The sequence below is a fragment of the Bifidobacterium moraviense genome (assembly GCF_012932365.1).
In the GTDB taxonomy this organism is placed as follows: Bacteria; Actinomycetota; Actinomycetes; order Actinomycetales; family Bifidobacteriaceae; genus Bifidobacterium; species Bifidobacterium moraviense.
Genome location: NZ_JAAIIH010000001.1, coordinates 401585 through 459255, shown reverse-complemented (window position 1 = coordinate 459255; position 57671 = coordinate 401585). Strand labels below are relative to the sequence as shown.

Genomic DNA, 57671 nt, shown 5'->3' with positions numbered 1-57671 from the left:
CGATCGGGCGCATCCAGCAGATCTATGCCGAGCCGGTCAAGCCGGAGCTCATCACGCAGCGTCTGCACGAGATCCGCGACGCCGGCGTCACCGTGGCCGGCGCGCTCTCCCCGCAGCGCACGCAGCAGTTCTACTCCACCGTCGTGGACGCGGGCGTGGACCTGTTCGTGATCCGCGGCACCGCCGTGTCCGCCGAACACGTCTCGCAGACGCACGAGCCGCTCAACCTGAAGAAGTTCATCTACGACCTCGACGTGCCGGTCATCGTGGGCGGCGCGGCCAACTACACCGCGGCCCTGCATCTCATGCGCACGGGCGCCGCGGGCGTGCTCGTGGGATTCGGCGGCGGCGCCGTGTCCGCCACGCGCACCACGATCGGCGTGCACGCTCCGATGGCCACCGCCATCGCCGACGTGGCCGAGGCGCGCCGCGACTACATGGACGAGTCCGGCGGCCGCTACGTGCAGGTCATCGCCGACGGCGGCATGGGCGATTCCGGCAACTTCGTCAAGGCGTTCGCGCTGGGCGCCGACGCCGTCATGCTGGGCGCCCCGCTCGCCCGTGCCACCGAGGCGCCGGGCAAGGGCATGCACTGGGGCGCCGAGGCACGCCACCAGACGCTGCCGCGCGGCTACCGCGCCAACGTGGGCACCGTGGCGCCGCTCAGGCAGATCCTGTTCGGACCGAGCCATCAGGCGGACGGCCGCGTGAACTTCATCGGCGCGCTGCGCCGCGCGATGGCCTCCACCGGCTACGTGGACGTGAAGAACTTCCAGCGCTGCAACATGGTGGTCGCACCCACCTCCGCGCGCTGACGGATCGCGTCGGCGGACGGCGTCGGCGAGTTATCCACATCCGTCCACTTATGCACATCGGGCGTCCGGCGATTTGACCGGGCGCCCGCATTGCATTAGAGCTCATGGTAGGGGCCGACGGCGGCTCCACGAGCAAAGGAGCCAATCATGAGCAGCCCGGACATTTTCGAAGCGAACATCGCGTTCCCCGGGACGACGAACCCGGTGCACGTCAGGATATGCCGCTACGTGCCGGAGGACATGACGCAGCAGCGGAGCATCGCCCTCGCCTCGGCGGCGATGCAGCTGGCGCGCGTGGGCATGGACGTGGTGCTGGGACGCACGTCCGCGGACCGTCTCGCCAAGGCGGCCAACGCGGTGATCGTGCGCAAGCTCGACACCATGTCGCTGCTGTACCGCAGCTACCTGCAGCGCCGACCCGGCCTGATGCGGCGCGTCCGCGCGACCGTCACCGAGGCCGTGGGCGTCGAGGCCTTCGTCCGCAGCGCCGACCACATGGAGATGTCGGTGCATCTGCGCGTGGCCGGCAACGACTACTGGTCGTCGGTGGTCTTCGACAGGGCCGGCGGACGGTGGATGTGCACGGAGCTCGACCTGGGCTGACGCCGGTTTATAGTGGTAGGCATGCTCAAGGAGTTTGTCGAACCGTTCAAGATCACCACGACCGATGACGACACCGTCTTCTCGCTGCTCGAGCGCAGGGCGGAGCGCGGTCCGGACGACCTCATCGCGCAATGGCAGGATGACGAGACCCACCGCTGGCACGACGTCACCGCCGGGCAGATGCTGGACCGCGTCCGCCTCATCGCCAAGGGCCTGATGGCGCTCGGCGCCACCAAGGGGGAGCGGGTCATCGTCTATTCGCCCACCTGCTATTCGTGGGGCGTCGTCGACTTCGCGTGCGCGGCGATCGGCGCGGTGCTCGTGCCCATCTACGAGACGGACTCCGTCCGCCAGGCGGCGGCGATCGTGGACGAGGTGGAGCCGGTCGTCGCCTTCTGCGGGGACTTCGAGCACGCGCAGGCGCTCGAACAGATCCGCGACTCGGCCGACAACACCCTGAGGTACGTGTTCAACTTCAGGGCGGACGGACTGGACGCCGTCGCCGACTTCGGACGCGCCGTGTCCGACGCCGACCTCGACGCCGCCATCGCCGACGTGAAGGCGGACGACCTGCTGACCATCGTGTACACGTCCGGCTCCACCGGCAGGCCCAAGGGCGCCATGCTCTCCAACCGCAACTACACGCACATCGTGCTCAACGGCTACGAGATCCTGCCCAACATGCTCTACAACGACAACCGCCTGCTGCTGTTCCTGCCCCTGGCGCACTGCTTCGCGCGGTACATCCAGTACGTCGCCATCGGCGGGCACGGCGTGATCGGCTACATCCCGGGCGCCAAGCGCCTGCTCGCGGACCTGAGGAGCTTCAAGCCCACGTATCTGCTGGGCGTGCCCCGCGTGTTCGAGAAGGTCTACAACGCCGCCTCCCAGAAGGCCGGCGCCGGCATCCGGGGCCGCATCTTCTCCAAGGCGTTCAGCCACTTCGTCCGCTGGAGCAAGGACGGGCAGGAGGGGCGCGGGCACTCCCTCGCCTCCCGGATCGAGCACTCGTTCTTCATGGCCACGGTGGGCTCCTCGGTGCGTGACGCGCTCGGCCCCAACCTGCGCTTCCTCGCCTGCGGCGGCGCCCCCATCAACGTGGATCTGGCGCACTTCTTCAACGGCATGGACGGCATCACGTTCATTCAGGGCTACGGCATGACGGAGACCGCCGCGCCGATGATGGTCAACTGGGAGGACGACAACGAGGTGGGCTCCGTGGGCAAGCCGGGCCCGGGCATGGGCGTGCGCGTGGCCGAGGACGGCGAGCTGGAGGTGTGCGGCCCCAACGTGTTCATGGGCTACTGGCGCAACCCGCGGATGACGGCCGAGGTCATGGACGGCCCGACCTGGCTGAGGACCGGCGATCTGGGCGAAATCGACGACCACGGGTTCGTGTTCATCACCGGGCGCAAGAAGGACATCATCATCACCGCCGGCGGCAAGAACATCAGCCCCGCGCCCATGGAGGACATCATCGACACCTGCCCGATCGTGCAGCACGCGGTGGTGGTGGGCGACGGCAGACCGTTCGTCTCCGCGCTCATCGAGCTCGAGCCCGACATGCTGCGCAGCTGGCTGGCCGGACAGGGGCTCGACGCCGACATGCCGCTCGAGGAGGCGAAGGACAACGACGCCGTGCGCGCGTTCATCCAGCAGTACGTGGACAAGGCGAACGCCGGGGTCTCCCGCGCCGAGTCGGTGCGCAAGTTCGCCGTCCTCACCGACCAGTTCAACCAGGACGACGGCACGCTCACCCCGAGCCTGAAGGTGGTGCGCGCCAAGGTGCTGCGCCGCTACGCCGACGTGATCGAGCACGAGATCTACGTCTCCAGGTCCCCCCAGCCGCCCACCCCCGCCACCGTCAAGATCATCGACCGCACCGCGGAGACGGTCCAGCAGGTCTCCGAATCCATGCGTCAGGCGTCCGAGAACGTCAGCCCGATGGTGCGCCAGGCGCTCGACCAGGCGCGCGCCAACGTGTCGGATTCGCTTGCTAGCGTGCAGGGGAGGATGAAGCCGAGGCAGGGCGACGGCGCGGACGGCGAGTCCGACGCGCGGACGGCGGACGCCGACGACGCCGGCGCGGCCGAGGCAAGGAACGACGAGAGCAAGGAGTGACATTCCGTGACGATTCGTGAGATCAGGGTGGTGCCCGATCCGGTGCTGCGCACCCCGTGCGACGAGATCCGCGAGATCACCCCGGCCGTCAGGCGCCTGGTGCAGGATCTGCTCGACACGGTGGACGATCCGGGCCGTGCGGGTCTGTCCGCCAACCAGATCGGCGTGAGTCTGCGCGCGTTCTCCTACAACATCGACGGCAAGGTGGGCTACGTGCTCAACCCGGTGCTGGAGGAGACGAGCGGCGAGCAGTACGGCGACGAGGGGTGCCTGTCGGTGCCGGGCCTGTGGTACAAGACGCGTCGCGCCGACTACGCGCGCGTGCGCGGCATCGACCTGGACGGCAACGAGGTGGTGCTCGAGGGCAGCGGCCTGATGGGCCGCATGCTGCAGCACGAGACCGACCATCTGGACGGCCACGTGTACCTCGACCGTCTCGAGAAGGAGGAGCGCCGCGAGGCGATGCGCTACATGCGCGCGCACGCCCGCTGACGCCGTACGGCGCGTCGGGGCCCGCCCTTGGTATGGGGCGGGCCCCGTGCTATATTGAGAGTTCGTGTGCCAACCCGGCGAGAGACGCGGTCGCAGGCGTCCCGGACCACCCAACATCGTCTAGCGGCACACGCCAAATTCGCGTCATGTCCGCGACGGCCCGTGTCGGTCGGCCCTTCCCTCGGGGAGGGTTGCATACGGGTGCGCATGACCAGGCAAGAACCGACAGAAAGGTAGAGTGCAATGGCACAGATCACGATGAGCGAGATGCTCAAGGCCGGTGTCCACTTCGGTCACCAGACCCGTCGTTGGAATCCGAAGATGAAGCAGTACATCCTCATGGAGCGCAACGGCATCCACATCATCAACCTGTTCAAGTCCCTTGAACTCATCGACAAGGCCTACGACTTCATCAAGGCCACCGTCGCGCACAACGGCACCGTGCTGTTCGTCGGCACCAAGAAGCAGGCCCAGGAGGCCGTGTCCAACCAGGCCACCCGCGTGAACATGCCGTACGTGTCCGAGCGCTGGCTGGGCGGCATGCTCACCAACTTCCAGACCGTCTCCAAGCGCGTCGCCCGCCTCAAGGAGCTCGAGGAGATGGACTTCTCCGACGTGCACGGCTCCGGTCTGACCAAGAAGGAGCTGCTGCTCCTCGAGCGCGAGAAGGACAAGCTGGAGAAGCAGCTCGGCGGCATCCGCAACATGAACCGCACGCCCTCCGCCATGTTCGTCGTGGACATCAACAAGGAGGCGCTGGCCGTCGAGGAGGCCCACAAGCTGGGCATCCCGGTCGTCGCCCTCGTCGACACCAACACCGATCCCGAGTCCGTCGACTACCCGATCCCGGCCAACGACGATGCGATCCGCGGCATCGAGCTGCTCACCAGCCTGATCGCCGACGCCGTCGCCGACGGTCTGATCGAGCGCTCCGGCCAGGCCGCCAAGGCCGACGAGGCCTCCGAGCAGCCGATGGCCGCCTGGGAGAAGGACCTGCTGCAGCAGGGCGCCGCCGAGGCCCCCGCCGCCGAGGCCCCCGCCGCCGAGTCCGCCGAAGGCGAAGCCAAGGCCGAGTGAGCCCCTCGGGGTTCGTCCGCCGCTAGGATGGGAGGTGCACATGGATTGCACCTCCCGTTCCAGGGGAAAGTAATCGAGTTTTAACTCAAGGAGAGAGTTTCATGGCAGCAATTACCGCCGCACTGATCAAGCAGGTCCGCGAGGACACCGGCGCCGGCATGATGGACGTCAAGAAGGCGCTCACCGAGGCCGAAGGCGACGTGGCCCGCGCCAAGGAGATCATCCGCGCCAAGGGCATCCAGGCCGCCGGCAAGCGCGAGGGCCGCAAGGCCCAGGAGGGCACCATCGCCTCCGGCGTCGTCGAGTCCGCCGAGGGCCAGACCGGCTACGCCGTCGAGATCAACTCCGAGACCGACTTCGTGGCCAAGACCCCGAAGTTCGTCGAGTTCGCCGACTCCGTGCTGGCCGACGCCGAGAAGGCCAACGCCGGCTCCGTCGACGAGCTGCTCGCCGCCCCGTCCGCCGAGGGCACCGTCAAGGAGGCCGTCGAGGAGGCCGCCGCCCTGTTCGGCGAGCACGTCAAGGTCGGCCAGTTCGCCAAGATCGCCGGCCCGCACGTCGAGATCTACGCGCACAAGAAGTCCGCCGAGATGCCGCCGAGCATCGTCGCGATGATCGCCACCGACGAGGCCGGTGCCGCCGTCGCGCACGAGGCCGCCCTGCAGATCTCCGCCATGGGCGCCAAGTGGCTCACCCGCGAGGACGTCCCGGCCGACGTGGTCGAGTCCGAGCGCCGCGTGGCCACCGAGAAGTCCCTGGCCGAGGGCAAGCCGGAGAAGATCGTCCCCAAGATCGTCGAGGGCCGTCTGAACGCCTTCTTCAAGGAGGTCGTCCTCCTCGAGCAGCCGTTCGTCAAGGATCCGTCCAAGACCGTCGGCAAGCTGTTCGACGAGGTGGGCGGCAAGGCCTTCGGCTTCGCCCGCGTCGAGGTCGGCAAGGGCGACGAGGACTGATCGTCGACCGCAGCCGGCCGGTCGCATCCGCGAACCGGTGAGGAATCGGCCCGCGCTTTCCGCAAGGAGGGGAGCGCGGGCCGATTTCGTCGGTGTCGCTGCCGGCGTGTGTCGGCGCGGACCGATACGCTGATATGCGGTATTTGTTACGCCTGACCAATGAAAGGCACCAAGGTATGACTGGCAAAGAGGCATCAGACAATCCGCGCAGGGTCCTGCTCAAACTGTCCGGCGAGGCGTTCGGCGGCGGCAAGGTCGGCATCGACACGCACGTGGTGCGTCGCATCGCCGAGGAGATCGTCCCCGCGGTGAGCCGGGGCGTCCAGGTGGCCATCGTCGTGGGCGGCGGCAACTTCTTCCGCGGCGCCGAACTGCAGCAGGCCGGCATCGATCGCTCCCGCGGCGACTACATGGGCATGCTCGGCACCGTGATGAACTGCCTGGCGCTGCAGGACTTCCTGGAGCAGGAGGGGCAGTCCACCCGCGTGCAGACCGCCATCACCATGGGCCAGGTCGCCGAGCCGTACATCCCGCTCAAGGCCATCCGCCATCTGGAGAAGGGCCGCGTCGTGATCTTCGGCGCCGGCGCCGGCATGCCGTACTTCTCCACGGACACCGTCTCCATCCAGCGCTCCCTCGAGATCCACTGCGACGAGGTGCTCATGGGCAAGAACGGCGTCGACGGCGTGTACACCGCCGACCCGCGCAAGGACGCGGACGCCAAGCGCTTCGCCACCCTGAGCTACAAGCGCGCCCTGGTCGACAACCTCGCCGTCATGGACGCCGCCGCGCTGTCCATGGCCCGCGACAACCGCAAGCGCATCCGCGTCTTCGGACTCGAGGAGCCGGGCAACGTCACCCGCGCCCTCGTCGGCGACGAGATCGGCACGCTGGTCTCCACCGCCGAATCCACCCTCGCCGAGTGACGAAGCCGTCGCCCGCCAAGAACCAACCAATCCGCACAACAACCAGCAAGGAGCACCACATGGCTACCGTCATCGATCAGGCCAAGGAACAGATGGCCAAGACCGTCGAGAACACCAAGGAGAACTTCTCCGGCATCCGCACCGGCCGCGCCAACCCGGCCCTGCTCAACGGCATCACCGTCGACTACTACGGCTCGCCCACGCCCATCAAGGCCGTCGCCTCCATCGGCGTGCCGGAGCCGCGCACCCTGGCCGTCACCCCGTTCGACAAGTCTCAGGCCGCGGCCGTGGAGAAGGCCATCCGCGACTCCGACCTCGGCGTGAGCCCCAACCGCGACGGCAACGTCATCCGCGTCACCCTGCCCGAGCTGACCGAGGAGCGCCGCAAGGAGTACGTGAAGCTCGCCAAGGGCAAGGCCGAGGACGGCAAGGTCGCGGTGCGCAACATCCGCCGCAAGGCCAAGGAGTCCATCGACAAGGCCGTCAAGGACGGCGACATGGGCGAGGACGACGGCGACCGCCTGCTCAAGGAGCTCGACAAGGTCACCAAGTCCACCACGGACGAGATCGACGCCCTGCTCGAGACCAAGCAGAAGGAGATCCTCGAGGTCTGAGCCGGCCCGCGCCGCACCTCCGAACCCCGCATCATCATGGACCAGCACGATCAGTTAGCCACGATCAACAAGCGCACCGGACGCAACATGCCCCAGGCCATCGCGACCGGGGCGCTGCTCGTCGCGATCATCCTCGCATGCCTCGCCATACGCATCGACGCGTTCGTCATGCTGATCGTGCTGTTCATGATATTGGGGCTGTGGGAGCTCAGGATCGACTTCGCCACCGTGGGGCTGCACATCCCCGTGGCGGCGCTGTGGGTCTGCTCCTCGGCCACCATGCTCGCCACCTACTACGCGCCGTGGCACTTCGCCGCGATGTCGATCGGCGTCATGGCCACCATCGTGGTCGCGCTGCCGTGCTCCACGGCGCGACTGAGCTTCGGTACGCGCGTGCCCATGGCGGTGGCGCGCAAGCTCTCGGCCGCGGACGCCGCGATCAGGCTCGAGTCCTCGTTCAACCACGACGACGAGCCGCCCCGGGCGTCGCGCCTCGCCAACGTCGGCGTCACCCTGCTGACCATCCTCTACCTCGAGGTGCTGGCCTGCTACCTCATCTTCCCGCTCACGTTCGGCGGCCACCCCATGGCGCACGCCATCATGAGCGTCTTCCTGCCGGCCCTGTCCGACACGGGCGGCCTGTTCTTCGGCGCCGCGTTCGGCCGCCACAAGCTCTCGCCGCGCATCAGCCCCAAGAAGTCGTACGAGGGCCTCGCCGGGTCCATGCTCTTCGCCATGGCCGGCGCGTTCGCGATCTTCGCCTGCACGTACGACGCCCCGATGTGGGCCTCGCGCTGGTGGATGCCCGTGGTGCTCGGCGTCACCGTGGGCGTCGTGGGCACGTACGGCGACCTGTGCGCCTCCATGATCAAGCGCGACCTCGGCATCAAGGACATGGGACACCTGCTCAAGGGGCACGGCGGCGTGCTCGACCGCGTCGACTCCATCCTCATGTGCGCGCCCCTCATCGCGCTGCTGCTCTACGTCAGCGGTCTGTGAGACCGTGGGAGACGACATGACAGACATCGAAACCGCAATCGCAACCGACAATCCCGCATCCGTTCCCGAGACCGGCATCACGCCCGGCGGCACCACCGGCGCGTTCCGCGACGTGCTCAGCCGCGACCACGCGCGCCGCGGCAAGCCGCCGCTGCACTTCGCCGACATGACCCCCGAGCAGCGCATCGCGACCGCCGCCGAGCTGGGTCTGCCGAAGTTCCGCGTCAAGCAGCTCGCCAACCACTACTACGGACGCTTCGACGCGGACGCGTCCGAGTTCACCGACTTCCCGGCCGCCAAACGAGAGGACGCGGCCCGGGCGTTCTTCCCCGAGCTCATCCACGAGGTTACCCGGCAGGTGGCCGACGACGGCGCCACCATCAAGACGCTGTGGCGCCTGTTCGACGGCTCGCTCATCGAATCGGTGCTCATGCGCTATCCGACGCGCACCACGCTGTGCATCTCGTCGCAGGTGGGCTGCGGCATGGGATGCCCGTTCTGCGCCACCGGCAAGCTGGGGCTCACGCGCAACATGTCCGCGGGGGAGATCCTCGAGCAGGTGCGCGTGGCCGCGCGGATGATGCGCGACGGCGAGGTGGCCGGAGGCCCCGGCAGGCTCAGCAACGTCGTGTTCATGGGCATGGGCGAGCCGATGGGCAACTACCGCTCCGTGCTGTCCGCCGTGCGTCAGATCTCCGCCATGCCTCCCGAGGGGTTCGGCATCTCGGCGCGCAACATCACCGTGTCCACCGTGGGCGTGGTTCCCGGCATCAGGAAGCTCGCCGAGGAGGGCATCCCCGTGCGCCTCGCCGTCTCGCTGCACGCGCCGAGCGACGCGCTGCGCGACGAGCTCGTGCCGATGAACCGCCGCTTCGACACCACCGCCGTGCTCGACGCGGCGCACGACTACTGGCTCGCCTCCAAGCGGCGCGTCAGCATCGAATACGCGCTCATGCGCGGCATCAACGACCAGGCCGAGCATGCGCGCCTGCTCGCCAAGCGCCTCAACCACTACGGCGACGACTGGGCGCACGTGAACCCGATCCCGCTCAACCCCATCGAAGGCTCCAGATGGACCGCCTCCAAGCCGGAGGACGAGCGGCGCTTCCTCGACATCCTGCACGCGGCGGGCATCACCGCCACGCTGCGCGACACCCGCGGCCAGGACATCGACGGCGCCTGCGGCCAGCTCGCCGCCAAGGGCAGGGACGGCCGCGCCTGAGCGGACGGGACGGTCCCGTCCATCATGCGGACGTTGTAACGTGCGGTAGGTAAGCTGACGGGCTGTAGGAAAACCTAGGAAGCAACGGGAGTTGAGCTATGTCGCTGGCGGTTCGTGTGATCCCCTGTCTGGACGTCGACGCGGGACGAGTGGTCAAGGGCGTGCATTTCGAGAATCTGCGCGATGCCGGCGACCCGGTGGAGCTGGCCCGCGAATACTACCGTCAGGGCGCCGACGAGCTCACCTTCCTCGACGTGACCGCCTCCAGCTCACACCGCCAGACCATGATCGACGTGGTCTCGCGCACCGCCGAGCAGATCTTCATCCCGCTGACCGTGGGCGGCGGCGTGCGCACCCCCGAGGACGTCGACTCGCTGCTGCGCTGCGGCGCCGACAAGGTGGGCGTCAACACGGCGGCAATCAACGACCCCACGCTCATCAGCCGCGTGGCGGAGCGCTTCGGCAACCAGGTGCTCGTGCTGTCCGTGGACGCCCGCCGCGAGAAGGGCGAGCAGCACACGCAGTCCGGCTTTGAGGTCACCACGATGGGCGGCCGCAAGTCCACCGGCATCGACGCGATCTGGTGGGTCAAGCGCGCCGAGGAGCTGGGAGCGGGGGAGATCCTGCTCAACTCCATGGACGCCGACGGCACGCAGGACGGCTTCGACCTCGAGATGATCCGCGCCGTGCGCCGCGAGGTCAGCATCCCGATCATCGCCTCCGGCGGCGCCGGCAAGGTGGAGGACTTCCCGCCGGCCATCGAGGCGGGCGCGAACGCCGTGCTCGCCGCATCCGTCTTCCACTACGGCAAGATGACCATCGGCGACGTCAAGGACGAGCTCAGGCGCCACGGCTACACGGTGCGCTGAGACGAGATTCGTGCCGGCTTCCCGCCGGCTTCACCAAGGCTTCAGGAGCGATACGGACAATGGCAGACAACGAATACGACAACGCGACCACGCTCGACCCGCGCATCGCGTCGAGACTCAAGCGCGACGCGAAGGGGCTCGTGGCCGCGGTGATCCAGCAGTACGACACGCGCGAGGTGCTCATGGTCGGCTACATGAACGACGAGGCGCTGCGCCGCACCCTCACCACGGGACGCGTCACGTTCTGGTCGCGCTCCCGCCGGGAGTACTGGCGCAAGGGCGACACGTCCGGGCACGTGCAGTACGTCAAAGGCGTCTCGCTGGACTGCGACGGCGACGCGCTGCTCGTGGAGGTCGATCAGGTGGGCGCCGCGTGCCACACCGGCAAGCGGTCCTGCTTCCTCGAAGGCGGGCCGCTGCCCGTCGTGGAGGGAAGCCGTACCAGGGAACAGGAGGACGAGCGATGAGCGAGACGAACGGAACCGCGGCGGACGAGACGTGGACGGCTGCCGTGTGCAGCGTGGAGCATCTGCCGTGGGGCGGCACGTGGCCGAGCCGCGAGACGTTCCACGAGCTCGCCGACCAGGGCTACCGCGTCATCCCCATCGTGCGCAGGCTGCTCGCCGACTCGCTCACCCCGGTGGGCTTCTACGAGCGTCTCGCCGGAGGCCGCAGCGGCACGTTCATCCTCGAATCCGCGGAATACGGCGGATCCTGGAGCCGCTACTCGTTCATCGGCGTCAACTCGCTCGCCCAGCTGCGCTCCGACCACGGCCGCGCCAACTGGCTCGGCAAGGTGCCGGTCGGCGTGCCCCGGGAGGGCGACGTGATGGACGTGGTCCGCGCCACGCTCGCCACGCTCAAGGCGCCGGACGTCAAGGGCCTGCCGAACCTCACCTCGGGTCTCGTGGGCACCGTGGGATGGGACGCCATCCGCCACTGGGAGCCGACGCTGCGCGCCGAGGCCCCCGACGAGACCGGACAGCCGGAGACCGTGCTCGCCCTGGCCACCGACGTGGCCGTGGTGGACCACGTGGACGGCTCGGTGTGGATCATCGCCAACGCGATCAACGTGGACGACCGTCCCACGCGCGCCGACGCCGCCTACGACGAGGCGATCGCGCGCCTCGACCGCATGCAGCGCGACGCCGCCACGCCCCAGCCGCGAGAGAACCGCGTCAGCGTCATCGACCCGTCCGTCGAACAGCCGAAGCTGCGCTTCCGCAGCGCCAAGGCCGAGTACGAGCACGCCGTCGAGGAGGCGAAGCGCCACATCGTCGACGGCGACGTGTTCCAGGTCGTCATCTCCCAGCGCCTCGACATCGACTCGCCCGCCGAGCCGTTCGACGTGTACCGCGTGCTGCGCACCCTCAACCCCAGCCCGTACATGTACTTCATGGCGCTCACCGACGCCGAGGGCCGCGACTTCAACGTGATCGGCTCCAGCCCGGAGACGCTCATCAAGGTGGACGACGGGCACGCCATGACGTTCCCGATCGCCGGCTCCCGTCCGCGCGGCAAGACCCCCGAGCAGGACGCGGCGCTGGCCAAGGAGCTGCTCGCCGACCCCAAGGAACGCAGCGAGCACATCATGCTCGTGGACCTGAGCCGCAACGACCTGAGCCGCGTGTGCGACCCCGACTCCGTCGAGGTCGTCAGCCTCATGGACATCAAGCGCTTCAGCCACATCATGCACATCTGCTCCACCGTGACCGGCCACGTGCGCGAGGACCTCACCGCGTTCGACGTGTTCACGTCCGCGTTCCCCGCGGGCACGCTGTCCGGCGCGCCCAAGCCCCGCGCCATCGAGATCATCGACGAGCTGGAGCCGGCCGACCGCGGCATCTACGGCGGCACGATCGGCTACTTCGACTTCTCTGGCAACATGGACATGGCCATCGCCATCCGCACCGCGTTCCTGCGCGACCACGAGGCGAGCGTGCAGGCCGGCGCCGGCATCGTGCTCGACTCCGTGCCCGCCACCGAATGGCAGGAGACGCGCAACAAGGCCGAGGCGAGCGTGGAGTCCGTGCAGATCGCCGCCCAGCTCAGGGAGCTGTAGGCCGCCATGTCACTGACCAGTGCGCAGCGCGAGGCGACCATTCGCGAATTCCGGGAGAACATGGCGCTGCTCGGGCTCGACGCGCGGGCGATCGGCGAGCATTTCGGCGTGGACGCGGCCGTCGTGGAGCGCGTCGTGAACCTCGAATCCGGCGTGCTTGAATACCCGTGGATCGTGCGCGGGTATCTGCTGGAGGAGGCTCGGGCGCGCGGCGTGAAGCCGGTGCCGTTCAGCGCGTTGCGCGGCGATCCGCACGACTACTGGTTCCTGGACGGGCGCGTGATCGACGCGAACCGCATCGGCTGAGGCGGACTCCGATCTGGGTGCCGCCCGTCGAGGACGATTCCCGGCAAGCGAAGGGGCACGTTTCCGATCATTCCCGCGGCGCGGCGCGGATCCCGACGAAACCCGCCCCTCGCTTGCCGTTCCGGAACAACCGGAGCAGTCGGACGGTCAGAACAGGCTGATCGGATCGCGGCGCTCCAGCGGGGCGATGAGCCGCGGCCCGTCGCCTGCGAGCGGCGCCACCTCATGGAATCCGAGTCCTCTCGACAGCGCCATGCCCGATTCGCGCATCCGGGGGAGCAGCGTCGCGCCGTCGACGGAACGGTCCAGCCACGCCGCCGCCATGTCCGGCGCCACGAGCAGCGGCATGCGGTCGTGCACGGCGGCGAACGCCTCCGCGGCGGGGCAGGTGACGATCGTTGCGGTGAGCCGCCACGGGCGCGAACCGGACGGACGCCACCACGAGTACAGTCCCGCCATCGCCAGCGGAGTCCCGTCCGGGGCGTGGAAGTAGAACGGCCGGCGTCCCTTGAACTCGTAGTATCCCGACGCGGGGATGATCGCGCGCATGGACCGCGTGGACTCGGCGAACGTCGGTCTGTACGCGATCGATTCCACGCGCGCGTTGTACGTCGGATAGCCGGGCGCGTCGGTCTGGCTCCACCGCGGCACGAGCGACCAGCTCGCCCCCGTCAGATGCCGTCTGCCGTCGCCGCCCTGCGCCACGAGCGCGATGGTCTGCCTCGGCTCGACGGCGAACGTGCGCGGCGGCAGCCGATCCGCCCTCACGTCGCCCGCGTCCACGCCGAGCCAGCCGGCGACCGCGTCCCAATCCAGGTCAAGAGCGAACCTTCTGCACATGCCCCACAGTGTACGACGTGCCGCGGCGCCCTCGCCCCCGTTGTGCTAGCTTCGATACCACGCGGAGGAACCGCGGAGGGGCCGCGGAAGGAACCACGAAGGAGACGCATTGGGTGACGCAAGGCGCGAGCTGGAACGGCTCAGACCGGTGTACGAGACCGGCGTGCTGAGACTGCTGCTGCGCCGGAACTCCATGGTCTACGTGGCGCTGCTGCGCTCCGCGTTCGACCCGCTCACCGGGGAGCTCACGCGCGAGACGCTCGAGGACCGGATCGTGCAGGGACTGGAGCCGCTCATCGCGTCCGGAGACTTCACGCCCGCGGAGGGACAGACCACGGCCGACGCCGCGCGCGGCGTGCTCGCCGAGCTGACGCGTGAGGGCGACGGCGACTACGCGTGGCTCGCCAACTCGCTCGACGTGACGTCCCACCGGTTCCTGTACCGGCTCACCGCACGCGCGCATCGCGCGATCGAGGCGCTGTCGCGTCTCGAGGACGACACGCGGACCCTGTCCGGCGCGCAGGCGAACTCGATCATCATGGAGATCGAGCACGCGCGCATGCGGCTCACCGCCGACCCGCGCGAGCGCATCGCGCTGCTCAACCGCGAGATCAAGGCCAACAAGCGCGAGATCAGACGCATCCTCGACGGCGAGGACACGGGCGACCTGACGGAACGGCAGGTGGAGGACATCATCGCCGTCGTGCACAACACGCTGCGCGGCGTGCCCATCGACCTGCGCGAACTCGCCCTGACGGAACGCGACAACGGCGACATGCTGCGCCGGCGCATGCAGTCGGGCGACATGGCCGTCGACGAGATCCTCACCGCATACCACGACGACTACCGACGCTCCTACCGCGAATCCGACGCGGGACGACGGTTCGAGGACGCGTTCCAGGTGATCGTCACCGACGAGGGACGGCGTCAGATCGACGACGCGATCCGCGACATCGCGCGCACGCCGTACCTCGACGGTGAACCGGGCGCGCTGCTCGGGCAGGTGCGTGCCGAGCTGGCCCGCATCTACGAGGGCATCGAGGACGTGCGCCGCCAGATGCGCGCCTCCGACGAGGCGATCAGCCGTCTGGTGCGTCAGCAGACCGACACGCGCTACCGCACGATGCTCTCCACGCTCAACCGGCTGTTCGTCAAGCTCAGCGCCGAGGCCAGGGAGACCCCCGACGCCGCGGACGCGCCGTACGCCACCGACGTGTCCGCCGTGCGGCTCGCCGTGCTGCCCACGCGTCCCGCCCGCCCGATGGTGCGCGACACGGCGCCGCGGCTCGCGGATGGCTCCGGCCCGGATGCGCCGTCCCCGGACCTGCGCGCGCTCATCGAGGTGGGCGGTCCGAGGCTCAGACGCATGGCCGAGCTGATCCGGCGCGATCCGGTGATGCGCGGCGACGCGGTGGACATGGCGGCGAGCTTCAACCGGCTGCCGGCGGGGGAGCGGCGCGAAAGCGAGCTGATCGGATTCCTCGGCGCGCTCAGGACGTCCGGCGGCTCGTGGACGCGGTGGCGCTGCGTGACGCTGAACGGCGACGAGCGCGTCTGGCTCACGCGGCCGCTCATGGTGGCGCCGCGCACGCTCGAGGAGATCGCGGAGGAATCATGAACGGGACGACGGACGGCGGCGACGCGGACGAAAGGACGACGATGGACGACATCATGACGGACGGCGCGGAGGCCGGCACGGCGGGCGGCGACGCGAACCCCGCGGCCCTGTTCGAGGGCGATCTGAGCGACATGCCCGCCGACGCGCGCGTGGCGGCCATCGCCCTCAAGCGGGACCGGTACGTGAGCGGCGTGCTGTACGACATGGTCGAGGACAACCGGGACGCGGTGGTCCGCTCGCTCAACAACGACATGCTGCGGCTGGTCGTCGACACGCGCTACCGCATCATGTACGCCACGCCCGTGGGCGGACCGGACGTGACGATCCGCTCGCTCAAGACGCGCGTGAGCCTGACGCGCGAGGAGGCGGCGCTGCTCGCGTTCCTGCGCATCCGCGTGCTCGACTACGAGAACGTGCACGCCGAGCAGAGCGCATGGATGGCGAGCTTCGACGAGATCCGCGAGGCGCTGACGACCGGCGCGGGATACCTCGCGTCGCGCAACGACGAGGAAGGCGTGCTGCGACGGATCCAGGCGGTCGTCTCGGCCGCGACGACCCACGGCTACCTCGAACGCGCGGACGACGGCGAGGAGATGTACCGCATCACGCCGCTCGTGCCCGTGGTGCTCGACCGGGCGCTGGCCGAATCCTGGCTGGACGCCGATCCGGACGGCGGAGACGAGCCCGCGTCCGCCGCGGATGCGGACGACGGGACGGTCCTCGGGCGGGACGATCCCGCGGACGCCGACGTCGACACGGGCGGGATCGGCGAATCGCGCCCGCAGGAGCCCACCCTGTTCGACGCGGGCTCCGACGACGCCGAAGACGAGGGGAGGTAGACGATGGCGAAGCGCGAAGACATGGCGATGATCGCCGACCGGTGGATGCTCGAAAGCCGGCAGGTCGTCAACTGGGGATCGTACGACGGCTGGCACGAGTTCCGCCCGTCCACGGATCCCACGGCCCCCGTGACGCTGCTTGCCGGCGCCAGCGAATCCGGCAAATCCACGCTCGTGGACGCGCAGATCTCGCTGCTGTACCCCACGGGCACGCCGTTCAACAAGGCGTCCAACGCCGGACGGTCCGAACGCAGCGACTACACGTACGTGCGCGGCATGCTCGGCTACGGCTCCGACGGCGGCGTCGAAATGCCGCTCTACCTGCGCGGCCGCGACGCCGACGGACGCCCGCAGCCCGTGTGGGGCGCGATCGTCGACACGTATGCGAACCGCACCACCGGGCAGACGCTCAGCTGCGCGAAGTTCCTGTATCTGGCCGTCGGCGACGGCTCCGGCGACGTGCGCCGCCAGTACGCGGTCTGGGACCGCGTCATCGACCCCAGGCTCATGGACCGCTACCGCGACACGCCGTTCACACCCACGCAGATCAGGACCGCATATCCCGGCTGCGAGACCTTCCCGAACGCGGACGCGTTCCACGCGCGCATCTGGCGCATCATGGGCCTGAGCGCCGAAGCCTGCCGGCTGCTGCACAAGATCCAGTCCGCCGACGCGCCGTCGCGCCTCGACGACATCTTCAAGCAGGGCGTGCTCGGCGTGCCCGAGGCGCTGGATCTCGCCCGGGCCGCCGTGGATGACTGGCGGCGCTACGAGGAGAACCTCCGCGCCATGGACGAGAAGGCTCGCCGCATGGCGCGCCTGAAGGACATCCGGACCGGCTACGGCGCATATGCGGACGCGCTCGCCGCCCTGCGCGACGGCTCCCGCATCGATCCGGACGGCGAGCAGGGCAGGGCCGCGGTGGCCGCGTGGACGGGCCGGCGCATGGCCGACGACATCGGCGCCCAGCTGCCCGCCGACCGCACCGCCGCCGGCCGCGGCCGCGAGGCACAGACCGTCGCCGCGCACGCCGCGGACGAGCTGCGCGAACGCTGCGCGCGGATCGACGCGCAGCTCGGCAGCAGGGACGGCGGCGCACTCGCCCGACTCGAGACGCAGCTCGCCCAGCTCAACCGGGACTTCGCCGCCGCGCGCGACCTCGGCACGCGTCTGGCCGCACGGTTCGACGCAGCCGGCGAGACGATGCCCGATGGGGCCGACGCATGGGAGCGCGAGCGCACGCGCCTCGCCGAGGCGGACGGCACGTACCGCGACGACCTCGCCGCGCTCGACCAGAGCCGCTACGAATCACAGAGCGCCCTGCACGACGCCAAGGACGCGCTCGCTGCGCTCCAGCGCGACTACGAACGACACAGCAGCCGGCGCACCCGCATCTCGCAGGCCATGGACGACGACCGCGCGCTGCTCGTCAGGGCGACCGGCCTCGACGCCGACGACCTGCCGTACGCCGCCGAGCTCATGGACGTGCGCGAAGAGGACGAGGCGTGGCGCGCTGCCATGAACGTCGTCTACGGCTCGCTCGCGCAGACCATCCTCGTCGACCGCCGCCACGAGCACGGCTTCGCGCGCAAGGTCAGCGCCATCGATCCGAGCCTCATGGGCCGGCGCACCTGGACGTTCGTCGACACGGACGCCAGTGCTGATGCCGTCGCCGATGCCGAAGCCGGCGCGGACGCCGAACCGCGCGACGGCTGGATGTCCGGCAAGCTGCGCTACCGCGACGAATCCCCGTTCGCCGCATGGCTCAAGACGCAGACCCGCGCCGAACGGCTCGACGCGCGCTGCGTCGACGCGATCGACGACGCGAACCGCACTGAGCGCCAGGTGCAGCGCGACGGGCAGATCAAGTCCGGCAGGCGCGGCTGGCACGGCACCAAGGGCATGCGGCAGGTCATCGGATTCGCCGACGAGACGTACCTGGACGGACTGCGCGGCCAGATCGATCAGGCGCGCCGGCGCGCCGACGACGCCGAGAGCCGCCGACGCGAGACCGACGCCGCGGCCGAAACGCTGCGCGCCCGCCATGCGCTCGCCGAGGAACTCGCCCACACGCCGTGGAGCCAGGTGGATGCCGACGGCATCGAGCGGCGCATCGAGGAGCTGGAATCCGACATCGACGCGATGCGCAACGACCCGGAGACCGCGCGACTGCTCGCCATGCGCGACCGTCTCGCCGCGGAGGCGTCGGACGCGCAGAAGGAGGCGTCGCGGCTCGACATCGAAGCGGGACGCCTTTCCCGCATGGTGGATGCGATGCAGGCATGGCTCGACCGGTATCATGAGCGCCACGACGGCGCCGATGCGGAGGTCTCGATCGGCGAGAACGCCGAGCGGGCGCTCGCCGAGGCCTACGACGGCGCGTTCGCGAGCATGCCGCGGCGGGAGGACCGTGCGCATGCGCTCGCCGACGCCGGCGGCAGCGTCCGCGGGAACATCGCCGCGGCGATCGTCAGGCAGGCGCGCGCCCGCGTCGCCGGATTGCGCAAGACCGTCGACGATGCACGCGCCGCGGTCGAGCTGAACATGGCGAACTACCTCGAACGGTATGCGCCCGACGACGACTCGGCCACCGCCAGCGTGAACGACTACCGGTACTATCTGGAGGAGCTGGAGGGGCTGTCGAAGCTCGCCGCCGTGAACGCCACGGACGCGGAGGTCGCCAACAGCCTCGACAAGATGCTCATGGACTTCACGCAGCTGGGACGCGCGATCGACACCGACGCAAGCGACATCGGCGACCAGCTGGAACGCATCAACCGGATGCTCACCGGCCAGCGGTTCGGTCCGCGCCACGGCACGTTGGCCCTTGGCGCGGACGTGCGCCGGCCGGACGCCGCATTCTCCGGACAGCTGCGCCGCGTGGTGCAGATGCTCAACGAGTGGAAGGCGTCGCGCGCCGCGGACCCGCAGGAGACGCGCCGCGTGTTCGCCCGCTGCAGGCCGCTGGTGGACCTCCTCGACGAGGAGCTGTCGCACGTGCGCGACGCGGGCGGCATCAGGAGCTACGGCGCGCGCAACCTCGATCCGCGCTGCCGCTCCGGCTTCTATGCGATCGTGCATCACGACGACGGGCCGGACGAGCGCATCAGCTCCACCGGCGGCAAGTCGGGCGGCGCCCTGCAGGAGCTCACGAGCTTCGTGTACGGCGCGGCGCTCATCTACCTGCTCGGCGGCGACGTGAACGGACAGCCGACCTACACCACGCTGTTCCTCGACGAGGCGCTCATCAAGGCCGACGGCCGCTACACGCGGCGCGCGCTGTCCGTGCTGCCACGCCTCGGATTCCAGGTGATCGTCTCCGCGCCGGAAAGCAAGACGGCCGAGATCCTCGAAGTGGCACGCAAGGCGTACGTCGCCTACCGCGACCCGGACACCGGCCGCTCCTACCTGCAGGAGATCGCGCCCGCAACGTTCGACGAGGCGGATGCCGAGACCGCCGATGCATCCGATGGCGCCGACGCTTCCGGTGCTGCCGCCGTGCCGGAACCGGCCGATCGTCAATCCGCGGATCCTGAGGCGCCCCGCTGATGGCCGCCCGCAGCGTGCGCGATGCGCAAGGCGTATGCGAAGCGGTCGCCAAGTGGCTCACGTCCCACCGCTTCGCCGTCGGTGGGGAACTCGCCGCCGCATGGCCGCACTCCGTGCCCATCGTCCAGCCCACGAAGGCCGAGCTGGCATCCGCCGACATCGTGGCCGTACACGAGCGCAACAATGCATTGCTCGATCTGGCCGAACGCTGCGGATGCGTGGTGAACGTCGCTGCGCGCGAAGCCGGCGGCGGCGCGCGGATCCAACTCATCCGCTCCATCACGACTCCCGACGCGGAGACCGCCTGTCGCGTCGCCGGATCCTCGTCAGGCACGCGTCAGGCATCCGTCGCCTATCGCAAGGCAAGAGCACGTGTGCACGACGCCTGCGCGTTCCCCGGCGCCGATGAGCGCCATGCCGCGCATGCCGTCAGGCTGCTTGCCGACGAATCGGACGTCGACTTCGAGCTGACGCTCAAGGCCGCCGCACAGTTCGCCGCAATGGACCTCGAATCCGTCGCCGGGCTCACGGCCCGTCAGGTGCCGCTCGCCGGGTTCAGCGCCAAATGGCTCGGCGGCGTGGGCAGCCGACGTCGCAAGGCCATCTGCGCGCTGCTCGGCATCGACGGGCTGCCGCTGGCCGAGCGTCCCCACCAGCTGTGGTTCCGCCATCTGGACCCGAGCCGATACAACGACCCGTCCATGGTCGCCGTCACGGCATGGCAGCCGGCCGCCGACCATGCGATCAGCCACGCGATCATCGTGGAGAACAAGGACACCTATCTCGCCATGCCGCCCATGGCCGGCACGCTGTGCATCTGGGGACAGGGATGGTCGTCCGTGGCGGCGCTGCCCACGCTGCTGCCATGGCTCAGCGACCTGCCGGAACGCCATGTGGCGTACTGGGGCGACATCGACGCGGACGGACTGGAGATTCTCGCCTCCGTGCGCAAGTCCTGCGGCATCGTCTGCCCGTCCGTGCTCATGGACCGGCAGACCTACGCGCGGTACGAGCGGTACGGCACCGATCTCGACGAACGCGGGCATCGGATCGCAAGCCGCAGTCCCAAGGACGATGCGATGCGCATGCTGAACGACGACGAACGCGCGCTCTACCTCATGCTGTGCGACGCGCGTCACGGCCATCCCCGCATCGAGCAGGAGCGCATACCGATCGCCGACGCCGTGCGGCTGCTCGCCGAGCGCGGCTGGCCCGAAGCGCAATTTGACGGCACGCTTCGGGACGCGTTGGGTCGTACAATCAGGCTGTGACCGCGCCGCCGACCATGCGGCGCGGCAGCCAGACGCGATCAGCCAATCAGGGAGGAATCATGGCCGAGGAAGCGAGGAACGGCGAGGCGACGAAGCGCGCGGTGGTGACCGGCGCATCCAGCGGCATCGGCGCGGCCAGCGTGCGCGCGCTCGTGAAGGACGGGTGGACGGTCGTCGCGCTGGCGCGGCGCGAGGCCAGGCTCAAGGCGCTCGCCGACGAGCTCGGCCCCGCCGTCAGCTACGTGGCGTGCGACATCACCGGCGAGGCGAGCACGCAGGCCGCCGTGGACCGCATTCTGGAGGCGGGCCCCGTCAAGGCGCTCGTCAACTGCGCCGGCGCCGCGTTCGGCAAGGATCCCGTCGCTACGGCCAGTCTGGACGACTGGCGCGGCATGTACGAGCTCAACGTGATCGGCACGCTGCGCATCACGCAGAAGCTGCTGCCCGCCCTCAAGCAGGCGCCCGGCGGCGGCACCGTGCTCGTCATCTCGTCCACCGCCGGCATCGAGCCGTATGAGGGCGGCGCCGGCTACTGCGCCTCCAAGTTCGCCGAGCGCGTCATGGCGCGCGTGCTGCGACTGGAGCAGATCGGCGAGCCCGTGCGCGTCATCGACATCGCGCCCGGCATGGTCGAAACCGACGAGTTCTCCCTCAAGCGCTTCGGCGGCGACGCGGCGCGCGCGGCGGCCGTCTACGCGGGCGTGCCGAGCCCGCTTAAGGCCGAGGACATCGCCGAATGCGTCACGTGGGCGCTCGCCCAGCCCGACACGGTCGACATCGACCAGATCGTCGTGCGTCCCCGCGCCGAAGGCTCCTACACGAAGGTGTACCGCGAGGCGTAGGCGTGTCGCCGGTTTACTTCAAGCGCTCGAAGTCCATACAGTACGAAGCATGAGCAACGAGACCGCCACCGCATGGCACACCATCCGCGAAGCGTCGATGATCTCGGGCCTGCCCGAGTCGACGCTGCGCTACTACGAGCAGATCGGCATCATCGATCCCATCGCCCGCGACCCCAGTTCGGGCCATCGCGCCTACTCGGATGCGGATCTGGAGGCGCTGAGCATCGTGTCCTGCCTCGCCGCCACGGGCATGCCGCTTGACGCGATGCGCCAGTATCTGCGCAATCGCTTCGATGGGCCGGACGGCGCGCGCCGCCAGATGGAGCTGCTGGACGCGCAGGCGCTCAGGCTTGCCGCCAAGGCGGAGAGCATTCGCATGCAGCAGGCGTACGTGTCGTTCAAGACGCTGTACTGGCGCGCCATCGCCGAAGGCCGCGAGCGGGACGCCGAGCAGCTGCTGGACGACAATCGCGACATCGTGGAGAAGATCAAGCGCATGCAGGTCGGCGGCAAGGCGCACAAGGCGCAGGCATCCAGCGCGCCGGTCGGAAGGACGGCCGGCGGAAAGGAGACCGAGGATGTTCGATGACATCAGGAGCCGCATGAACCGGTTCTGGAGCGACGACAGGACGCTGGAGCAGACCGACCCGGAGTTCGTGGCGCTGTTCTCGAACTTCGCGTACGACGAGGTGATCCATGAGCCCGGCGCGAACCACCCGGATCTGGATGACCGGACGCGGTCGATGGCCGTGCTCGCCGCGCTGCTCGGATGCCAGGGGCTGGACGAGTACGAGCTGATGCTGCCGGTGGCCATGAAGGCCGGCGTGACGCCTGTCGAGGTCAAGGAGATCGTGTATCAGGCGGTTGCGTATCTGGGATTCGGCCGCGTGCTGCCGTTCCTGAGGAAGACGAATCAGGTGCTGGAGGCGATGGACGTGGCGCTGCCGCTCGCCCCGCAGTCCACGACGACGCCGGAGACGCGCGCGGCGGCGGGGGAGCAGGTGCAGATCGACATCTTCGGCGAGCACATGCGCGGGTTCGCGCAGTCCGGCCCCGAGGAGACGCGGCACATCAACAAGTGGCTGGCGGACAACTGCTTCGGCGACTACTACACGCGCGGCGGGCTGGACCATCGCCGGCGCGAGATGATCACGCTGTGCTTCCTTGCCGCGCAGGGCGGCTGCGAGCCGCAGCTGACGGCGCATGCGGGCGCGAACCTGAAGGTCGGTAACGAGAAGGCGTTCCTGATCGCCGTGGTCTCGCAGTGCATGCCGTACATCGGCTACCCGCGCACGCTCAACGCGATCCGCTGCATCAACGACGCCGCGGCCAAGGCCGCCCAGTAGACGCAGCGTCTCTCGGTCTCGGCCGCGGCCGGGGAATAGCGCCGACGGCGCTCCCCAGTCTCGGCCGCGGCCGAGGAACAACGCGTGCGTCATCAAGGCGCACCGAAGAAAGGCGTACAACAAGGTACGCCGACCGAGGGGCAACGCCGACGACGCTCCGTTATTCCTCGGCCACCAGATCGAGGTAGTCGTCGTTCCACAGATCCTCGTCCCCGTCGGGCATGAGGAGCACGCGTTCGGGGTTGAGCGCCTGGACCGCGCCCTCGTCGTGGGTGACGAGGACGATGGCGCCCTCGTACTTGGCGATGGCCTTGAGGATTTCGTCGCGCGAGGCGGGATCGAGGTTGTTGGTGGGCTCGTCGAGGAGCAGGACGTTGGCGCGCGACGTGACGAGCGTGGCGAGCGCGAGTCGCGTCTTCTCGCCGCCGGAGAGGACACGCGCGGGCTTCATGGCGTCGTCGCCGGAGAACAGGAAGCTGCCGAGGATGGAGCGGGCCTGCGTGTCGTTGAGTTCGGGGGCGACGTGCTGGAGGTTTTCGAGCACGGTGGAGTCGAGGTCGAGGGTGTCGTGCTCCTGGGCGAAGTAGCCGATCTTGGCGCCGTGGCCGTAGACGACTTCGCCGGTGTCGGGCTCCTCCGCGCCGGCGAGGATGCGCAGCGTGGTGGTCTTGCCGGCGCCGTTGTAGCCGAGGATCACGACGCGCGAGCCCTTGTCGATGGCGAGGTTGATGCCGGCGAAGACGATGTTGGAGCCGAAGGCCTTGGAGATGTCCTTGGCCATGATGGGGGTGCGGCCGCAGGGCGCGGGCTCGGGGAAGCGGATGTCCGCCACCTTCTCCTTCTTCTGCGCCTCGGACGTGTTTTCGAGGAGCTTTTCGGCGCGGCGCATCATGTTCTGGGCGGCGACGGCCTTGGTGGCCTTGGCGTGCAGGCGGATGCCCTGCCTCATGAGGCGTTCGGCCTTCTTTTCGGCGACTTCGCGTTCGCGGCGGCGGCGCTCCTCGTCCACGGCGCGCTGATGCAGGTAGGCCTTCCAGCCGAGGGAGTACATGTCGATCTGGCCGAGCTGGGCGTCGAGGTGCCACACCTTGTTGACGACCTCGTCCAGCAGCTCGGTGGAGTGGGAGATGACGAGGAAGCCGCCTTCGAAGCGCTTGAGGTAGCCGCGCAGCCATTCGATGGAGTCGGCGTCGAGGTGGTTGGTGGGCTCGTCGAGGATGAGGGTGTCGGCGTCGGAGAAGAGGATGCGCGCCAGTTCGATGCGGCGACGCTGGCCGCCGGAGAGGGTGCCGAGCTGCTGCTGCATGACCTCCTGGGGCAGGCCGAGCGAGTTGGCCATGGCGATGGCCTCGGACTGCGCCGCGTAGCCGCCGGCCTTGTCGAAGTCCTGCAGGGCCTTGTCATAGCGGTTCATGGCCTTGGTCATGACGTCCGGGTCGGGGTCGGTCATTTCTTTCTCCGCCTTGCGGATACGGCTGATGATGGTGGCGATGTCGCGCGCGCTCATCATGCGGTCGAGGGCCGACTGGGTCGGATCGGCGGCATGCGTGTCCTGCGGCAGGTAGCCGAGCTTGCCGGAGACGCGCACCTTGCCCGCGGAGGGCAGCATGTCGCCGGTGATCACGCGCGTCAGCGTCGTCTTGCCGGCGCCGTTGCGGCCGACGAGGCCGATCTTGTCGCCCTTGGCCACATGGAAGTCGGTGGGATGCAGCAGCGTGCGCGCGCCGATCTGAATCTCCAGACCCTGTGCATCAATCGCCATGTTCGTCCCTGCTCTTCCCTTGTCGTCGTGATCCGCTGCCGGTATGCCAACGGTCCATCATACCGAACCAGCCGACCGGGTACGATGGACGCCATGCATATGACCGACGCCGAATTCGAATCCGCCGTGGAGGAGGCGCTCGCCGGCGTGCCCGAGCGGTTCCGCCGTGCGCTGGACAACGTGTGCGTCGCCGTGGCGGACGAGCCGGACGAGGACGAGCGCGCGTCCATGTGCGATCCGGACGGCGAGCTGCTGGGCCTGTACCGGGGCGTGCCGATCACCGAGCGTACCACCGCGTACGGCGGCGTGATGCCGGACGTGATCACCGTGTTCAAGGGTCCGCACGAGCGCGTCTGCCGGTCGCGCGCGGAGATGGTGGACGAGATCCGCAGGACCGTCCTGCATGAGCTCGGGCACTACTTCGGCTTCGACGACGACTACCTGCACGCGCATGGCTACTGACCCGGGCGAAGCGGTCCCGGACACGCGGGTATCTCCATAGTCGGGGGTACTTTTCCCCGTCCGTGGGCAGATATCTCCATAGTCAGGGTGCCTCTTCGACGGATATGCGGCGAAGAGGCACCGGAAAACCGCGGAATCCCAATGCCTCGGATCGTCGGAATCCCCGTCGGGGCACCCTGACTATGGAGATATCTGCCAGCAGATCGCCGGATCTACCCCTGACTATGGAGATACCGGCCATGGAGATGCCGGATCGCCCCGGCCGGCGCGTCAGCGATCATCCGCCCCGTCCGCCGGCAGCAGCCGACGCGCGTACCGGGAGAACAGCAGACCGGCCGTGAGCGCGGACGTGACGTCCGAAATCGGCTCGGCCACGAACACGCCGAACGTGCCCAGCCCCAGCCCCGGCAGCACCAGCGCGAGCGGCACTAGCAGGATGAGCTTGCGGAAGACCGCGAGGAACAGCGACGGCCTGGCCTGCCCCATGCCCACGAACGCGCACTGCACCACGTTCTGGATGCCGAACAGGCCCATGCCGCACACGAAGTACGGCAGCGTGCGCGTCACCACGCCCGCGATCGCGGGGTCGGAGGTGAACAGCGAGGCGAAGAACGCCGGGAAGATCGCGAACAGGGTGGTCATGGCGCAGTTGATGGCCACCTGCACGGCCATGGTGCCTCGGTACGCGCGGCGCACGCGGTCGTACAGCCCGGCCCCGTAGTTGTAGCCGATGATCGGCTGCACGCCCTGCGAGATGCCCTGCGAGAACACGAAGATGAGCTGCATGAGACTCGTCATGATCGTCATCGCGCCCACGTACGCGTCGCCGCCGTAGCGCTGCAGCGAGGAGTTGAACACCACCTGGATCACCGACTCGGTGATCTGCATGATGAACGGCGAGACGCCTAGGAACAGCATCGGCCCGAGCAGTCGGGAGAACCGCACGTTGCGGGCCCTGAGTCGGATCGTGCTGGCGGGCGAGGCGAGGAAGCGCAGCACCCATGCGGCGGACAGGCCCTGCGCGATCACGTTCGCGAGCGCCGCGCCGCGCACGCCCATGCCGAGCGCGAAGATGAGCAGCGGGTCCAGCGACAGCGAGCTCAGCGCGCCGATCATCACCGACCCCATGGCCACGCGGGCGCGACCCTGCGCGGTGATGAACGTGTTGAGCCCGAGCGACAGCTGCACGAACGCCGTGCCGGACAGATAGACGGTGAGGAAGTCGACCGCGTACGGCAGCGTCGCCGGACTCGCGCCGAACAGGGTAAGGATCGGCGTCTTGAGGATCTGCAGCAGCGTGGGCAGGACGATCGCGATCGCGACGATCGCAGCCACCGACGTGCCGAGATACCGTTCGGCCAGATCCCGGTCGCCGCGGCCGAGCGCGATCGACGACAGCGGGCCGCCGCCCATGCCCACGAGCATGGCGAACGAGGAGACGGCCACGGTGACGGGGAAGCACACGCCCACGCCGGTCATCGCCAGATCGCCGATGCCGGGGATGTGCGCGATGAACAGACGGTCCACGATGGTGTACAGCGCGTTGCAGGCCTGCGCCACCACCGCGGGCAGGGCGAGGGAGACGGCCAGACGGCCGATGGATCTGGTACCGAGTGCGTCGTGTTGCGTCGATTGCGTCACGAAGGGGCATTGTACGCGGCCGGTCCCGCAGCGCGCCTCGCGGCGGTCATCCCCGGGGATGAGCGGGATCCGGGGCGGGCGCGGCGATTCGTTCCGCAGGCCGATTCCCGCGCGCGGCGTCCCTCCGTAACGTTGGGGCCATCGGAGGCGCCGCGGAGCCGCGGACGCGGACGGGCGGGAAGGAGTCGACATGGAATCTCGAGGACCGGACGGAGGACCGGGAACCGCCGACGGACGTGGGGTGCGGTCGTTCGCCGTCGCCCGTGCGCGGCGCTCGCGCGCCGCGATGCTCAGGCGCGCGGCCGTCGCGGCATGCGTGGCGGCGCTGGCCCTGGCGGCGCTCGCCGGCGTGGGGGCCGTCATGCATCGGGGTCCGTTCGCGCGGTGGCGGACCGCCGCGGCGTACGATCCCTCGCGGTGGAGTCTGATCGTGGTGAACCGGTGGAACGCCATCCCGTCCGGGTACCCGCGGCCGGAGCTGACGACGCTGCGCAACGGGCAGCAGGTCGACTCGCGCATCTATCCGGATCTGCAGCGCATGTTCGACGCCATGCGGGCGGACGGCCTCGATCCGGAGGTGACGGCCGGCTTCCGCACGAACGACGTGCAGCGGCGTCTGATGGACGAGAAGATCGCCGAATACCGGGGCGAGGGCATGCCCGAGGCCGCCGCGCGGGCACGGGCGGAGCGTCTGGTGGCGATCCCCGGGACGAGCGAGCACGAGATCGGTCTGGCGGTGGACGTCAACGCGCGCGGCAGGGCCGTGGACGACAACTGGGCCGTCTACGACTGGCTCGCGGCGAACGCGTACCGCTACGGGTTCGTCCTGCGGTACCCCGACGGCAGGACCGCGGTGACCGGCAACCAGTACGAGCCGTGGCACTACCGGTACGTGGGCGTCGACGCTGCCGCCGCCATGCGGGACGGCGGCTGGACGCTCGAGGAGTATGCGGGGCGGGAAGGCGCGTGACCGTCATCCCCGGTGCCGCAGGAAGAAGTCGCACATGGCGGCGTTCGTGCGCCGGCTCTCCTCCCAATCGACCTCGGTGATGTTGAACACGTGGCCGAGCCTGCGGTCCCGCGGCCAGACAATGTCCTCCACCTCCACGCCGCGTGCCCGGAGCCAGCGCAGCAGGATGCGGCTCTGGTCGTAGAACGGGTCCGCGAGCCCGGTCATGACGAACGTGGGCGGCAGCGCCACGCCGGCGGCGAAGCGCACGTACGACCGGTACGGCCGCCATGGGGCGTCCGGGTCGCCGCCGCACATCACCCTGAGCAGCGCGCGGTCGGCCACGGCGAGCAGCGGGCTCGGAGGCTCCACGCGGTACGTGCCCTCGACGACCCCGTTGACCAGTCCGATCGCCCGGACGGCGATGCGCGGCTCGGGCTCGACGCCGAAGACGTCCTGCAGTCGCCGCGATGCGTTGACGCAGTGGACGAGCAGCGCCAGATGGGCGCCGGCCGAATCGCCGGTCAGGAAGACGTCGCCGGCGTCCAGTCGTTCGTCGCGGGCGTGGCCCGCGATCCAGTGCAGCGCCGCGAACAGGTCCCGCACCTGTCCGCGCAGGTCGGTGTCCGGCTGGTTGCGGTAGTCCACGTTCGCCACCGCGAAGCCGTGCTGCGCCAACCGGGAGCAATAGATGCGGTTGACGTCCAGATGGCCGTGGATCCAGCCGCCGCCGTGGATGTCGACGATCAGCGGCAAGGGGCCCCGATCCGACGCGCCCGCGGGGCGCAGCAGTTCGAGGCGGTGCGAGTCGTAGCCGTCGGGGAGATAGGGGAGCGGCACCCCCGCCGTCACGTCCCGCGGCACCGACAGCCGCCGCTCGCGCCGTCTGAGACCTCCGTCCACCACGCGCGCGAAGGCGCGGATCGCCGCGTCGCGTACCCAATCCGGGGCGTCGATTGCCATGATGCACCTCCACGGACCACTGTAGTCCGGACCGCGCGTCCGGCCGTCCGGCTCCGTTCCGCGGGTGCGACACGCATCGAACATGCGTTCGAAATCTGTCCGAAGATCGGGTATCCTGAACCCAGACCGTGCACGCACATACGCATACGAGGGGAGGACCCGTGGCTACCGGACGGACGGGCAGAAGCGGCGACGTGGTGGTGGAACGCGTGATGACGAGCGACTCGTTCCTCAGCCGCGAGATCAGGAAGGCGCCCATGGTACGCACCGAGACGTCGCTCGTGGCCGACATCTCGCACATCCCCAACGACCTCAAGATCACGATCCAGGGCGCCCGCGAGCACAACCTCAAGAACGTGGATCTGGCGATCCCGCGCAACCGCATGGTCGTGTTCACCGGGCTGTCCGGCTCGGGCAAGTCGTCGCTGGCGTTCGACACGCTCTTCGCCGAAGGGCAGCGCCGCTACGTGGAGTCGCTGTCCGCGTACGCGCGCCAGTTCCTGGGGCAGATGGACAAGCCGGACGTCGACTTCATCGAGGGTCTGAGCCCGGCCGTGTCGATCGACCAGAAGACCACGAACCGCAACCCGCGTTCCACCGTGGGCACGATCACCGAGATCTACGACTACCTGCGTCTGCTGTTCGCGCGCACCGGCGTGCCGCACTGCCCGGAATGCGGCGAGCCCGTCGCCTCGCAGACGCCGCAGCAGATCGTGGACGCGCTGCTCGCCATGCCGGAGCGCACGCGCTTCCAGATCCTCGCGCCCGTCGCCAAGGGCCGCAAGGGCGAATTCGTGGAGCTGCTGGACCTGCTGCGCTCGGACGGCTACTCCCGCGCGCTCATCGACGGCGAGATGCACCAGCTCGGCGACGACATCAAGCTCGCCAAGCAGAAGAAGCACACCATCGAAGTGGTGGTGGACCGCCTCGTCGTCAAGGACGGCATCCGCCAGCGCCTCACCGACTCCGTGGAGACCGCGCTCAAGCTCGCCAACGGGTCCGTCGTGGCGGACTTCGTGGACGAGCCGGCCGATTCACCCGCCCGGCGCCGCCCGTTCTCCGAGCACCGATGCTGTCCCAACGGGCACACCCTCGAACTGGACGAGATCGAGCCGCGCACCTTCTCGTTCAACGCCCCCTACGGCGCCTGCCCGGTGTGCACGGGCCTCGGCTTCAAGCTGGAGATCGACCCCGAGCTCATCATCTCCGACCCGGACAAGTCGCTCGCGGACGGCGTCATCGAGCCGTGGTCGAACAGCAAGATGACCTCGCAGTACTACGGCCACGTGCTCGAGGGCCTCGCCGACGAGATGGGCTTCTCGATGCGCACGCCGTGGAAGGACCTGCCCGAGGAGGCGCGCAGGGCCGTCATGTACGGCCGCGACTTCGAGGTGAAGGTCTCATACCGCAACCGCTGGGGGCGTCTGCGCGAATACTCCACCGGGTTCGAGGGCGTGATCCGCACGCTCATGCGCCGTCACGACGAGACCGACTCCGAAGCCATGAAGGAGTACTACGAGTCGTACATGCGCGAGGTGCCGTGCCAGACGTGCCACGGGCGCAGGCTCAAGCCCGAGGTGCTCGCGGTCACGGTGTCCGGCGAGTCCATCGCCGACGTGTGCGACATGTCCGTGTCTCGCGCCCTCGACTGGGTGAACGGGCTGAATCTCGAAGGTTCGGCCGCCAAGATCGCCGGCGAGGTGCTCAAGGAGATCCGCGCCCGTCTCGGCTTTCTCAACGACGTGGGTCTCGACTACCTGACCCTTTCGCGCGCCGCGGCCACGCTGTCCGGCGGCGAGGCGCAGCGCATCAGGCTCGCCACGCAGATCGGCTCCGGGCTGGTGGGCGTCATGTACGTGCTCGACGAGCCGTCCATCGGTCTGCACCAGCGCGACAACGAGCGCCTCATCGAGACGCTGCACCACCTGCGCGACCTCGGCAACACGCTCGTCGTCGTCGAGCACGACGAGGAGACCATCGAGAAGGCCGACTGGGTGGTGGACATCGGCCCCGGCGCCGGCGAGCATGGCGGCGAGGTCATCTACTCCGGTCCCGCCGCGAAGCTCGTCGAGGCGCCACGGTCGATCACCGGCGACTACATCGCCGGACGCCGCCGCATCGCCGTGCCGAAGAGCCGCCGCAAGGTGCACCGCACGGCGCAGCTGCGCGTCGTGGGCGCCCGCGAGAACAACCTCAGGAACATCAGCGTGAACTTCCCGCTGGGCGTGATGACCGTGGTGACGGGCGTGTCCGGCTCCGGCAAGTCCACCTTGGTCAACTCGATCCTCTACCCGGTGCTCGCGGACAAGCTCAACGGCGCGCGCATCGTGCCGGGCAAGCACACGCGCGTGGAGGGCGTGGACCAGGTGCGCAAGGTCATCCACGTGGACCAGAATCCCATCGGCCGCACGCCGCGCTCGAACCCCGCCACCTATACGGGCGTGTGGGACAAGATCCGCACCCTGTTCGCCAAGACGCCCGAGGCGCAGGTGCGCGGCTACGGGCCCGGCCGCTTCTCGTTCAACGTCAAGGGCGGCCGCTGCGAGGCGTGCCACGGCGACGGCACCATCAAGATCGAGATGAACTTCCTGCCGGACGTGTACGTGGACTGCGAGACCTGCCACGGCAAGCGGTACAACCGCGAGACGCTCGAGGTGAAGTACAACGGCAGGACGGTCTCCGACATCCTCGACATGCCCATCGAGGAGGCCGCCGACTTCTTCAAGGCGTATCCGTCCATTTCGCGCTACCTGAAGACCCTGGTGGACGTGGGCCTCGGCTACATCCGCCTCGGCCAGCCGGCGCCCACGCTGTCCGGCGGCGAATCGCAGCGCGTCAAGCTCGCTACCGAGCTGCAGAAGCGCTCCGACGGCAGGACCGTGTACATCCTCGACGAGCCGACCACCGGCCTGCACTTCGAGGACATCAGCAAGCTGCTCAAGGTGCTCGAGGGGCTCGTGGACAAGGGCAACACGGTGATCGTGATCGAGCACAACCTCGACGTGATCAAGACCGCCGACTGGATCATCGACCTCGGTCCCGAAGGCGGCGACGGCGGCGGCACGATCGTCACCGAGGGCACGCCGGAGCAGGTGGCCGCATGCGCCGAATCCTGGACCGGCAGGTTCCTCGGGCCCATGCTCGCGTGACGCGCGGACGGCGGCGGGCTTCGCCGGCGCAGACAGATCCCGGCAGGCAGTGAATCAGCGAATCAGCGAAATCAGGCAGTGAACCAGAAGGGAGGCGGCCCATGGCATCGGGCATGCTCGAACGCCACGCGCCCGAGACGTGGCGCAGGACCGCGTCCGCGCTGCGTGACGCGAACGGCGGCGATACCGGCGATGCCGGCGATAGCATCGCGGACGGCGGCGGCAGGGGAGTGAACCGCAACGGCGCGCCCCTGCTCGGCGACACGCGCGACCTGTTCCGTCCCCGCACCGGCGACATTCCCGCGCAGCCAGGCGTCTACAAGTGGCGCGACGGCGAGGGGCGCGTCATCTACGTCGGCAAGGCGAAGAGCCTGCGCAACCGGCTGACCAACTACTTCCAGCCGCTGTACCTGCTGCATCCGCGCACGCAGACCATGGTGCTCACCGCGCGCAGCCTCGAATGGACCGTCGTCGGCACCGAGCTCGAAGCGCTCACGCTCGAATACACGTGGATCAAGGAGTTCGATCCGCGCTTCAACGTGCAGTTCCGCGACGACAAGACCTACCCGTATCTGGCCGTATCGGCGGGGGAGACGTATCCGCGCGTCTGGGTGACGCGCAGCCGCAAGCGCCGCAACACGCGGTACTTCGGACCGTACGCCAAGGTATGGGAGCTGCGCCAGTCGCTCGACCGGCTGCTGCGCACGTTCCCCGTGCGCACCTGCACCGAGGCCGCGTTCCGCAAGGCGCAGCTGACCGGACGTCCGTGCCTGTTCGCGTCGATCGGCAAGTGCTCGGCGCCGTGCGTCGGCAGGATCGGCGTCGAGGAGCACCGGCGCATGTGCGAGCGTCTCGTGGGCGTGATGACCGGACGGCTGGGACGCTCCTACGTCGCCCAGCTCACGCGCGACATGAAGTCCGCCAGCGCCGAGCTCGAATTCGAGAAGGCCGCGCGGCTGCGCGACGAGATCCAGATGCTCCAGACCGTCATGCAGCAGAACGCCGTCGTGTTCGACCAGGACGTGGACGCCGACGTGTTCGGCCTCGCCTCCGACGAGCTGGAGGCTTCCGTGCACGCGTTCACCGTGCGCGACGGGTCGATCCGCGGCGAACGCAACTGGAGCGTCGAGCGTGTGGAGGACGTCAGCGACGCCGAGCTCATCGCCGACCTCATCGTGCAGGTGTATGCGGAGGTCGCGTCCGTCGGTCCCGACGACATGGCCGATGCCGCGCCGCACGGCGGGCCGCGCGACGCGCAGGCGGACGACGCGGCGCTCTCGCCGCGCAGCCATGCGGGCGCCGGCGCGATCGTCGAACGGCGCGAGGCGATCGGCAGCACGCAGAGCCTCACCGCCGTGGATGCGGCGGCCCGCGCGCAGGCGACGCGCGAGCGCCATGAGCGTCAGGAGCAGACCGGTCGCGCCGATCTGCTCGCCCCCGTGGCGCCCGTGCCGCGCGAGGTGATCGTGCCCGTCGAGCCCGCTCGGCGCGAGGAGCTGGAAGGCTGGCTGTCCGGTCTGCGCGGCGCCGCCGTGACCATTCGCGTGGCCAGCAGAGGCGAGAAGAAGGCGCTCATGGACCGGGCGTCCGAGAACGCGAGCCAGGCGCTGGCGCGGGCGAAGATGAGCCGCATCAGCGACATGGGCACGCGCACGGATGCGATGAACGACGTCGCCAAGGCGCTGGGGCTGAGCCAGGCGCCGCTGCGCATCGAATGCTACGACATCTCCAACACCGTGGGCGGCGCGTTCCAGGTGGCCTCCATGGTGGTGTTCGAGGATGCGGTCGCCAAGAAGAGCGAATATCGCCGCTTCGCCATCCGCGGCAGGGACGGACAGGGCGCCGTGGACGATCTGAGCGCGCTGTACGAGACGCTCACCCGCCGATTCCGCCACGGCAACATCGCCGGTGACACCGGCGAAAGCATGGACAACGAGGCACGTGCCGCCAGACGGCCTGCCGTGCCCGTCGACGGCGCTGCGCCGGACGCGGCGGGCGACGTCGTCCAGCAGAACACGGATCGCCGCCGCTTCGCCTATAAGCCCAATCTCATCGTGGTCGACGGCGGCAAGCCGCAGGTCATGGCCGCCGCCAAGGCGCTGAAGGACTGCGGCGTGGACGACGTGGCGCTGTGCGGCCTCGCCAAGCGCCTCGAAGAGGTGTGGGTGCCGGACGACGACTATCCGATCATCCTCAAGCGCCAGTCCGAAGGCATGTACCTGCTGCAGCGCGTGCGCGACGAATCCCACCGGTTCGCCATCACCTACCATCGCCAGACCCGGCGCAAGGGCGCCCTGCGATCCGCGCTCGACGGTATTCCCGGCATCGGCGAGGCCTACCAGAAGCGACTGCTCAGGCAGTTCGGATCGGTGCGCGCCATGCGCGAGGCCAGCGTGGAGGAGCTCGAATCCGTCAAGGGCATCGGGCATGCCAAGGCGCAGGCCATCCACGACGCGCTGCACGCCGCGCCGACAGCGCAATCCACCGTGGAAACCGCTGTGCAATCCACCGCGCAGTAGGCCCCGGCCCCGCCCTAGAGGCCCATCCGGCAAGGCGCCCATGCCGGCGCAGCAGAGGAGACCGTCATGTTCACGTTCCTTCCCGACCCGCAGTGGCTGCTCGTTCCGGCCGTCGCGCTGCTGGCGTGCTTCGCCTTGTCGATGGACCGCGAGCCGCGCCGGCTGCGCAATGCGATCGCCCTGTTCCTTGGCCTGTGGCTGCTGGCGCTGGGCGTCATGATCCGTCTGCTGACCATGGACGTGGCATGGAACGCGATGGTGACGCTCGTAACGGTTCTGGCGCTGGCGCCGCCGTTCGCGTTCGGCGTGCGCTGCCTGACGCATGCGGCCATGGCGCCGCTGCGCAGGCCGGAGTATCCGCTCTTCCCGGTGGCCGGCGTGCTGACGGGCCTGGCCGCGGGCATCGCATCGCTGGCATGGTGCGCGCTCATGGGCATGGCGACGTTCGTGCCTGCGGCCTTCTACGCCATTGCGGATTCGCAGGAGCTGTCGCGCGCGATGGCCGTGCTCGGCGCACTCGTGCTGGATCTGAGCCTGCCGTTCGCGGCGTGGCGGCTGTGGTCGGCGGCATGCGCCGTGCGTCCGGTCGACGCCGCGCGCTGCGACGTCATCCTCGTGCAGGGGCGCACCGTGGACGGCGACCGGCTGGACGAGCGGCGCATCGACGCGCGTTCGCCGAAACCCGATCCGTCCAGGCCATTGTCCAGACCATTGCCCGGTCCATTGCTTGCTGCGCGCCTCGACAGGGCCGTGCAGCTGTGGAACGCCTCGGCGGGCGCGGCCACGATCGCCGTAGGCGGCGTGCGCGACGACGACGGCACCGACGACACCGTGCGCATGCGAAGCATGCTGGAGGCGCGCGGCGTCCCGTCGTCGCGGATCGTGCGCCTGACCGACGGCACGCTGCAGGGGAACCTGCAGGCGCTCGCCGCGCGCAAGGGCAGGCGAGGCAGGGACGCCGACACGCGAGAGGACGCCGACGTGCGAGGCAGGGACGCTGGCGTGCTGCTCGTCACCGATCCCTACGATCTGCCGCGCGCTGCGGCGCTGTGCGCGCAGCTCGGCATCCCGAGCGCTTCCGCGGCGGCCGCTGTGCCGGTCGGATGGCGGACCGTCCGCATGATGCGCGAATACGCGGCGCTGGTGCGCGAGCACTGGGCCGCGTTCGGCGCGCCCGTCCTGCTGCTGTCGATCGTCGCGTTCATGGTCATGCCGTGACATGATGCCGTTACGCGATGCCGTGACCGCTGACTATTGCTGCGCCGGCATCCGCCCGCCTACACTGATGGCGTCATCTGATGGCGGCATCGGCGCGGGACGGGTGCGATCTCGCGCGACATCGAAGGGAAAGGGGCAGCGCATGAGCGCGAAGGCACTGATCGTCGTGGATGTTCAGCCGACGTTCTGCGAAGGAGGCGAGCTTGGCGTCGACGGCGGCAACGCCGTGGCCGAGCGCATCGCCGCGTACGTGACAGCGCATCGTGGCGAATACGCCTACATCGCCACCACGCAGGACTGGCACATCGAGCCGGGCGCGCACTGGTCCGATCACCCCGATTTCGTGGACACATGGCCGGTGCACGGCAAGGCCGGCACGCCGAACGCGCAGCTCCATCCGGCGATCCAGTCGCTCGGCATCGAGCATCATTTCAAGAAGGGGCAGTATGCGGCCGCCTACTCCGGCTTCGAAGGCATCGAGGACGACGGCGACGGCATCCAGTCGCGCGATCAGGTCGCTGCCGCGCTCGCCGCAGGACGCACGCTCGCCGGCGCGCTCAAGACGGCCGGCATCGAGCAGGTCGACGTCGTGGGCATCGCCGAATCGCACTGCGTCAAGGAGACCGCGCTCGACGCGCGCAAGCTCGGCTACCCGGTCACCGTATTCGAGGATCTCACCGTGCCGGTGAGCGAGGAGCTCGGCGCTGCCGCGCGCCGGCAGATGGCCGACGCCGGCGTCACGCTGCGCCGCGCGCAGTAGACCGGGGATGCGGATGCGCCTTGGCGGCGAGATGGTCGGATTTGATCCGCCACACCGTCACGGCCCTGACCTGCGCGTCGGTGAACGCCGCGTCGGGCATGTGCGCCTGATGCGCCATGAGCAGCCGAAGCCCGCGCCGGCACTCGTCGAGGTCATCCACGACTGACGCGGTTCCCTCACCCACGATCGAAGCGAACGCCTCGCCCCATCCGCACGCCGTGCGTCCCTCGATGACCTCGCAGTCCGTGCGCATGGAGAACGCGACGCGCAGACGGTTGCCGGCGTCCCGGATCGCGTCGATCTTGCGTCCGCGCGACGCCGAATGCATCCACAGCGCAAGGCGGCCGCTGACATGGTCGTATTCGTATCCGAAGTTGAGCGGCACGATCGTCAGCCCTTCGGCGTCCGCGTACGCGACGTCGACGACATCGCAGCCGGCGATGATCGCCTCGATGCGGTCCGGGTCCGTGACCTCGCGGTCGGCGCGTCGCATCGGGCGGTGCTCCCCGGCGATCGTGCGCGCGTCATTGCGCCGCCGCGCGCCGTTCGTCTCCTTCGCGTAGTCGACGCTCATGGTTGCCTGCCTTTCGCTCGTGCGCGGCTCGTGCGCGGCTCGTTCGCAATTCGCTCGCGGTTCGTCTGGATCATGATAGGTCGTGCGCCGCCGGCAAGCGAAGCGCCCGGTTCCGGACGCGGACCCCGTCGTTCCGTCGTCCGCCCGGAAACCCGCCCCTTCCCTTGCCGAGAACGGTTCCCGTCAGGCACCGGAGTCTCCTGCGTGGTCCGGTCTCCCGGGAACTTCCCGGAAGGACGCTGGGGGATGCCGGAAAACCCCGGGCGCGGACCCGCGGATACGCTAGGATGGGTGAAGCGAACAAGGAGGGACATGACCCAGGTCAACCATCGCTGCGCCGTGCTCGGCAAGCCGATCGCGCATTCGCTCTCGCCGGTGCTGCACAACGCCGCATACCGGGCCCTCGGGCTCGACGACTGGCACTACGACCGCCACGAGGTGGGCGAGGAGGACCTCGCCGGGTTCCTCGCGGGGCTCGACCCCACGTGGGCGGGCCTGAGCCTGACGATGCCCCTCAAGAAGACCATCCAGCCGTACGGCGTGCCGTCCAACCTGTGGGCGCGCGAGCTGAAGGTGGCCAACACCGCCGTGTTCGACTGGGCCGACGTCCTGGCCGGCCGCGCCGCCAATCCGTCCGTGAAGCTGTACAACACCGACGTGGTGGGCATCCAGCTCGCCTTCGACCACGCCACCCAGCAGGCTGGCGTCACCGTCGCGCAGCTGCGCGAGGGCCGTGCGCTCGTCATCGGCAACGGCAACACCGCCACCTCGGCCGTCGCCGCGTGCACGGTCATGCCCGAGGTCGGGCACATCACGGTCGCGGCCCGTCATCCCGACCGCAATCCCGCGCTGGAGCCGCTGGCGCGCAGGTTCCTGCGCCGCGACCACGCGCTCGACGTCGTCGCGCTCGACGACCGTGACGCCCTGCTCGCCGCCTTCGCGTCCGCCGACGTCGTCATCAACACCATCCCGGGCCATGCGGCCGACCCGGTGGCCGACCTGCTGGCCGAACGCGGCGCCGTGCAGCCGGGATCCCGTCTGCTCGACGTGGTCTACGATCCGCGTCCCACGGCGCTCATGCAGGCGTGGCGCGCCAGGGGAGGGCTCGCGATCGGCGGCGAGGAGATGCTGCTGTACCAGGCCCTGATCCAGGTGCTGCTCATGACCGGCGTCTGGGACGGGGACCCGCCGTCCGACGCGGACGGCCGGCTGCTGAACACGACCACCGACGACGACCGCATCGAAATCGCCATGCGCCACGCACTCGAGGAGGCACTGTGATGACCGACACCAATCCCGCCGATCCCGCGCAGGAGACGGCGCAGCCCTCGCCCGAACCCGCCAGCAACGTCGAGGTCCTCCTCATCACCGGCATGTCCGGCGCGGGGCGCTCCCACGCGGCGGACAGCGTCGAGGACATGGGCTGGTACGTGGTGGACAACCTGCCGCCCAAGCTGCTCGTGCCGCTGGTGGACATGATGACCAACTCGGCCTCGAAGATCCACAAGCTCGCCGCCGTCATCGACGTGCGGTCCCGCTCGTACTTCGACGACCTGTCCCAGGTGCTCAGCCATCTCGACGACCTCGGCGTCAAGACGCGCATCCTGTTCCTCGACGCCAGCGACGAGGTGCTCATCAAGCGCTACGAATCGGTGCGCAGGCCGCATCCGCTGCAGCGCGGCGGCCGTCTGATCGACGGCATCAGCGAGGAGCGCGCCCTGCTCGCCAACCTCAAGGAGCGTGCCGACATCGTCATCGACACGTCCAGCCTGTCGATCCACCAGCTGTCCACCAAGCTGTACGAGGGCCTGCTGGGCACCGGCCCCACCACCGTGGCCGTGCACATCTTCAGCTTCGGCTTCAAGTACGGCATCCCGCTCGACGCCGACTTCGTGGCCGACGTGCGGTTCCTGCCCAACCCGTTCTGGGTGCCGCAGCTCAGGGAGCTGACCGGCCTTGACGAGCCCGTGAGCGACTACGTGCTCGCCAGCGCCGGCGCGAAGGAGTTCCTCGACGCCTACGAGAAGGCGATCGACACCGCCATCCAGGGGTACGCGCGCGAGGACAAGCACTTCGTGACCATCGCGATCGGATGCACCGGCGGACAGCACCGCTCCGTGGCGATGAGCGAGGAGCTGGCGCGGCGCCTGCGCACGCACGGGCTGAACGTGACCGTCTCCGCGCGCGAGCTGCATCGCCACCGCTCGGCGGCGTGACGCCGGGTTCCCGCGCCGTGTCGGGCCCCGAATCGTCGCGGAAGCATCAAACGATTGCCGTTCGCGCGTCGGGCGTGGTTCACATGTCGAACACCGCGGCCTCGGAACCGCGGAACGAGGGCGGCCTTGTCCACGCGATTCGATATCACAGAAAGCCGGTGGTTTCGCGGACCGTTCCGCGGAACCGGCACAATTGAGCGAGAACTCAGAAGTTGTAGGAGGTTGGCTCTTGGCACTGCTCGATGACGTCAAAAGCGAACTTGCCGCAATCGACAACGAAACGTCTGCAGCGAAGAAGGCGCAGGCGGCCGCGATGATCCGTTTCGGCGGCGGCCTGCACCTCATCCAGAAGCACATCGTCGTCGAGGCGCAGTTCGATTCGCTTGATGCAGCGAAGTGGTTGCAGGATACGATCAAGGACGTGTTCGGTCACGAGTCCGACCTCATCCAGGTGTCGCGGCAGACCCCCAACGGCACGGTGCAGCGCTATTCGGTGCGCGTGCTGCGCGCGGGCGGCGCGCTGGCGCTGCAGACCGGCCTGATCGACCGCCGCAAGCGTCCGGTGCGTGGTCTTCCCGCCGACGTCGTCTCCGGCACCCCCGCGCAGATCAAGGCCGCGTGGCGAGGCGCGTTCCTCGCGCACGGCGAACTGTCCGATCCGGGCAAGGCCAGCTATCTGGAGATCGTCTGCCCGGGTTCCGAGGCCGCGCTGGCGCTGGTGGGCACGGCCCGCCGTCTCGGCATCAGCGTCAAGGCGCGTCAGGTGCGCTCCTCCGAGCGCGTCACGCTGCGCGACCCCGACGCGATCGAGCGCATGCTCATCCTGCTGGGCGCCCCGCGCTCGGCGCGCGAATGGACCGGCAAGCGCTCCGACGGCGAATCCCGCGGCAAGGCCAACCGTCTGGCCAACTTCGACGATGCGAACATGCGCCGCAGCGCCAAGGCGGCCGTCGAGGCCAGCGAGAAGATCCTCAAGGCGTTCGAGACCCTCGGCGACGACGTCCCGGAGAACCTCCGCGCCGCCGGCCAGCTGCGTCTCGACCACCGTGACGCCAGCCTCGAGGAGCTCGGCCGTCTGGCCGACCCGCCCGTCACCAAGGACGCCATCGCCGGACGCATCCGCCGTCTGCTCCTGCTGGCCGCCAAGGTGGAGAAGCAGCGCGCGCAGAACGCCTGATCCGCGGTCCCGTCCGTATTCGATCCATGCGGGCGCGCCGTCGTCCCGCGATGCGAAACCCCTGCGAAATGCAGGGGTTTTGTTCGTGTTGGCCTGTACACTTCGGAAGTGGCAAACAGCCCATTCCCTGCGTCAGCAGTACGGAAAGGATATTCATGAAGACACTCAAGGATCTTGGAGATCTCAAGGGCAAGCGCGTTCTGGTCCGCGCCGACTTCAACGTCCCGCTGAAGGGCGAGACCATCACCGACGACGGCCGCATCAAGGCCGCCCTGCCCACCATCAAGGCCCTGCGTGACGAGGGCGCCAAGGTCATCCTGATGGCCCACCTCGGCCGTCCGAAGGGCAAGGTCGTCCCCGAGCTGTCTCTGGCCCCCGTCGCCAAGCGCCTCGGCGAGCTGCTGGGCATCGAGGTCCCGCTGGCCGCCGACACCTACGGCGAGGACGCCCAGGCCAAGGTCGCCGCGCTCAAGGACGGCGACGTGGTCCTGCTCGAGAACGTGCGCTTCAACCCGGAGGAGACCAGCAAGGATCCCGCCGTGCGCGCCCCCTACGCCAAGAAGATCGCCGCGCTCGGCGAGGCGTTCGTGTCCGACGGCTTCGGCGTCGTGCACCGCGCCCAGGGTTCCAACTACGACGTGGCCGCCGACCTGCCCGCGGCCGCCGGCCTGCTCGTCGAGAAGGAAGTCAAGGCCCTCTCCAAGGCCACCGAGAACCCGGAGCGCCCGTTCACCGTGGTGCTCGGCGGTTCCAAGGTCTCCGACAAGCTCGGCGTCATCGAGAACCTGCTCGACAAGGCCAACCGTCTGGTCATCGGCGGCGGCATGGTGTTCACCTTCCTCAAGGCCAAGGGCTACGAGGTCGGCACCTCCCTGCTCGAGGAGGATCAGCTCGACAAGGTCAAGGGCTACATCGAGACCGCCGAGAAGAACGGCGTCGAGCTCGTGCTTCCGACCGACGTTGTCGTGAACGCCGGCTTCCCGGCCGGCGACACCCCGGTCGCCCCGGAGGTCGTCCCCGCCGACGCCATCCCGGCCGACAAGATGGGCCTCGACATCGGCCCGGAGTCCCAGAAGCTGTTCCACGACAAGATCGTCGACTCCAAGACCGTCGTGTGGAACGGCCCGATGGGCGTGTTCGAGGTTCCTGAGTTCGCTGCCGGCACCAAGGCCGTGGCCCAGGGCCTGGTGGACGCCACCAAGGCCGGCGCCTTCACCATCGTCGGCGGCGGCGATTCCGCATCCGCCGTGCGCAACCTCGGCTTCCCGGAGGACGGCTTCTCGCACATCTCCACCGGCGGCGGCGCCTCCCTCGAGTTCCTCGAGGGCAAGGAGCTGCCCGGCCTGAAGGTGCTGGAGTAGTCTCGATGCGATCGGCTCCCCTCCTCGAGGGGAGCCGTCTGCGCAGCAGAAGTCATATCGATCTTGGCTCCCCTCTCTGAGGGGAGCTGTCTGCGCAGCAGACTGAGGGGAGCTGTGGCACGATCCACGCTCCCCTCAGTCGCCCCTGTGGCGGTGCCTTCTCATGGGGAGGGGAGCCCGTCGCCGCGAAGCATCGTCATGGCACGAATCATCACGAGGAAGGAGTCCCGATGGCGCGCATCCCGCTGGTCGCCGGCAACTGGAAGATGAACTTCGACCATCTCGAGGCCACGTACTTCGTGCAGAGGCTCGCGTGGACGCTCAGGGACGCCAGATTCGACTTCCGGCGCTGCGAGGTGGCGCTCATGCCGGCGTTCACGGCGCTGCGCAGCGTGCAGGTGCTCGTGGAGGCCGACGACCTGCGGATCCGCTACGGCGCGCAGTCCGTGTCCGTCACGTCGCAGGGCGCGTTCACGGGGGACGTCTCCGCCGACATGCTCTCCAAGCTCGGCTGCCGGTACGTGATCGTGGGGCATTCCGAACGCCGCAAGTACCATCCCGAGGACGACGCCAACATCGTCGACCAGGTGCGCGCCGTGCTCGCCGCCGGCATGCAGCCGATCCTGTGCGTGGGGGAGAGCTTCGAGGAGCGTCGTCAGGGCATCGAGCTCGAGTTCGCCGTCGGACAGGTGCACGACGTGACGCGCGATCTGTCCGACGAGGACGTGGCGCGGCTCATCGTGGCCTACGAGCCCGTGTGGGCCATCGGCACCGGCATGGTCGCCACGCCCGATTCCGCGCAGCAGGCGGCCCGGGCCATCCGCGAGGCCGTCCACGCGCAGTTCGGTCCCCGCATGGCGGGCGCGATGCGCATCCTGTACGGCGGATCGGTCAATTCGCGCAACGCGCAGCAGCTGCTGCGGGGCGCCGACGTCGACGGATTCCTCGTCGGGGGCGCTTCGCTCGACGTGGACGAGTTCGCCAAAATATGCCGTCTGGCGGAAAAAACCGTCAAAACGTTCTGATCGGGCCGCTTTCATCCCGATGTTGGGGTATCATGGCTCAAGACTTACGAAAAGTGGAGGTTCAATAGTGGTTGCCCTGAAGATCACGCTGGATGTCATCGTCGTCGTCGCATCCGTGCTGCTCACCCTGCTCATCCTTATGCACAAGGGCAAGGGCGGTGGCCTGTCCGACATGTTCGGCGGCGGTCTCACCCAGAACGCCGGCACCTCGGGCGTGGCGGAGAAGAACCTCAACCGCCTCACCGTCATCGTGGCGCTCATCTGGGTCGCGGTCATCATCGCGCTCGGCCTGCTCGCCAAGTACAACCTCATCTGATCGGGGCCGGTCCAACCGGCCGGACGCATGCTTTCGGGGTCCGGGACCGTCAAGGTCCGCGGGCCCCTTTTCGTTGCCGTACCCATCGTCGTCTCCGCGGGAGGGAGTGCGCTGACCATGGAACACATCGCCGATCCGTCCGAATCCGGCGTCCGTCTGCTCGTCGTCGATCTGGACGGCACGCTGCTGCACGGCGCGGACACGTTCGAAGGCCGATACCTCGACCGGACCGCCATCGACGCGATGCGCCGCGCGCATGACGCCGGGTTCAAGCTCGCCGTATCCACCGCGCGCCCCGTGAGCACCGGTCTGGACATCGTGCGGCGGCTGCCCGTGGACGCCTGCGTGTACCTCAACGGCGCGCTCATCGACTTTCATCCGCTGGAATCGACGTATGAGTCCCTGACCCGGGACGACGTGACCGCCGACCCCGGCCTCGTGAAGATCGGCTTCGACGCCGCGCGCGCCTGCGAGGCGTGCCGGATGTTCACGGAGCGCCTTCCCGGGATCCGGTGCGGCATCGTCATGAACGACGTGCGCTACACCAACTTCGACGTCAGCGTCTACTGGAAGACCCAGACCTGGCGCTACACGGACTTCACCTCCGGCGAGGGGCGCACGGAGCGGGGCGTGCCGGACGGCGTGGCGGACAAGATCATCCTGTTCCCCGGGGCCGACCAGTGGGATGCGCTGGGCGAGCTCGTGCCCGACGACTTCGCGGCGTCCGTCTCCGAAGGCGTGATGTGGATGCTCATGAACCCGCTCGCCAACAAGGCGCACTCCCTGAGGCTCGTCTGCGACCGGCTCGGCGTGGACGTGGCGCAGACCGCGGCGTTCGGCGACGATCTCATCGACATCGACATGATGCGGACGGCCGGGCTCGGCGTGGCCGTGGCCAACGCGAACCCCAGGGTGCTCGCCATCGCCGACGAGGTATGCCCGTCCAACGACGAGAACGGCGTCGCGCAGTGGATCGACGGTCGTCTGCGCGCCCTCACCCGGGGCTGACCCGCCCGCGAGACGCCGCGGCACCGGCCGGGGCCGACCGCGTACTGTGGAGGGCATGAACGGCATCGAGTTCCACAACCTGACCATCCGCCATGCCACGGCGGCGGACGTCGCGGCGATCGCGGCGGTCGAGACGGCGGGATTCCCGCCCGCGGAGGCCGCCACGGAAGACCGGATCCGCGAGCGCGTCGCCGCATACCCGGAATGCTTCTGGCTGCTCGTCGACGGCGAGGGCCGCCTGCTCGCGTTCGTCGACGGCATGGCCACCGACCGGCCGGACCTCGCGGACGACATGTACGCCGACGCGTCGCTGCATGATCCGCACGGCGCCTGGCAGATGATCTTCGGCGTCGTCACCGCGCCGGAACATCGGCACCGCGGTCTGGCGAGCCTGCTCATGCGCCGGGTGATCGCCGACGCGCGCGGGGCCGGGCGCAGGGGACTGGTGCTCACGTGCAAGGATCGGCTCGTGGGATTCTACGAACGGTTCGGCTACGCGGACGAGGGCGTGTCCGGCTCCACGCACGGCAACGTGGTCTGGCATCAGATGCGGCTCACGTTCGGACGGAAGGAGACGCGATGAGCGAGGACGTCACGGCCGGCGGCCTCGTCGCCACGTTCGACGCGGGAACCACGGCCGTCAAGGGCGCGCTGGTGGACGGCGCGGGACGGATCGTCGCCAGTGCGAGCGGCGACCTCGATCTCATCGTCGACGGCGATCGGCTCGAGCAGGATCCGGACCGATGGTGGCGGGCGTTCTGCGCCGTCTCCCGCGCGATGACCGGCGCCGCGGCCGCGCAGGGCGTCGCCGCCGACGGGATCCGCGGCGTGATCATGAGCGGCCAGATGCAGGACGTGATCGCGTTGGACGGAAACCTCGATCCCGTGCGCAACGCGATCCTGTATTCGGACGGGCGCGCATCGCGGGAGGCCGCCGCGCTGGCCGAACGCTACGAGGGCGGGGAACGCCGGTTCCTCGAGACGGTCGGCAACCGGCTGGAGGGCTGTCTGCCGTTGCCGAAGCTCATGTGGATGCGCGCGCACGAGCCGGAGCGCTTCGCCCGGATGCGTCACGTGCTCATCAGCTCGAAGGACTACCTGATCGCGCGGCTCGCGGGCGTGTGCGTCGGCGACGTGGCCGCCTGCTCGACGGCCGGCGCGATGGACATCCGCACCGGCCGTTGGGACGCGGGACTGTGCGCGGCCGCGGGACTGGCGGAGGAGGGGCCGGACCGCCGCGTGCTGCCGGAACTGCACGATCCGCAGGATCTCGTGGGCGTCGTGCTGCCCGAGGCGGCCGCACTCACCGGACTGCCCGCCGGCGCACCGGTGCATGCGGGCATCGGCGACGCGGGCGCGACCACGTTCGCCAGCGGCGTGACGCGGCCCGGACAGTACAACGTCAACCTCGGCACGTCCGGCTGGATCGCCACCGTGTCCCCGGAGCCGTTCACCGACAAGCCAGGCGCCGCGAATTTGCGCTTCGGTGTGGCCGGCGGCTTCGTGAACGCGGTGCCCTTCCTCAACGCCGGCGACGTGCACCGCTGGGCCACGGCCGTGTTCGCGGACGGCGGCTATGCGGACGCGCACGCCCTGCTGGAATCCTCCGAGCCAGGCGCGCACGGCGTGCTGTGTCTGCCGTATCTGGTGGGGGAGCGCTTCCCCGTCATGAACCCGACCGTGCGCGGCGCCTACGTGGGGATCTCCCCGGACGCCACCCGCGCCGACCTGCTGCGTGCCGCCCTCGAAGGCGTGGCGCTGTCCATCCGCCAGGGCATGGCGAGCTTCGACGCCGCGCCCGAGTCGGTCTCCCTGATCGGCGGCGGGGCGCGCGAATCCGCGTGGTGCCAGATCCTCGCGGACGTGCTGGACCATCCGGTGCGCGTGTTCGACCATGCGGACATCCTGCCCGCGGTCGCCCTGGCGTCGCTGGTGTTCGGCAGGCCCGAACTGGTGGAGGCCGCGTCCGGCGGGCGGACCTACGAGCCGGACAGGGCGGCCGTCCGTGTCTACGACGCCGCGTTCGAGCGCTTCCTTGCGCTCTACCCGGCTCTGGGAGGCCTGCGATAGGAAATTGAACTCGAAACACGCGAGAGTTCAATTTGAGATCGGCGGGGTGTATGCTGTAAGCCAATTGAACGGACCGGCTGCGGCCGGAAATTGAACTTTAAGGCGGCAAGGCATATGGCCAATGAACTGTTCGCGCAGCGGCTGCGGGATGCGATGGACCGGCAGGGCATGAAGCAGATCGACATCGTCAACGCGGCGGCGGCCAAGGGCGTGCACCTGGGCAAGAGCCACATCAGCCAGTACGCGGCCGGCAAGACCATGCCGCGCGAGGACGTCCTCGGCTTCCTCGCCGAACAGCTCGGCGTGGACGCGGCATGGCTGCGCGGCGATCGCGACGCCGCCGACGGGACGGCGGTTCCGTCGTCCGCAGCCCCGCAGCCCGCCGCTTCGGCCGCCGCGACGCCGAGACCGGAACCCGGAGCGTCCTTCGTGCCCCGCCGCCGCACGTTCGGCAAGTCGCACAAGCTCGACAACGTCCTGTACGACGTGCGCGGCCCGGTCGTCGACGAGGCGGCGCGCATGGAGGCGGACGGCACGCACATCCTCAAGCTCAACATCGGTAACCCCGCACCGTTCGGCTTCCGCACCCCGGACGAGGTGGTCTACGACATGGCGCACCAGCTCACCGACACCGAGGGCTACTCGCCGTCCAAGGGCCTGTTCTCCGCGCGCAAGGCCATCATGCAGTACGCGCAGCTCAAGAATCTGCCCAACGTGACCATCGACGACATCTACACCGGCAACGGCGTCAGCGAGCTCATCAACCTGTCCATGTCCGCGCTGCTCGACGACGGCGACGAGGTGCTGATCCCCAGCCCCGACTATCCGCTGTGGACCGCCTGCGTGAACCTGGCGGGCGGAACCGCCGTGCACTACGTGTGCGACGAGGAGTCCGAATGGTACCCGGACATCGACGACATGCGCGCCAAGATCACCGACCGCACCGTCGCCATCGTGCTCATCAACCCGAACAACCCCACCGGCGCACTGTACCCGAAGGAGGTGCTGGAGCAGATCGTGGAGCTGGCGCGCGAATACCATCTCATGATCTTCTCCGACGAGATCTACGACCGTCTCGTCATGGACGGCCTCAGGCACGTGTCCATCGCGTCGCTCGCCCCGGACCTGTTCTGCGTGACGTTCTCCGGCCTGTCCAAGTCGCACATGATCGCCGGATACCGCGTGGGATGGATGGTGCTGTCCGGCAACAAGCGCATCGCCAAGGACTACATCGAGGGCCTCAACATGCTGGCCAACATGCGCATCTGCTCGAACGTTCCGGCCCAGTCCATCGTGCAGACCGCGCTCGGCGGCCACCAGAGCGTCAACGACTACATCGTGCCCGGCGGCCGACTCTACGAGCAGCGCGAGTACATCTACGACGCGATCAACTCGATTCCGGGACTCACCGCCGTCAAGCCCAAGGCCGCGTTCTACATCTTCCCGAAGATCGACGTGAAGAAGTTCAACATCCACGACGACGAGCAGTTCGCGCTCGACCTGCTGCACGACCAGCGCATCCTCATCACGCGCGGTGGCGGCTTCAACTGGGACAAGCCCGACCACTTCCGCATCGTGTACCTGCCGCGCATCGAGGTGCTCAGGGACGCGACCGACAAGATCGCGGACTTCCTTGGCTACTACTGGCAGAGCTGACCCGTCGTCACCGTCCGGACACCCACACCGCGTCGGAATGCACGTGCGGCAGCATCAGCGCCGCGACCGCCAGCAGGCATGCGATCATCACCATGAGGATCACGTCCTCGTGGCCGCGCATCTGCAGCATCGCGCCGGTCAGCGCGCCGCACGCGAGCGCCAGCATCACCACGATGCGCCGGCCGAGCTTCGAGGCCTCGTGCCCGCGCGCGGACGCGTCGGCGACCATGCCGGTCAGCGTCATCGTGAGCACCGTGGTCGGCAGGTCGGGCACGGCCAGCTTGCGCGCCGTGGAGTTCTGCACGCCCATGGCCGGCGCGAGCAGCACGATCAGCAGGATGATGTGCAGATCGATCTGGCTGCCGGTGGGGAAGTTCAGGCTCGGCTGCGCCGCCCGCGCCGCCGCATCGGACGACATGCCGCCCATCGCGGGCTCCGGGACGAGGCCGTTCAGCACGTAGATGCCGATCAGCGCCGCCGCGACGAACGCGAGCTGCACGAGCGTCGACGCCAGCAGATGCTGCGCCCGGTTCGCGCCGAACCGGCGGATGATGCGCCCGCCGATCAGTGCTCCCGCGACGAAGCTCACCAGCGTCAGCGCCGACGTCCACCATACGAAGCCCTGCGCGTGCGCGATCGCGAACCCCAGGAAGACGATGTTGCCGGTCACGTTGGCGACGAACACGTGCCCCAGCGCAAGATAGCTCAGCGCATCCACGAGCCCGGCCACGAACGTGAGGATCACGAGCGCGGGGGAGAGCAGGCCGTACCGGTCGTCTTCGCGGGGAACCAACGTGCGTCCTGCTTCGGCGAGATGCGATGTCATGACGTGCTGCGGCTCCTTCGTGCGGAATGCGTGACTATACGGTGGAACGGCACAGATGGGACGGTCGGCGCCGTGCAGGCGCATGCCGATGGGCGGCCTGCCGTGGCGTAGGCCATTATGCGGGCGCGCCCGGACGTGGGCGGCCACTCGGCGCCTCGCGGCGGGGCGCGTACTGTAGGAGGAACGGCCGCACGACGGCAGGACCGGCGGGCACGACAGACCGGCATGACGGAAGGGACGCACCATGGCATTCACCGACGACCAGCTCGAACGCTACTCACGGCATCTGATCCTCAAGGACATCGGCGTGCGCGGGCAGAAGCGTCTGCTCGCCTCGCGCGTGCTCGTCATCGGCGCGGGCGGTCTCGGCTCGCCGGCGGCCATGTACCTCGCCGCGGCGGGCGTCGGCACCATCGGCATCGCGGACGACGACGTCGTGGACCTGAGCAACCTGCAGCGCCAGATCATCCACGGCACGGCCGACGTGGGCGAACCCAAGGTCGAGTCCGCCGCCGCGACCATGCGGGCCATCAACCCGGACGTCACCGTGGAGCCGCATCGCATGCGCATCGATGCCACCAACATCGCCGGTCTCATCGACGACTACGATCTCGTCGTCGACGCCACCGACAACTTCTCCGCGAAGTTCCTCATCAACGACGCATGCGTGCTCGCCGGCAAGCCGTACATCTACGGCGGCGCCGTGCGCTTCGAGGGGCAGCTCATGGACGTCGTGCCCGGCGAGGGGCCGTGCTACCGCTGCATCTTCCGCGACATGCCCGCCGCGGGCGAGGTGCCCAGCTGCAGGGAGGCCGGCGTGCTCGGCGCCGTGGTGGGCATCATCGGCAGCATGCAGGCCGTCGAAGCCGTCAAGCTGCTGCTCGGCATCGGCGAGCCGCTCGTCGCGCGCATGATGACGGTCGACGCGCTGAGCATGGCCTGCCGCGCCGTGCCGCTGCCCGAACGCGAATCCGACTGCCCGGTGTGCGGCGGGAACCCGACCATCACCGCGCTCGACCCCGCCAACTACGTGCAGCCCGCCTGCGCGATCTGAGTGCCGTCTCGGCAGCCGTCCGCCCGTTCCTATGACGTGTCATAGGCAACGGTTATGGCCTCGCTGCGGCATGCATCCCCGCCCTGCCATAGGATCGAAGGAACAGATGTATCGAAGGAAGCGGCTGCCGAACGTCGGCGCCGATGAGCACAGGGGAGCATGACGTGACGGGACCGCAGGCGGCGAAGAGGAACGACGACGAGGAATTCCGGCGCATCGGACCGGAGGAGTTCGACCGGCTTGACAGAAGCACGGTCACGCTGCTCGACCTGCGCGAGCCGGACGAGGTGCTGGTGCACGGATTCGCCGACGCCATCAACATTCCATTCGACCAGATCAGCACGAAGCTGAGTCAGGTTCCTGCCGGCAAGCCGGTCGTGGTCTTCTGCCGCGTGGGCGACTGGAGCGAGGAGGTCGCCGAGATCCTCGCCGACCGCGGGTACGATGCGATCAACCTCGACGGCGGCTTCCAGGCGTACCGCGCCTACGTCGAAGCGCAGGGGCGTTCGCTGGACGAGGCGCTCGCCGCGGGTGGCGCGGCGGGTGACGCCGCGGCTGGTTCGACGGCCGCCCCGGCGCTGTCCATTCCGGTGGCGAAGCAGCAGCTTGCCGCCCCGCAGGCCAAGCCCGTGTTCGTCGACGCCAAGGGCCTCAAGTGCCCCGGCCCCATCGTCAGGATCGCCGACACGCTGCGTCCCCTGCCGGTCGGCACGCGACTGACGGTCGAAGCCACCGAGGACGCGTTCTGCTCGGACGTCGCCGTATGGTGCGAGCGCACCGGCAACCGGCTCGTGGATCTCACGCGCGGCGACGACGGAGTGATCCACGTCGTCATCGACAAGACCGCCGAGATGCCCGAGCCCGGCGCGCCCGCGGCGGCCTGCCCGAGCGCGGCCGCGGGCGTCTCCGGCGTCGCTGCCAACCCGGACGGCGGCGATATCCGCCACGACAAGACGTTCGTGGTGTTCAGCGGCGACCTCGACAAGACCATCGCCGTGTTCATCATGGCCAACGGCGCCGCCGCCATGGGTCGCAAGGTCACGGTCTTCTTCACGTTCTGGGGACTCAACATCCTGCGCAAGCCCCATCGCGTGCGCGTCCGCAAGACGCTCATCGAGCGCATGTTCGGCATGATGATGCCGCGCGGCACGAGGAAGCTCGGCCTGTCGCGCATGAACATGGGCGGCATCGGCGCGAAGATGATCCGCTGGATCATGAAGTCCAAGAACGTCGAATCCCTGGAATCGCTCATGCGGCAGGCCCGTGAGCACGGCGTGCGGCTCGTGGCATGCCAGATGTCGATGGACATCATGGGCATCCGCAAGGAGGAGCTCATCGACGGCGTGGAGCTCGGCGGCGTGTCCACGTTCCTCGGTTCCGGCGAGACGAGCGACATGAGCCTGTTCGTGTGAACCGAGTTCCCGTCCCCGTCCGGTCGTCGCCGACCGGACGCATGGTGAACCGGATGGGACCGTGTTCAAACCGACGGCACGGAAATTGAACTTTCGTGCCAAGCGGAGCATCGTCTGCGGAGCACATGCAACGGTCCGCCGCCAGCGACCTTCGCCGGCGGCGGACCGTACGTAGATCGCACCCGTTCGTTCGAACCGCTGATCGCCGTCGGGGGAACGAGCAATGGGACGGCGGTGGCCGGTTCAGATAACGATTTCCGTATTGAACTGATCTCCGCGGCACTCATCCATGAACCTTCCGGGCAGTTCAATTCTCCCGTTTGCTGTCGTTTACTTTTCGGCATCCATTTTACGGACGTTTACCTGCCGTGCCGTCCGGTCGTGTGACGGCGTCGGATGAAGTGTGCATGGGGTGTATCGACGGCGACGCCATGGGCGGCTCGTCGCGCAAGCGGCCGCAGGTTTCGGCGTTCCCGCCGTATCCATGGCAGACGCAGACGGCGGAGAATGCGATGCGGAACGCCGCCGCCGGAGACCGGCTCCGTCGGATCAGCCGCGTCCGTGGCGCCTCGCCGAATCGACCACGCCGACGAGCATGCCGACCACGGCAGGGACGACCCAACCCAGCGAATAGGACTGCAGCGGCAGCAGATCCAGCGCGGCGGCGAGCCACGGCAGCGATCCGCCGAACACGACGACCAGATCGCTGACACATCCCATCAGCGCCGTCACGCCCACCAACAGCACGGTCCAGAAGTACACGCGGCCGAACCTGGCGGCGAACCAGCGATGGGTGAGCGCCAGCGCCACCAGCACGATGGCCATCGGGTACAGCGCGGAGAGCACCGGCACGGACACCCTGATGATCGCGGACAGTCCGGCGTTGGACACCACGAGGCTGAACAGCGTGAAGACCACCTGCCATGCGCGGTAGCTCACGCCGTGACCGGCGACGGTGCGGAAGCGCTCGTGGAAGTAGGACGCGCAGGTGCAGATGAGGCCGGTGCACACGTTGAGGCACGCGATCACGAACACGGCGCCGAGGAACGCGGTGCCCGCGGTCCCGAAGACGGACGACGTGAGGTTGGTGAGCACCGTGGCGCCGGTGTCGTGCGCGGGGTCGATGGCGACGATCGCGCCGGAGACCACGCCCACGTAGCTCAGCGCACCGTAGATGAGGACGAGCAGCGCGCCCGTGCCGAGGCCTGCGTACGCGGTCTCGCGGCGCACCTGCGGCTCGTCGCCGACGCCGTTCGCCCGGATGTTGGCGCTGATCACGATGCCGAAGTACAGCGCGGCCAGCAGGTCCATGGTCTGGTAGCCGTCGAGGAATCCGCGCGTCAGCTGCCCGGACGCGTAGTCGCCGCCCGGCACCGCGGGCGTGCCGACGCCGTGAACGAGGCACGCGGCGAAGATCACCGCGATGAGCGCGAGCAATAGCGGTCCCATGAACCGGCCGAGCACGTGCGAGAGCTTCTCGGGCCTCTGCGCGAACAGGAACGAGAGCGCGAAGAACGCGACCGAATAGATCAGCTGGGCCGCCCAGCGTCCGTCCGCGCCCGCGAACGGGGCGACCATCATCTCGAACGACGTGGTGGCGGTGCGCGGAATGGCGAAGCACGGGCCGATGGTGAGGATGATCGCCACGGCGAGCACGGTGGCGAATCCGGGGGAGACCCGGCGGGCGAGATTGTCGAAGCCGCCGGCGAACGACACCGCCAGCACGCCGAGGATCGGCAGGCCCACGGCGGAGACGATGAATCCCACGGTCGCCGGCACCGCGGCCGCTCCCGCCTGCGCGCCCACGAACGGCGGGAAGATGAGGTTGCCGGCGCCGAAGAACATGGAGAAGAACGTGAACGTCATCACGATGCGCTGCCGGGGCGACAGTCCGCGCATCCGCGGCGTCCGTGCGGCGGACGAGGCGTCGATGGCGTTCGACGATGGCGATGGCTGTCGCATTTCCTGTACTCCCTGGTTGCTCGGTTCCGTTCGTCGCCAAGCTATCCGCCGGCGGCGACGGGAGGCGGCTCCGGCGGCGGCGTGCCCGTGATGCGAACGGAAACGAGCCGGCATGCGGGACGGACATGCGAAAGGGCCCCGTCTCTCCAAGGAGGGGTGGGACCCTTTCGGCTAGTTCAGCCTATGCGGCTGCGTCGCGAACGGAGCGGGAGCGCTCAGCCGTTGACGCGGTCGATGCCGGCCTGGACGTCCGCCAGCACGGAATCCCAGGACTTGATGAAGGCGGCCACGCCGTCGGCCTCGAGCTTGTCGGTGACGTCCTTGAGGTTGATGCCCAGCTCGGCCAGCTTGTTAATGATGGCGTGGGACTCCTCGTAGGTGCCCTCGATGGACGGGGCGCCGTTGCCGTGGTCGGCCAGGGCGTTCAGGGTCTTCTCCGGCATGGTGTTGACGATGTGCTTCGCGACGAGCTCGTCAACGTACTTGCAGTCGGAGTAGGCCGGGTTCTTGGTGCCGGTGGAGGCCCACAGCGGACGCTGGACCTTGGCGCCCTTGGCGGCCAGCTCGGCCCAGCGCGGATCCTCGGCGAACTTCTTCTCGAACAGCTCGTAGGCCAGACGGGCGTTGGCCACGGCGGCCTTGCCCTCGAGAGCCTTGGCCTCGTCGGAGCCGTTGGCCTCGAGCAGCTTGTCGACCGCGGTGTCCACGCGGGAGACGAAGAAGGAGGCGACGGAGCCGATGTGCTTGAGGTCGTGGCCGTTGGCGGCGGCCTGGGCGATGCCCTCGATGTAGGCGTCGATGACCTGCTCGTAGCGCTCGAGCGAGAAGATCAGGGTGACGTTGACGGAGATGCCCTTGGCCAGGGTGGCGGTGATGGCCGGCAGGCCCTCGAGGGTGGCCGGGATCTTGATCATCGCGTTCGGGCGGTTGACCTTGGCCCACAGCTCCTCGGCCTGCTTCTCGGTGGCCTCGGTCTCGTGGGCGAGACGCGGGTCGACCTCGATGGAGACGCGGCCGTCGACGAAGTCGGTCGCCTCGGCGATCTCGCGGAAGATGTCGGTGGCGTTGCGCACGTCGGTGGTGGTGAGCTCGCGCACGGCGGTCTCGACGTCGACCTTGCCGAGCTCCTTGAGCTGGGCGTCGTACGGGCCGACCTGGCTCAGGGCCTTCTGGAAGATGGACGGGTTGGTGGTGACGCCCACGACGTTCTTGTTGGCGATGAGGTCCTGCAGGGAGCCGGACTCGATGCGGGAGCGGGACAGGTCGTCCAGCCAGATGGACACGCCGTTGTCGGAGGTGCGCTGAGTTGCTTCAGTCATGTGTTTTTTCTCCTTGATACCTTAATTGGATCAAATCTTCGTGAGGGGAGGGACCCATGGCCGGGCCCCTCCCCGGTGGCGGCGCGGAGGCGCCGCGCGGTTCGGTTCAGGCGGCCTGAACCTCGGCGATGGAGGCCTTGGCGGCGTCCACCACGTGCTCGGCGGTGATGCCGAGGTCGATGAGGTTCTGCGAGCCGGAGCCCTGCAGACCGAACTGCTCGATGGAGACGGGCTTGCCGTAGGAGCCGAGGTACTTGTACCACGGCATCGCCACGCCGGCCTCCACGGAGACGCGGGCCTTGACGCCGGCCGGCAGCACGGACTCCTTGTAGTCGGCGTCCTGCTCCTCGAACCACTCGAGCGACGGGACGGAGACCACGCGGGCCTTGACGCCCTCGCCGGCCAGGGTCTTGGCGGCGGAGACGGCCAGCTGGACCTCGGAGCCGGTGGCCATGATGATCACGTCCGGGGTGCCTTCGGTGTCCACGAGGACGTAGGCGCCGCGCTTGACGCCGTCCTTGGCCTTCTCGGCGGTCTCGGCGAGCACCGGGACGCCCTGGCGGGACAGGACCATGGCGGCCGGCAGCGTGTTCTTCTTCTCGAAGAAGTAGCGGTAGGCCTCGGCGGTCTCGAAGGCGTCGGCCGGACGGACGACCTCGAGCTGCGGCATGGCGCGGAAGGAGGCGAGGTGCTCGATCGGCTGGTGGGTCGGGCCGTCCTCGCCGACGGCGACGGAGTCGTGGGACCAGATGTACAGGTTCGGGATCTCCATGAGGGCGGCCAGACGGACGGCGGAGCGCTCGTAGTCGGAGAACATGAAGAACGTGCCGCCGAACGGACGGGTGTGGGAGCCCAGCAGGATGCCGTTGGTGATGCAGCCCATGGTGAACTCGCGCACGCCGAAGTGCAGCTGACGGCCGAACTCGCTGCACACCGGCCACTGCTTGGTGGCGCACTCGGCCGGGGCGAAGGTGGCCGCGCCCTTGAGGTCGGTCTTGTTGGAGCCGCCGAGGTCGGCGGAGCCGCCCCACAGCTCGGGCATGACGGCCGCGATGGCGTTGAGGACGGAGCCGGAGGCGCCGCGGGTGGCGACGCCCTTGCCCACCTCGAAGGTGGCCTCGAGGTCGTCGATGGCCTTGTCGAAGCCCTCCGGCAGCTCGCCGGCCTTCAGACGGTCGTACAGGGCGGCCTTGTCCGGGTTGGCCTTGCGCCAGGCGTCGAACTTCTCGTCCCAGGCCTTGTGGGCCTCGAGACCGCGGTCGGCGACCTTGCGGGCGTGGGCGAGGGCCTCCTCGTCGACGTGGAAGGACTCCTCCGGATCGTAGCCGAGGACCTTCTTGAGGCCGGCGACGGCCTCGGCGCCCAGCTTGGAGCCGTGGGAGGACGGGTCGTTGGTCTTGCCCGGGGTCGGCCACGCGATGAGGGTGTGGACCTTGATGAGCTTCGGCTGGTCCGGGGCGGCGGCCTCGGCCTTGGCGATCACGTCGGCCAGGCCCTCGACGTCCTCCTTGTAGGAGCCGTCGGGCTGGATGAAGCTGAACTCGTCGGTGTACCAGCCGTAGGCCTGGAAGCGCTTGAGCACGTCCTCGGCCAGCACCAGGTTGGTGTCGCCCTCGATCTGGATGCGGTTGGCGTCGAAGATCACGGTGAGGTTGCCGAGCTTCTGGTTGGCGGCCAGGGCGGCGGCCTCGCCGGAGATGCCCTCCTCGATGTCGCCTTCGCCGCAGATGGCCCAGATCTTGTGGTAGAACGGGGACTCTTCCTTCGGGGTCTCGGGGTCGAGCAGGCCGCGCTGGAAGCGCTCGCCGTACGCGAAGCCGATGGCGGAGGCGAAGCCCTGGCCCAGCGGGCCGGTGGTCATCTCGATGCCGGGGGTCAGGCCGTACTCCGGGTGGCCCGGGGTGCGGGTGTCGGCGCCGCCGCGGAAGTGCTTGAGATCGTCCAGCGTCAGGCCGTAGCCGGAGAAGTACAGCTGGACGTACTGGGTGAGGGAGGCGTGGCCGCCGGAAAGGATGAAGCGATCGCGACCCTCCCAGTTGGGATCGTTCGGATCGTGCTTGATGAAGTGCTGGTAGAGCGTGTAGGCGATGGGCGCCAGGGACACCGGGGAGCCGGGGTGGCCGGAGCCGGCGTTCTCAACCGCGTCGGCCGACAGGACCTTGGCCATCTTGATGGCGCGCTCGTCCAGTTCGGTCTCCTTGAATTCGGTCATAGTTGCTATTTCCTTCCAATAATTCGGGCCACACGGCACGCGCGGGCGCATGCCATGATTTGCCTTCACATTGCCCTTTCATGCTAAACGCCAGATACGACACCGGCGCGCTGTTTTGGAGTGTTTTGTGCGTTTCTGTGAGAAGTAGACAACGTGAACGCTAACAGTCGAACGAACCGGTTCGATTTCCACTCAGCCGGTAACGAAAGCGCACCGCGTCGATTAGCAGTCGGAACCTTTGAGTGCTAATACAATGGTCAGTATCGCAATTCAGTACGGCGAAGCGGCGCGCGGGCATCCCGCGGCGCGGCGCCCCGCGGACGCATCGTAAGGAGGCGCGCATGGCCAACAATCGACGCATGCTCGTGCTGCGCGCCGTGGTGGAGGACTACATCCGCTCGCAGGAGCCCGTCGGCTCGTCGTCCATCACCCGCGAGCATGATCTCGGCGTCAGCTCAGCCACCGTGCGCAACGACATGGCGGCGCTCGAGGACGAGGGGTACCTCATCCAGCCGCACACCTCGGCGGGGCGCATCCCCACCGAGAAGGGCTACCGCACGTTCGTGGACAAGCTCGCCACGGTCGTGCCGCTGTCCGCCGCGCAGCGACGCGGCATCGACACGTTCCTGTCCGGATCCGTGAGCCTCGACGACACGCTGCAGCGCGCCGCCCGGCTGCTCGCCAGGATCACCGGGC

The 57671-nt window shown here is 68.8% G+C and carries 49 protein-coding genes (2 of these 49 running past the window's edge); 40 read left to right on the top strand and 9 right to left on the bottom strand.

What is annotated here, in order from left to right; genetic code table 11:
• The 14 genes from G1C96_RS02070 to G1C96_RS02005 all read left to right on the top strand — a co-directional run.
• Positions 1 to 815 carry the 3' portion of a GuaB3 family IMP dehydrogenase-related protein gene (locus G1C96_RS02070; protein WP_169274972.1) on the top strand. 310 nt of this gene lie to the left of the window's left edge, so the window shows 815 of its 1125 coding nt (coding positions 311-1125); its start codon lies off the left edge, out of view; it ends in the stop codon at positions 813 to 815.
• A gap of 147 nt (positions 816 to 962) precedes the next feature.
• On the top strand, positions 963 to 1418 hold the full coding sequence (locus G1C96_RS02065) for a hypothetical protein (RefSeq protein ID WP_169274971.1): 456 nt from the start codon (positions 963 to 965) through the stop codon (positions 1416 to 1418).
• A 21-nt stretch (positions 1419 to 1439) separates the two neighbouring features.
• Positions 1440 to 3539 carry an AMP-dependent synthetase/ligase gene (locus G1C96_RS02060; RefSeq protein ID WP_169274970.1) on the top strand — a complete coding sequence of 700 codons (2100 nt, stop codon included), beginning with the start codon at positions 1440 to 1442 and terminating at the stop codon, positions 3537 to 3539.
• Positions 3540 to 3545: 6 nt separating this feature from the next.
• A complete protein-coding gene (locus tag G1C96_RS02055; protein ID WP_169274969.1) occupies positions 3546 to 4031 on the top strand; it encodes a peptide deformylase in 486 nt (161 codons plus the stop codon).
• A 243-nt stretch (positions 4032 to 4274) separates the two neighbouring features.
• Positions 4275 to 5108 carry a 30S ribosomal protein S2 gene (gene rpsB / locus G1C96_RS02050; RefSeq protein WP_169274968.1) on the top strand — a complete coding sequence of 278 codons (834 nt, stop codon included), beginning with the start codon at positions 4275 to 4277 and terminating at the stop codon, positions 5106 to 5108.
• 101 nt (positions 5109 to 5209) lie between these two features.
• The gene (tsf, locus tag G1C96_RS02045) at positions 5210 to 6061 is read left to right on the top strand and encodes a translation elongation factor Ts (RefSeq protein ID WP_169274967.1); all 852 of its coding nucleotides are present in this window, start codon (positions 5210 to 5212) and stop codon (positions 6059 to 6061) included.
• Between the two features lie 176 nt (positions 6062 to 6237).
• Positions 6238 to 6987, top strand: a complete 750-nt coding sequence (gene pyrH / locus G1C96_RS02040; protein WP_169274966.1) for a UMP kinase — start codon at positions 6238 to 6240, stop codon at positions 6985 to 6987.
• A 59-nt stretch (positions 6988 to 7046) separates the two neighbouring features.
• The gene (gene frr / locus G1C96_RS02035) at positions 7047 to 7601 is read left to right on the top strand and encodes a ribosome recycling factor (protein WP_169274965.1); all 555 of its coding nucleotides are present in this window, start codon (positions 7047 to 7049) and stop codon (positions 7599 to 7601) included.
• Between the two features lie 36 nt (positions 7602 to 7637).
• Positions 7638 to 8600, top strand: coding sequence for a phosphatidate cytidylyltransferase (locus G1C96_RS02030; protein WP_169274964.1), 963 nt, complete (start codon positions 7638 to 7640; stop codon positions 8598 to 8600).
• A 16-nt stretch (positions 8601 to 8616) separates the two neighbouring features.
• Positions 8617 to 9822 carry a dual-specificity RNA methyltransferase RlmN gene (gene rlmN, locus G1C96_RS02025; RefSeq protein WP_169274963.1) on the top strand — a complete coding sequence of 402 codons (1206 nt, stop codon included), beginning with the start codon at positions 8617 to 8619 and terminating at the stop codon, positions 9820 to 9822.
• Between the two features lie 98 nt (positions 9823 to 9920).
• Positions 9921 to 10691, top strand: coding sequence for an imidazole glycerol phosphate synthase subunit HisF (hisF, locus tag G1C96_RS02020; protein WP_169274962.1), 771 nt, complete (start codon positions 9921 to 9923; stop codon positions 10689 to 10691).
• A gap of 59 nt (positions 10692 to 10750) precedes the next feature.
• Positions 10751 to 11158 (top strand): phosphoribosyl-AMP cyclohydrolase, encoded by a 408-nt coding sequence (gene hisI, locus G1C96_RS02015; protein WP_169274961.1) that lies wholly within the window; start codon positions 10751 to 10753, stop codon positions 11156 to 11158.
• Entirely contained in the window at positions 11155 to 12753 is a 1599-nt protein-coding gene (locus G1C96_RS02010) for an anthranilate synthase component I (protein WP_169274960.1), read from the top strand. The genes hisI and G1C96_RS02010 overlap by 4 nt, the downstream gene beginning before the upstream one ends.
• Before the next feature lie 6 nt (positions 12754 to 12759).
• Complete coding sequence (locus G1C96_RS02005; protein WP_169274959.1) at positions 12760 to 13059, top strand: DUF2316 family protein; 300 nt, start codon at positions 12760 to 12762, stop codon at positions 13057 to 13059.
• A gap of 147 nt (positions 13060 to 13206) precedes the next feature.
• Here G1C96_RS02005 and G1C96_RS02000 read toward each other — a convergent pair whose 3' ends face one another.
• A complete protein-coding gene (locus tag G1C96_RS02000) occupies positions 13207 to 13899 on the bottom strand; it encodes an SOS response-associated peptidase (RefSeq protein ID WP_169274958.1) in 693 nt (230 codons plus the stop codon).
• A gap of 109 nt (positions 13900 to 14008) precedes the next feature.
• On the opposite strand from G1C96_RS02000, the gene G1C96_RS01995 reads away from it, so the two are divergent.
• From G1C96_RS01995 to G1C96_RS01965, 7 genes are read left to right on the top strand one after another with little or no spacing between them, the layout of a single operon-like run.
• The gene (locus G1C96_RS01995) at positions 14009 to 15517 is read left to right on the top strand and encodes a DUF3375 family protein (protein WP_169274957.1); all 1509 of its coding nucleotides are present in this window, start codon (positions 14009 to 14011) and stop codon (positions 15515 to 15517) included.
• Between the two features lie 53 nt (positions 15518 to 15570).
• Positions 15571 to 16356 (top strand): DUF4194 domain-containing protein, encoded by a 786-nt coding sequence (locus G1C96_RS01990; protein WP_169275226.1) that lies wholly within the window; start codon positions 15571 to 15573, stop codon positions 16354 to 16356.
• Positions 16357 to 16359: 3 nt separating this feature from the next.
• The gene (locus tag G1C96_RS01985; RefSeq protein WP_240945044.1) at positions 16360 to 19905 is read left to right on the top strand and encodes an ATP-binding protein; all 3546 of its coding nucleotides are present in this window, start codon (positions 16360 to 16362) and stop codon (positions 19903 to 19905) included.
• Entirely contained in the window at positions 19905 to 21176 is a 1272-nt protein-coding gene (locus G1C96_RS01980) for a DUF3322 and DUF2220 domain-containing protein (RefSeq protein ID WP_169274956.1), read from the top strand. Before G1C96_RS01985 ends, G1C96_RS01980 begins: the two co-directional genes overlap by 1 nt.
• A gap of 59 nt (positions 21177 to 21235) precedes the next feature.
• A complete protein-coding gene (locus tag G1C96_RS01975; RefSeq protein ID WP_169274955.1) occupies positions 21236 to 22018 on the top strand; it encodes an SDR family oxidoreductase in 783 nt (260 codons plus the stop codon).
• 49 nt (positions 22019 to 22067) lie between these two features.
• Positions 22068 to 22607, top strand: a complete 540-nt coding sequence (locus G1C96_RS01970; protein ID WP_169274954.1) for a MerR family transcriptional regulator — start codon at positions 22068 to 22070, stop codon at positions 22605 to 22607.
• Positions 22597 to 23364 (top strand): carboxymuconolactone decarboxylase family protein, encoded by a 768-nt coding sequence (locus G1C96_RS01965; RefSeq protein ID WP_169274953.1) that lies wholly within the window; start codon positions 22597 to 22599, stop codon positions 23362 to 23364. The genes G1C96_RS01970 and G1C96_RS01965 overlap by 11 nt, the downstream gene beginning before the upstream one ends.
• Before the next feature lie 160 nt (positions 23365 to 23524).
• Here the strand turns inward: G1C96_RS01965 and G1C96_RS01960 are convergent, their stop codons facing one another.
• A complete protein-coding gene (locus tag G1C96_RS01960; protein WP_169274952.1) occupies positions 23525 to 25126 on the bottom strand; it encodes an ABC-F family ATP-binding cassette domain-containing protein in 1602 nt (533 codons plus the stop codon).
• A 93-nt stretch (positions 25127 to 25219) separates the two neighbouring features.
• Between G1C96_RS01960 and G1C96_RS01955 the strand changes: the two genes are divergently transcribed.
• Positions 25220 to 25588, top strand: a complete 369-nt coding sequence (locus G1C96_RS01955) for a metallopeptidase family protein (protein ID WP_169274951.1) — start codon at positions 25220 to 25222, stop codon at positions 25586 to 25588.
• A 270-nt stretch (positions 25589 to 25858) separates the two neighbouring features.
• Here G1C96_RS01955 and G1C96_RS01950 read toward each other — a convergent pair whose 3' ends face one another.
• Positions 25859 to 27229 carry an MATE family efflux transporter gene (locus G1C96_RS01950; protein WP_335341903.1) on the bottom strand — a complete coding sequence of 457 codons (1371 nt, stop codon included), beginning with the start codon at positions 27227 to 27229 and terminating at the stop codon, positions 25859 to 25861.
• A 190-nt stretch (positions 27230 to 27419) separates the two neighbouring features.
• Here G1C96_RS01950 and G1C96_RS01945 point away from each other — a divergent pair, with 190 nt between their 5' ends.
• Positions 27420 to 28199: a M15 family metallopeptidase gene (locus tag G1C96_RS01945; protein ID WP_169274949.1), complete on the top strand. Its 780-nt coding sequence runs from the start codon at positions 27420 to 27422 to the stop codon at positions 28197 to 28199.
• A 3-nt stretch (positions 28200 to 28202) separates the two neighbouring features.
• On the opposite strand, the gene G1C96_RS01940 is transcribed toward G1C96_RS01945, so the two are convergent.
• Positions 28203 to 29141 (bottom strand): alpha/beta hydrolase, encoded by a 939-nt coding sequence (locus tag G1C96_RS01940; RefSeq protein ID WP_169274948.1) that lies wholly within the window; start codon positions 29139 to 29141, stop codon positions 28203 to 28205.
• Positions 29142 to 29353: 212 nt separating this feature from the next.
• Between G1C96_RS01940 and uvrA the strand changes: the two genes are divergently transcribed.
• The 4 genes from uvrA (at position 29354) to G1C96_RS01920 (ending at position 36787) form a co-directional block, all read left to right on the top strand.
• Positions 29354 to 32290: an excinuclease ABC subunit UvrA gene (gene uvrA / locus G1C96_RS01935; protein ID WP_169275224.1), complete on the top strand. Its 2937-nt coding sequence runs from the start codon at positions 29354 to 29356 to the stop codon at positions 32288 to 32290.
• A gap of 101 nt (positions 32291 to 32391) precedes the next feature.
• Complete coding sequence (uvrC, locus tag G1C96_RS01930) at positions 32392 to 34809, top strand: excinuclease ABC subunit UvrC (RefSeq protein WP_240945043.1); 2418 nt, start codon at positions 32392 to 32394, stop codon at positions 34807 to 34809.
• A gap of 66 nt (positions 34810 to 34875) precedes the next feature.
• On the top strand, positions 34876 to 36027 hold the full coding sequence (locus G1C96_RS01925) for a YdcF family protein (RefSeq protein ID WP_169274947.1): 1152 nt from the start codon (positions 34876 to 34878) through the stop codon (positions 36025 to 36027).
• Between the two features lie 142 nt (positions 36028 to 36169).
• Positions 36170 to 36787: an isochorismatase family protein gene (locus tag G1C96_RS01920; RefSeq protein ID WP_169274946.1), complete on the top strand. Its 618-nt coding sequence runs from the start codon at positions 36170 to 36172 to the stop codon at positions 36785 to 36787.
• Here G1C96_RS01920 and G1C96_RS01915 read toward each other — a convergent pair.
• Entirely contained in the window at positions 36765 to 37361 is a 597-nt protein-coding gene (locus G1C96_RS01915) for a pyridoxamine 5'-phosphate oxidase family protein (RefSeq protein ID WP_169274945.1), read from the bottom strand. The two genes, G1C96_RS01920 and G1C96_RS01915, sit on opposite strands and share 23 nt — an antisense overlap.
• A 312-nt stretch (positions 37362 to 37673) precedes the next feature.
• On the opposite strand from G1C96_RS01915, the gene G1C96_RS01910 reads away from it, so the two are divergent.
• The 10 genes from G1C96_RS01910 to G1C96_RS01865 all read left to right on the top strand — a co-directional run bounded on the left by G1C96_RS01910 (position 37674) and on the right by G1C96_RS01865 (position 48190).
• Complete coding sequence (locus G1C96_RS01910; protein ID WP_169274944.1) at positions 37674 to 38642, top strand: shikimate dehydrogenase family protein; 969 nt, start codon at positions 37674 to 37676, stop codon at positions 38640 to 38642.
• Positions 38642 to 39577, top strand: coding sequence for an RNase adapter RapZ (rapZ, locus tag G1C96_RS01905; RefSeq protein ID WP_169274943.1), 936 nt, complete (start codon positions 38642 to 38644; stop codon positions 39575 to 39577). The genes G1C96_RS01910 and rapZ overlap by 1 nt, the downstream gene beginning before the upstream one ends.
• Positions 39578 to 39806: 229 nt before the next feature.
• On the top strand, positions 39807 to 40754 hold the full coding sequence (gene whiA, locus G1C96_RS01900) for a DNA-binding protein WhiA (protein WP_169274942.1): 948 nt from the start codon (positions 39807 to 39809) through the stop codon (positions 40752 to 40754).
• Positions 40755 to 40909: 155 nt separating this feature from the next.
• A complete protein-coding gene (locus G1C96_RS01895) occupies positions 40910 to 42115 on the top strand; it encodes a phosphoglycerate kinase (RefSeq protein WP_169274941.1) in 1206 nt (401 codons plus the stop codon).
• Between the two features lie 230 nt (positions 42116 to 42345).
• Positions 42346 to 43140 carry a triose-phosphate isomerase gene (tpiA, locus tag G1C96_RS01890; RefSeq protein WP_169274940.1) on the top strand — a complete coding sequence of 265 codons (795 nt, stop codon included), beginning with the start codon at positions 42346 to 42348 and terminating at the stop codon, positions 43138 to 43140.
• 67 nt (positions 43141 to 43207) lie between these two features.
• Complete coding sequence (gene secG / locus G1C96_RS01885) at positions 43208 to 43456, top strand: preprotein translocase subunit SecG (protein WP_169274939.1); 249 nt, start codon at positions 43208 to 43210, stop codon at positions 43454 to 43456.
• Between the two features lie 117 nt (positions 43457 to 43573).
• Positions 43574 to 44464: an HAD family hydrolase gene (locus G1C96_RS01880; RefSeq protein WP_169274938.1), complete on the top strand. Its 891-nt coding sequence runs from the start codon at positions 43574 to 43576 to the stop codon at positions 44462 to 44464.
• 55 nt (positions 44465 to 44519) lie between these two features.
• Positions 44520 to 45047, top strand: a complete 528-nt coding sequence (locus tag G1C96_RS01875) for a GNAT family N-acetyltransferase (RefSeq protein WP_169274937.1) — start codon at positions 44520 to 44522, stop codon at positions 45045 to 45047.
• On the top strand, positions 45044 to 46534 hold the full coding sequence (locus tag G1C96_RS01870) for a xylulokinase (RefSeq protein ID WP_169274936.1): 1491 nt from the start codon (positions 45044 to 45046) through the stop codon (positions 46532 to 46534). The genes G1C96_RS01875 and G1C96_RS01870 overlap by 4 nt, the downstream gene beginning before the upstream one ends.
• Positions 46535 to 46648: 114 nt before the next feature.
• Entirely contained in the window at positions 46649 to 48190 is a 1542-nt protein-coding gene (locus G1C96_RS01865) for an aminotransferase class I/II-fold pyridoxal phosphate-dependent enzyme (protein ID WP_169274935.1), read from the top strand.
• Positions 48191 to 48197: 7 nt separating this feature from the next.
• Here the strand turns inward: G1C96_RS01865 and G1C96_RS01860 are convergent, their stop codons facing one another.
• Positions 48198 to 49016 carry a YoaK family protein gene (locus G1C96_RS01860; RefSeq protein ID WP_169274934.1) on the bottom strand — a complete coding sequence of 273 codons (819 nt, stop codon included), beginning with the start codon at positions 49014 to 49016 and terminating at the stop codon, positions 48198 to 48200.
• 244 nt (positions 49017 to 49260) lie between these two features.
• On the opposite strand from G1C96_RS01860, the gene thiF reads away from it, so the two are divergent.
• On the top strand, positions 49261 to 50070 hold the full coding sequence (gene thiF / locus G1C96_RS01855) for a thiazole biosynthesis adenylyltransferase ThiF (protein ID WP_169274933.1): 810 nt from the start codon (positions 49261 to 49263) through the stop codon (positions 50068 to 50070).
• 164 nt (positions 50071 to 50234) lie between these two features.
• Positions 50235 to 51482, top strand: coding sequence for a DsrE/DsrF/DrsH-like family protein (locus G1C96_RS01850; RefSeq protein WP_335341902.1), 1248 nt, complete (start codon positions 50235 to 50237; stop codon positions 51480 to 51482).
• Between the two features lie 549 nt (positions 51483 to 52031).
• Here G1C96_RS01850 and brnQ read toward each other — a convergent pair.
• The 3 genes from brnQ to tkt form a co-directional block, all read right to left on the bottom strand.
• On the bottom strand, positions 52032 to 53381 hold the full coding sequence (gene brnQ / locus G1C96_RS01845) for a branched-chain amino acid transport system II carrier protein (protein WP_240945071.1): 1350 nt from the start codon (positions 53379 to 53381) through the stop codon (positions 52032 to 52034).
• A 278-nt stretch (positions 53382 to 53659) separates the two neighbouring features.
• Positions 53660 to 54763: a transaldolase gene (tal, locus tag G1C96_RS01840; RefSeq protein WP_169274931.1), complete on the bottom strand. Its 1104-nt coding sequence runs from the start codon at positions 54761 to 54763 to the stop codon at positions 53660 to 53662.
• A 106-nt stretch (positions 54764 to 54869) separates the two neighbouring features.
• Positions 54870 to 56975 carry a transketolase gene (gene tkt / locus G1C96_RS01835; RefSeq protein WP_169274930.1) on the bottom strand — a complete coding sequence of 702 codons (2106 nt, stop codon included), beginning with the start codon at positions 56973 to 56975 and terminating at the stop codon, positions 54870 to 54872.
• 341 nt (positions 56976 to 57316) lie between these two features.
• On the opposite strand from tkt, the gene hrcA reads away from it, so the two are divergent.
• On the top strand, positions 57317 to 57671 hold the beginning of the coding sequence (gene hrcA, locus G1C96_RS01830) for a heat-inducible transcriptional repressor HrcA (protein WP_169274929.1). 761 nt of this gene lie beyond the right edge of the window; the window shows 355 of its 1116 coding nt (coding positions 1-355); the start codon lies at positions 57317 to 57319; its stop codon lies beyond the right edge, outside the window.

Bases quoted from the DNA above. Each gene is read 5' to 3' on its own strand.
- G1C96_RS02065 (WP_169274971.1), top strand. From the start codon at position 963: ATGAGCAGCCCGGACATTTTCGAAGCGAACATCGCGTTCCCCGGGACG.
- G1C96_RS02060 (WP_169274970.1), top strand. From the start codon at position 1,440: ATGCTCAAGGAGTTTGTCGAACCGTTCAAGATCACCACGACCGATGAC.
- rpsB (WP_169274968.1), top strand. From the start codon at position 4,275: ATGGCACAGATCACGATGAGCGAGATGCTCAAGGCCGGTGTCCACTTC.
- tsf (WP_169274967.1), top strand. From the start codon at position 5,210: ATGGCAGCAATTACCGCCGCACTGATCAAGCAGGTCCGCGAGGACACC.
- pyrH (WP_169274966.1), top strand. From the start codon at position 6,238: ATGACTGGCAAAGAGGCATCAGACAATCCGCGCAGGGTCCTGCTCAAA.
- frr (WP_169274965.1), top strand. From the start codon at position 7,047: ATGGCTACCGTCATCGATCAGGCCAAGGAACAGATGGCCAAGACCGTC.
- G1C96_RS02030 (WP_169274964.1), top strand. From the start codon at position 7,638: ATGGACCAGCACGATCAGTTAGCCACGATCAACAAGCGCACCGGACGC.
- rlmN (WP_169274963.1), top strand. From the start codon at position 8,617: ATGACAGACATCGAAACCGCAATCGCAACCGACAATCCCGCATCCGTT.
- hisF (WP_169274962.1), top strand. From the start codon at position 9,921: ATGTCGCTGGCGGTTCGTGTGATCCCCTGTCTGGACGTCGACGCGGGA.
- hisI (WP_169274961.1), top strand. From the start codon at position 10,751: ATGGCAGACAACGAATACGACAACGCGACCACGCTCGACCCGCGCATC.
- G1C96_RS02010 (WP_169274960.1), top strand. From the start codon at position 11,155: ATGAGCGAGACGAACGGAACCGCGGCGGACGAGACGTGGACGGCTGCC.
- G1C96_RS02005 (WP_169274959.1), top strand. From the start codon at position 12,760: ATGTCACTGACCAGTGCGCAGCGCGAGGCGACCATTCGCGAATTCCGG.
- G1C96_RS02000 (WP_169274958.1), bottom strand. From the start codon at position 13,899: ATGTGCAGAAGGTTCGCTCTTGACCTGGATTGGGACGCGGTCGCCGGC.
- G1C96_RS01990 (WP_169275226.1), top strand. From the start codon at position 15,571: ATGACGGACGGCGCGGAGGCCGGCACGGCGGGCGGCGACGCGAACCCC.
- G1C96_RS01985 (WP_240945044.1), top strand. From the start codon at position 16,360: ATGGCGAAGCGCGAAGACATGGCGATGATCGCCGACCGGTGGATGCTC.
- G1C96_RS01980 (WP_169274956.1), top strand. From the start codon at position 19,905: ATGGCCGCCCGCAGCGTGCGCGATGCGCAAGGCGTATGCGAAGCGGTC.
- G1C96_RS01975 (WP_169274955.1), top strand. From the start codon at position 21,236: ATGGCCGAGGAAGCGAGGAACGGCGAGGCGACGAAGCGCGCGGTGGTG.
- G1C96_RS01970 (WP_169274954.1), top strand. From the start codon at position 22,068: ATGAGCAACGAGACCGCCACCGCATGGCACACCATCCGCGAAGCGTCG.
- G1C96_RS01965 (WP_169274953.1), top strand. From the start codon at position 22,597: ATGTTCGATGACATCAGGAGCCGCATGAACCGGTTCTGGAGCGACGAC.
- G1C96_RS01960 (WP_169274952.1), bottom strand. From the start codon at position 25,126: ATGGCGATTGATGCACAGGGTCTGGAGATTCAGATCGGCGCGCGCACG.
- G1C96_RS01955 (WP_169274951.1), top strand. From the start codon at position 25,220: ATGCATATGACCGACGCCGAATTCGAATCCGCCGTGGAGGAGGCGCTC.
- G1C96_RS01945 (WP_169274949.1), top strand. From the start codon at position 27,420: ATGGAATCTCGAGGACCGGACGGAGGACCGGGAACCGCCGACGGACGT.
- G1C96_RS01940 (WP_169274948.1), bottom strand. From the start codon at position 29,141: ATGGCAATCGACGCCCCGGATTGGGTACGCGACGCGGCGATCCGCGCC.
- uvrA (WP_169275224.1), top strand. From the start codon at position 29,354: ATGACGAGCGACTCGTTCCTCAGCCGCGAGATCAGGAAGGCGCCCATG.
- uvrC (WP_240945043.1), top strand. From the start codon at position 32,392: ATGGCATCGGGCATGCTCGAACGCCACGCGCCCGAGACGTGGCGCAGG.
- G1C96_RS01925 (WP_169274947.1), top strand. From the start codon at position 34,876: ATGTTCACGTTCCTTCCCGACCCGCAGTGGCTGCTCGTTCCGGCCGTC.
- G1C96_RS01920 (WP_169274946.1), top strand. From the start codon at position 36,170: ATGAGCGCGAAGGCACTGATCGTCGTGGATGTTCAGCCGACGTTCTGC.
- G1C96_RS01915 (WP_169274945.1), bottom strand. From the start codon at position 37,361: ATGAGCGTCGACTACGCGAAGGAGACGAACGGCGCGCGGCGGCGCAAT.
- G1C96_RS01910 (WP_169274944.1), top strand. From the start codon at position 37,674: ATGACCCAGGTCAACCATCGCTGCGCCGTGCTCGGCAAGCCGATCGCG.
- rapZ (WP_169274943.1), top strand. From the start codon at position 38,642: ATGACCGACACCAATCCCGCCGATCCCGCGCAGGAGACGGCGCAGCCC.
- G1C96_RS01895 (WP_169274941.1), top strand. From the start codon at position 40,910: ATGAAGACACTCAAGGATCTTGGAGATCTCAAGGGCAAGCGCGTTCTG.
- tpiA (WP_169274940.1), top strand. From the start codon at position 42,346: ATGGCGCGCATCCCGCTGGTCGCCGGCAACTGGAAGATGAACTTCGAC.
- G1C96_RS01880 (WP_169274938.1), top strand. From the start codon at position 43,574: ATGGAACACATCGCCGATCCGTCCGAATCCGGCGTCCGTCTGCTCGTC.
- G1C96_RS01875 (WP_169274937.1), top strand. From the start codon at position 44,520: ATGAACGGCATCGAGTTCCACAACCTGACCATCCGCCATGCCACGGCG.
- G1C96_RS01870 (WP_169274936.1), top strand. From the start codon at position 45,044: ATGAGCGAGGACGTCACGGCCGGCGGCCTCGTCGCCACGTTCGACGCG.
- G1C96_RS01865 (WP_169274935.1), top strand. From the start codon at position 46,649: ATGGCCAATGAACTGTTCGCGCAGCGGCTGCGGGATGCGATGGACCGG.
- G1C96_RS01860 (WP_169274934.1), bottom strand. From the start codon at position 49,016: ATGACATCGCATCTCGCCGAAGCAGGACGCACGTTGGTTCCCCGCGAA.
- thiF (WP_169274933.1), top strand. From the start codon at position 49,261: ATGGCATTCACCGACGACCAGCTCGAACGCTACTCACGGCATCTGATC.
- brnQ (WP_240945071.1), bottom strand. From the start codon at position 53,381: ATGCGCGGACTGTCGCCCCGGCAGCGCATCGTGATGACGTTCACGTTC.
- tal (WP_169274931.1), bottom strand. From the start codon at position 54,763: ATGACTGAAGCAACTCAGCGCACCTCCGACAACGGCGTGTCCATCTGG.
- tkt (WP_169274930.1), bottom strand. From the start codon at position 56,975: ATGACCGAATTCAAGGAGACCGAACTGGACGAGCGCGCCATCAAGATG.